The organism is Phytoactinopolyspora limicola (assembly GCF_011320225.1).
In the GTDB taxonomy this organism is placed as follows: domain Bacteria; phylum Actinomycetota; class Actinomycetes; order Jiangellales; family Jiangellaceae; genus Phytoactinopolyspora; species Phytoactinopolyspora limicola.
Genome location: NZ_JAAOEN010000011.1, coordinates 115343 through 159739 on the forward strand (window position 1 = coordinate 115343; position 44397 = coordinate 159739).

A 44397-nucleotide genomic window follows, 5' to 3' on the forward strand; every position below is an offset into this window, starting at 1 on the left:
GTCGATACCTGCCTTGGCCAGGGAAGACTTGAGCTCCGACATCATGTTGTCGGTCTCGGTGGAGCCGCTCTGGGCGAGCACCGTCATCTCGAACGTCGTGCCGGCGTCGATGCCGTCGCCACATTGTCCGTCGCCGGTTCCGGCGTTCTCGCACACCGCGAACCCGTCGTCGCCTATCACCCAGCCGTTGCTGGTCAGCAGCTCGATCGAGGTGTCGACGTCGAACTCGTAGGGGTTGGACTTCTGCGTCTCGGATAGGAAGTCCGACGGCGGGTTCTGCGGAACCGGCCCATAGGTCGGCAGCGCGGTACCGTGCCAGATCACGTTCGCGATGCTGTCTTGGTCGACCGCGTGCTGGATCGCCTGCCGGGCGTAGAGCTGTTGGAAGACCGGGCCCATGTCCGGGTTGTTGAAGTTGAACGGCAGATAGGTGATGGACCATCCGGCCCAGGGCTCGACGACGTACCCGCGGCCCTCGAACTCGGCCTGCTGGTCCAGCGCGGACGCCGGCAGGTACCCGTAGTCGAGCTCACCGGCGCGCAACGCGTTCAGCTGAGCATCTGCGCTGGTGAACGGCTGAAGGACAACCGTCTGGATCCCCGCGGGGTCGTTGCCGTCGTAGTTCTCGTTGGCTTTGAGCGTCACCTGGCCGGTTGAGGTCCAGCCGTCCACGGTGAAGGGCCCGTTGACCACGCTCCACAGGGGATTCGAGGCGTAGCTGTCGGTCTGTTCGGCCTGGCCGACCAGGTAGTCCCAGACCTCTTCGGCACCGTCCGGGGTGCGGTCGTGGTCGTCGATTTCGCCGTCGTCGCTGGTCTTGTTCCACGCGTGGGTGGGCAGCGCGGCCAGGTTCACCAACTGGTTGTACAGCAGCCAGTCCTGGTTGTAGACGTCGTCGAAGGTGATCTCGAACGTCGTGTCGTCGATGGTCTCCCACGACTCGATGTTGTCCGGGATCCGGCCGGCCGCGTAACCGCCCCACTGCTCTTTGTTGGCGTCCACGAGGTTGTACCAGAACTCGACGTCGCGGGAGGTGACCGGCTCACCGTCACTCCAGGAGAGGTCATCCAGCGAGATGGTCACCATGCGGCCGTCCGTGGAGAACTCGACGTCGGTGGCGAGGCTGCCGGTGTGGTCCCAGGCGACCTCGCCGGAGGCGCCGTGCACGTTGATCACCGGGGTCCACAACGCTCGACGGATGGCGGCGTTGTGGGTGGCCATGTACTCCGGCAATGCCATGGGGAGGATCCAGTTCGGCGTGGCATTGGGTGGGAGCGCGTAGGTGATGCTGTCGCGGCCCTGGGTGTCCGCGCTCCCCGTCCCGTCGCCGGCGCCGTCGTCGCCGCCGCACGCTGCCAGCGCGAGCGATGTCGACAACACACCGACCGCGAGCAACCTCGGCCCGCGGCCGCCTAGTGGATGTTGCATCGGCACTCCTTTGACTTCTGAGGTCAACGACAGCCGCGCCGGCCGGTCGATGTCGGCCATTGTTTACGCATCCGTCGCATAATGTTCGGCACACTAGCTCTCATACTTCGATCCGTGCAACCCCTGAATCGAACTTAATTTGCGCTCTTCATTCGATCAATCGCCATACATGTCGCAGGTTGCCCGAGCGTCACCGCCTGATACCGTGGGAATCGCCTGACGAACCGAACTAAGTAGTCCACTTTTTACGAAGAGGCGGTTGAACGGACCCGTGGCCGGTGGGGACAACACCATTGACCCTGTACACGCGAGCATCATGACGTTGCTCGCGACGGGCCAGATCACCTCGCGCAGCGACATCGCCCGCGAGCTGGGCCTGGCCCCCTCCACCGTGTCTCTACGCGTGAACGAGTTGATCGAAACCGGGATCATCGTCGAAGCCGGCACCGGGCGCTCCACGGGAGGACGGCGCCCCCGCGTACTCGAACTCAACCGGACAGCCGGCCATGTCCTGGTCGCCGACCTCGGTGGCAAACACGCCCGGGTCGCCCTCGTGGATCTACTAGGCCAGCCCCGCCAGGTGGAAGAGGTCGAACTCGACATCACCGAGGGCCCACCCGCAGTCCTCGACCGGCTCGCCACCGCGCTGACCGCCATGGCGAAGACCGGCGACTCGCGGACCCGCGGCCCAGAACCATCGTCGGATCCTGGACTCGGTGACCTCCGCGGCACCGCGCTGACCTTGCCAGGGCCCGTCGACGTCGACCACGGGTGGGTCGATTCACCGTCGCGGATGCCCGGCTGGCACCGGTTCCCCGTCCGAGACTGGCTCGTCGAACGCTTCGGCGTGCCGTGCGTGATCGAGAACGACGCCAACGCCATGGCCCTGGCCGCACATCACGCACACCAGCCATCCATCCGGCACAGCATCTTCGCCAAAGCCGGGACCGCCATCGGCTGCGGACTCGTCATCGACGGCGTGATCCACCGCGGCAGCACCGGCGCGGCCGGAGACCTCACTCACGTACGTGTCGCCGCCGCCGATCACCGCGCGTGCAGCTGCGGCAACGCCGGCTGCCTGGAGACCATCGCCAGCGGATCCGCACTGGTCCAGCACGTACGCGCGGACGGCATGGACGTCCACACCACCACCGATGTCGTGGCCGCCGCCCGCGACGCCGATCCGATCGCCACCACCCGGATCCGCAGCGCCGGACGTGCACTCGGCGAGACCCTGAGCCCGGTGGTGAACTTCGTCAACCCGGACGCGGTGTTCCTCGGTGGGGTGTTGTCCGTCGTCGAGCCGTTCGTCGCCGCCGTGCGCAGTCAGCTCTACGAAGGCTGTCATCCGCTAGTCACCCGTGATCTCTACATCGGCCAGAGCCCCGTGGGAATCGACGCTGGTGTGCTCGGTGCCAGCCGCGCGATTCTGGACCACGTCCTCACCCCTGCCCTGAACTGACCTCCGCCTCCTGCTGGATTCCGGCCGGCGAGCCAGCAACGGGCGGATCAGCAGACAGGCGGATCAGCAGACGGGCAGCCGCTCGGCCAGATACATCTCGACCCGGTCGACGCCGACCCGGTCTTGCCGCATGGAGTCGCGTTCCCGCACGGTGACCGCGTGGTCGTCGAGGGTGTCGAAGTCCACCGTCACGCAGAACGGTGTACCGATCTCGTCCTGACGACGGTAACGCCGGCCGATGGCGCCAGCATCGTCGAAGTCGACGTTCCACCGGGCCCGCAACGTCCGGGCCAGCTCCCGCGCCATCGGCGACAATTCGCTGTTACGCGACAACGGGAGCACGGCTGCCTTGACCGGCGCCAACCGAGGATCGAACCGCAGAACAGTGCGCCGCTCGACCCCACCCTTGGCGTTAGGGGCCTCGTCGGCGTCGTGGGCGTCGAGGAGGAAGGCGAGAACCGAGCGGGTCAAACCAGCGGCCGGTTCGATCACATACGGAATCCATCGCTCACCTTTCTCCTGGTCGAAATAGCTCAGCTCCACACCGGAATGTTTGGCATGGGTGGCGAGGTCGAAGTCGGTGCGGTTGGCGATCCCCTCCAGCTCGGCGAACTCCGCGCCGCCTACGCTGAACCGGTACTCGATGTCGACGGTCCGCTTCGAGTAGTGGGAGAGCTTCTCGGCCGGATGCTCGTACAGGCGTAGGTTGTCCGGCGACAACCCGAGGTCGACGTACCAGTTCCAGCGCTCTTGTAGCCAGTACTCGTGCCATTCCTCGTCGGTGCCCGGCTCGACGAGGAACTCCATCTCCATCTGCTCGAACTCGCGGGTGCGGAAGATGAAGTTGCCGGGGGTGATCTCGTTGCGGAACGACTTACCCGTCTGCGCGATACCGAACGGTGGCTTCTTCCGGGCGGTGTTCATCACGTTCAACACGTTGACGAAGATGCCTTGGGCGGTCTCGGGCCGCAGATAGTGCAGCCCCTCACCGGACTCGACGGGACCAAGGAAGGTCTTGAGCAACCCGTTGAACATCCGCGGCTCGGTCCAGGACCGGCGCGCACCACACGTCGGGCAGACCACCCCAGCCAGGCCACCGTCCGGTGCCTGGCCGCGGCGCTCGGTGTGTTCCTCCTCCAGCTGGTCGGCCCGGTAGCGGCGGTGACACGACTGGCACTCAACCAACGGGTCGACGAAGGCGTCCACATGCCCGGAGGCAACCCAGACGTCGCGCGGAAGGATCACCGCGGAGTCGATCCCGACGACGTCGTCGCGCTGTTGGACCATAGCCCGCCACCACTGGCGGCGGATGTTCTCCTTGAGCTCGACCCCAAGCGGGCCGTAGTCCCACGCCGACCTGGTTCCGCCGTAGATCTCACCGGTGGAGTAGACGAATCCGCGCCGTTTGGCCAGAGAGGTGATGGCGTCGACGGGCGAGGGTGGCACGGGCGTTCACTCCATCCGGCTGGCTGTCGGCGAATGTCCGCGTCCGACGTTATCAGCGGGCCCGGCTGGCGGCACCGGCGCGTTGACCCGGCCGAGACCGGCGCCGGCCGCCCCGTTCGGCTGGTTCCTGCCGCACCGCCAGCACGGCCAAAGCCGTGGTGACCGGCACGGCCGCGATGATCCCCAAACCGCCGACGAGTGCCCGCACCACCTCTTGCGCAACCGCCTCGGTGGTTAGCGCGTCCACCACCCCCTGCCCGGCCACGCTGAACAGCATTAGCAGCGGCAACGACGCACCCACGTAGGCAAGGACCAGCGTATTAACCGTGGCTGCCACGTGCTCTCGGCCGATCCGCATCCCGGCTGCGAAGAGTTCGCGTCGGGTCGAGTTGGGATTGGCCGCGGACAGCTCCCAGATGGTGGCCGTCTGGGTCACGGTGGTGTCGTCGAGTACCCCCAGCGCCCCCACTACCAGCCCAGCCAGCAGCAGGCCGCGGATGTTGAAGTCGGCGTTGACGGTGCCGATATACGCCGCGGCGTGGTCGACGAGCCCGGTGAACTGCCCGAGGGCGGTGAACAGAGCACCGAGAACACCGGTCAGGGTCAGGCTGATGAGGGTCCCGATCAGTGCCACCGACGTCCGGATGGAGACACCATGTGACATGTACAGCGTCACGATCATGATCAACGACGCACCCACCACCGCTACCGGCAACGGATCTCGCCCGGCTAACAGGGCCGGCAGCAGGAACGTGACGATCACGATCACCGAGATCGCCAACCCACCCAGCGCGGCGAGCCCGCGCCATCGGGACAACACCACTACCGCGACGGCGAAGAGCAGGCCAAGCCACAGCAGCGGCATGCCGCGTTGGAAGTCGGTGACCTCGTAGCGCTGGTCGAGTGGCGCCTCCGGCTGGCCCGCGAGGACCACCTTGTCGCCGACATCGAAGGTGGGCGCGCCGTCACCGAACCACAACGAGACAACCGTCTCCTCGCCCTTGTCCGGGCCGGAGGTCACCAGGACAACCGCCTCTTCGCACTCACCCGCCGGCTGCCGACCGTGGGTGTGCCCGCCTGTTGGTGGCGCACCATCGATGTCTTCACAGGGCCGGATGTCGAGGATTTCGGCGTCGGTACGGACTCCGGAGTCGATCCGCGGCGGATCTCCGGATGGCCACAAGACGACCATGCCAGCGATGGTGGCGATGATCAGCGGGATCAGCACCGATAGGACGGCCTTGCGCACCCGCGGGCTGGCCGGCGGCGTCTCCGGATGCATGTGCGAATGGCCCCCGGTCACCGCTGCCGCCCTTCACCCTGATGCCCGACATCGGTCTGGACAGGGCGATCCAGATCGGTCTCGACGACCGGCGCGGCCGCCGACCCGAGGCCGACGTCCTCCGCGTCCACCGCGCGCGCCCCGGCGTCATCGTCGGTGAGCAGCTCGAACGCGGTGGGCTCGTCGACAGCCCGGGACAAGAGCGGCACGGCCCGCAGTTTCACCTCGTACGCCGACAATGCCCGCCGATACGAACCGACGTCGTGCCACAGACTGGTGAGCACCCACAACGTGGGGTCGTCGGCCGCCCGACCCACATGACCGCCTCGCCACCCAGCCTGATCAGCCAGCACTCGAAGGGCAGCCCGGGCGTGGTCTCGGAACTCCACCGCCTCATGGCGGGGCACCCGGTACCGGGTGATCACGAGCATCTCTGTCCTTTCGCCGGCCCGACGATACGTCGATCGGCGGCCCGGGTAGCGGGGCGGCCAGCTTGGGGAGCCGCTGCCCACACCGTGCCGTGCCACCTCGTAGAGTTGACAAACGCACGGCAGAGCATAGTGGGCCGAGGTCGTACCATGCATGGAGCCCACCGTGCCGCCGTACGGCAGCAGGGACCCACCACCGGCCCCCACATCGAGGACGTCTCGTGTCGAAGAACCGCCGCCAGCAACGCCGCTCGCCGAACCGGCGCCCGGGTACACCGGGCTCGGCACCACGGGCTCCCCGGCCGGCGAGCAGCCGCCGCCCAGCCCCGGCTCCCGCGCCGCGGCAAGGCTGGCGGGCCGGGCTGGAACGGGTCAGTTACCCGCTGCTGGTCCGGCTGACCAGCGCGCCGAAATGGCTGCTGGGGGTGGTGACCGCAGGTGTATTGCTGGGTGGCTTGCTTGCGCCCAGGCCGTGGGCACCGCTGCTGCTGACCTTGGTGGTCGCGTTTCTCACCTGGCTCTTGGTGCTGGCCTGGCCGCGCCTGGAGCCGACCTCGCGGACTATCCGCGCCGGGGTGATCGGGGCGTTGCTGGCCATCGTCATCGCACAGTCTGTCGGAGCGTTGTAAGCGGCGACGCTCAGCGGCCAGCCGGCCCACCACTCTGTGCGGCACAACGCGGGCAGGTGCCGAAGATCTCCAAGGTGTGCGAGACGTCGACATAGCCGTGTTCTTTGGCCACTGAGTTGGTCCACCGTTCGACCGCCGGTCCGGCGATCTCGACCGTGGCTCCGCACGATCGACACACCATATGGTGATGGTGCTCGTCTCGGGCGCAGCGCCGGTACGCGGCCTCACCGCCGGCCGTGCGCAGCACGTCGACCCGGCCGTCATCGGCGAGGGTCTGCAGCGTCCGATACACCGTGGCGAGCCCGACACTCATCCCGCGGGTACGGAGGATGGCGTGGAGGTCCTGTGCGCTGATGAAGTCTTCGGTCTCGTCGAGAACCTCGTCGACCGCCGCCCGTTGCCGCGTCCGGCGTTGCTCTTTGACCGGTTGCTCTTGTGGCGACACTGGTTGCGCCCGCCTCCCGTACGACGTCGGTTGCCCCTACAGGTCCCAGCTTAACGTCGCGGCTGCCAATTGCAGGGGAGGCCGACACCCACCTCTCGGTGCAAACTCACACCTAAGGCGACCTTTTGACAATGGTTGTCATGCTACATGAGAATGTATCCCATGACCACTCGCTTTCTCGCCCGCGGGCTTGCGCTGCTCGCGGCATCCGGGCTGTTTATCGCGGGCTGCGGCGCCGACGATGCCGACGACACCCCCGCCCAGGCGGCTGGGGGCGACGGCCCTACTATCGCCGCCGCGTTCTATCCGCTGGCATTCGTCGCCGAGCGAGTGGCCGGTGACCACGCCTCCGTCGAAAGCCTGACCCAACCCGGTGTCGAATCCCACGACCTGGAGCTCACCGGCCGGCAGGTCGGTACGGTGGTCGATGCCGACGTGGTGGTGTACCTCGAGGGATACCAACCCGCCGTCGATGCCGCCATCGAGCAGGACGGTTCCGGTGTGGCGTTCGACGTCGCCACCGTCGTCGACCTCATCCCCGACGACCACGACGACCACGGACACGACGACGACCACGACGACCACGGACACGACGACGACCACGACGACCACGGACACGACGACGACCACGACGACCACGGACACGACGACGACCACGACGACCACGGACACGACGACGACCACGACGATCACGGACACGATCACGACCACGGCGATCTCGACGGCGATCCCCATCTCTGGCTGGATCCCACCAACATGGCGCTGATCGCCGACGGTGTGGCCGACGCGTTGTCCGACGTCGACCCCGACCACGCCGACACCTATCGCGCCAACGCCGAGCAACTCCGGGCGGAGCTGGAAGAACTCGACGACGAATACCAGACGGGTCTCGCGCAATGCGAACGGACGCTGATCGTCGTCAGCCACGAAGCGTTCGGCTATCTCGCACATCGGTACGGCCTCGATCAACTCGGGGTCGCCGGAATCGACCCCGACGCCGAGCCGTCCGCGGCGAGGGTGGCTCAGGTACACGACACCATCCGCGAGCAGAACGTCACCACCATCTTCTACGAGCGCCTGACCAGCCCGGATGTCGTCGAAGCGATCGCTGGAGACCTCGGTTTGGAGACCGCCGTCCTCGATCCCATCGAAGGCTTGACCGACGAGACGATCGACGAGGACTACTTCAGCCTGATGCGTTCCAACTTGGACGCGTTGCGCGCCGCCAACGGCTGCTGAGGCGCCGTCCCGGTGATCGCCGCATTCGCGCTCCCATTCCCGTGATGGGGGTACGGATGCGGCGATGACCGCGCCCGATGCCGGTCATCATCTGAGAATCGGTACCGTTATAGCGGTAACAGGTCTCGGATGGTCACCGGAAGGCGCAAGCAGTGAGGAGTCGCGATGGGTGAACCCGTCATCGACGTGCGGGGGCTCACCGTCGAACTGGGCGAGCGGCCGGTACTCCACGGCGTCGACTTCCGTGTGTCGGCCGGCGAGGTCGTGACCCTCCTCGGCGCCAACGGATCCGGCAAGTCCACCTTGGTCAGAGCCGTGGTCGGCCTGGTGCCGGCGGTGGCCGGCCACATCGAGCTCTTCGGCCAGCCGTTGCGCACGTTCCGCGACTGGGCACGCATCGGCTACGTACCGCAGCGCACTACGGCCTCCGGCGGTGTGCCCGCCACCGTACGCGAAGTGGTCTCATCCGGCCGGCTGGCCCGCCGGATGCCGTTCGCTCCTGCTCGCCGCGCCGACCGAGAGGCAGTCGACCGAGCGATCGACATGGTGGGCCTCGCCGATCGTGCCGACGACGGCATCCACACTCTCTCCGGCGGGCAGCAGCAGCGCACCCTTATCGCGCGTGCCGCCGCGGGTGAACCCGACGTGCTGGTACTCGACGAACCCAATGCTGGTGTCGACCAACGCAGCCAGGAGGCGTTCGCCCGGTCGCTTCGTACCTTCGTGGCCGCCGGCCACACAGTGCTGCTGGTGCTACACGAGATGGGTCCCCTGGCACCTCTGGTCAGTCGTGGGGTAGTGCTCGACGCCGGCCACGTGGTGCGCGACGGCCCGGTCCAGAAGCCGGTCGCCACCGGCCCGACCAGCAGCGAAGCCGCCGCCGCGACCACGGCTGCCGGCGTACCCAACGACCACCCGCACCGCTCCGACGACGAGACAGGGCCATTCGGATGGACTTCCTGACCCTCGACTTCCTCGACTATCCCCACATGCAGCGAGCGTTGATCGCCGCGCTGCTCACCGGCCTCGCGGCGCCGGCCGTGGGCACCTATCTCGTCCACCGTCGGCTCGCGCTGATGGGAGACGGCATCGGCCACGTGGCACTGACCGGCGTGGCCGTCGGGCTGCTGACCGGCTGGGCACCGGTGTGGACGGCGGTCGTCGTGGCCATCGCCGGTGCGGTGACCATCGAGTTGGTGCGCGCCCATGGCAAAGCGTCCGCCGACGTAGCGCTGGCCATGTTGTTCTACGGCGGGATCGCCGGCGGCGTTCTCCTGACCGGGCTGGCCGGTAGTACTGCGGCCACTCTCAACACCTACCTGTTCGGCTCGATCACCACCGTGTCTCAAGACGATCTCTGGGTGATCGGCATCCTGGCCGTCGTGGTCATCGCGTTGTCCATCGGGCTCGGACCCCAACTGTTCGCGGTGTGCCAAGACGAGGAGTTCGCCCGCGCGTGCGGACTACCGGTGCGGCTCTACAGCATCATGATCGCCGTGATGGCGGCGGTCACCGTCGCCGTGGCAATGCGTACGGTCGGCCTGCTGCTGGTGAGCGCATTGATGGTGGTGCCCGTGGCTACGTCGATGCAGTTGACTCGCGGTTTCCGGGCGACGTTCGTCCTGGCGCTGTCGCTCGGTCTGGTGCCGTCGCTGGCCGGCGTGGTCTTCTCCTATTACGCCGACGTCGCTCCCGGAGCCAGCATCGTCGTGACCGCACTCGTCGGGTTCGCGTTGGCCTGGCCTTTGGGCACCGCCCTGCGGCGACGGCGGCAGGCTCGACGGTCCAACGGGGAGGATCCACGGGTCACCGGCACCCACGTCACGGCCGAAGACCACGCACACCAGCACGACGAGAACTGCGGCCATCCTGCCGTCGAGCACGGTGATCACACCGACTACCTGCATGACGGCCATCTCCACGCCGCTCACGGCAAACACTATGACGAGCACTGAACGGTGGAGGGTTTTACCGGTCAACGGTGGGAGGTAGTACCGGTTATAGCCGGTAGATCCTTCCACCGTTGACCGGTAAAACCCTCCACCGTTCGCTGTCCACAGCTATAGCGGGCCCAGCCGGCGGTTATCCACACCAGCGGGTCCCCCTCTGGCCGGCGGATGCGCCGGTGCGGAAACGTTGAGCCATGGCTGTTCCCCCGGAACTTCTCCGGCTGGCTGAGCTGCAAGACGGCTTGGTCGTCCGGCATCAGGCGCTTGCTGCCGGCATGTCGTCCGCAGCGGTCGAACATGCGCTGACGTCCGGGCGATGGCAGCGGGTGTCCCGGGGTGTCTACGCCACCTTCACCGGACCGTTGCAGCCCCGGCATCGCCTCCGGACCGCCCTCCTCAGGGCGGGCCCGGACGCGGTGGTCAGCGGTGCTGACGCGTGTCGCGCCTACGGTCTTCGCTACGTACCAGAGGGTGCCGATCCCCTTGTTCTGGTGCCGGCCGAGAGTCGTCGTGCGCGGACGCCGTTCGCCCGGCTACGACGGGTAACCGACCTGCCGGAAGCCCGGCTGGTCGGCGGAATCCCCACCGCCTCACCCGAACGCGCAGTGTTAGATACCTGCCACGGCGTGTCATCCCTGCGGGATGTCCGAGCGCTGCTCTGCGAAGTGGTCCAACGGGGCCTGACCACACCAAACCGCCTGGCCCGGACGTTGCGGGCGGCCCGCTGGCCGGGGGCCAGACTCGTCCGGCAGGCACTGGCCGACGTCGACGCCGGGTGTCGGTCAGCGCCGGAATGCGAGCTACGTGACGTGATCGGCTGCTCGACCTTCCTACCGGAGCCACAGTGGAACACGATCGTGCCGGACGTGACACCCCCATTGCGACCAGACGCATGCTGGCCCGACGCCCGCGTCGTCGTCGAGATCGATTCCGCGGAGTGGCACCGTCTCGGCGAACAGGTAGAACAGACCGAACGTCGCCGGGCGAGATACGCAGCCCTGGGGTGGACTGTGCTGCCGGTATCACCCCGGCGCCTCCGGACCGAACCACGAGTGGTCCTCGACGAGATCGAAGCGGCGGTCCGCTCCGGTCTGGCCCGCCACGCCGCCTAACCCTGCCCCCACAACACCCACCTGCCACGCCGCATGCCCCTGACGCTGGCCCTACCCTTGCCCCACAACACCCACCCGCGCCCTACGGCACCGAGCAGACCCGCTCGTGTCCGGCGTGCGACTCACGCGCCGGACCCTCCGGGTCAGGTCCGTGGCGCTACGGGCGCAGGACGTCAACCAGCAGACCGGCCAGCCGTCGACCGTGGACGAACCCCGGATCGAGGTCGGGATCGTAGATGGTGACGTCGAGGCCAACGGCGCGCGGCGACGCCAGCACGCGAGTGAGCACGGTGCTGAGCTGGTCGAATGTCAGGCCCCCAGGTTCCGGGCTATCGACTGCGGGCATCACCGCCGGGTCCAGGACGTCGGCGTCCAGGTGCACCCAGAAACCCTCCAGGTCGCTCCGCTCGACCACACTCAGCACATCAGTGGCCGCCCCGCCCGGATCACGGGTCACCGCCGCCGCGTCGATCAGATGCAAACCATTCGACGCCGCCTCGGCTGCGCACTCGTCGTCCGGGCGAAGCCCCACGGCGACGACGTCTTCGCCGCGCAGATACGGCCGGTGCCCATCCAACTCGGCCAGCCGGCCCCCCAGCCCGGTCACCAGGGCGAGGCTCTCGCCGCCCACTGCCGCTCCAGCGTCGGGCATATTACCCGGATGCCGGTAGTCCAGGCCGTCGAGAGACACCAAGCCGAATCGGCCACGGCGCTGCAGCGCCAACCCCACACCAACAAGAATGCTGCAATCACCACCCAGCACGACTGGCACATGGGAACGGCCCAGCAATGCGCCGATCCGGTCGGCCAGCTCCATCGAATGAGCAGCGATCGCGTTCTCGTTACGGACGTGGCCGGCGCTCCACTCGGGCCGGTACCGGCCGGGCGTGACCACACCGGCGTCATCGGCGTCGAGGCGGGCTAGGAGTTTGGTGTCCCGGAGCACACCCGGCGCCTTCGCGCACCCAGGCACCAATCCCGGCTCAGGCGGCCGCAGGCCGAGGTTGGACGGTGCGTCGAGCACAACCAGCTGCCGGTGACGTCGCGTCATAACACGTCACCTCTCCTCCGGTGCGGAGCGGGTGCAGCGCGTCGATTACCGGGACGACCGACGCGTGCCAGTAGACCCATCATGATCGGGGACGCTACCAGCCGGGACCGACAGGTCGGCCGCGCTGCTGGAATCCTTCGCCCGCGCCTGGTTGAGCACACGGACGAACTCTCGTGGCTCGTCGGCGTATATCTCGACCTGACTCGCGGTGCCGTCCAACGGCTGTTCGACCCGGATCGGATCGGTTAGGTCGATCACCACGTTGGTCTGGCCTGAAACAACGACGTCGAGATGGCCGTCGGCGAGATGGATCGAGGCGGCGTCTGAAGATCGCGTCCGCGCCTTGGCGTTGGCAATCGTCGCTAGAGGTATCCGCAGCTCGAATCCCACACCGTAGCGCACCCGAACGTCATCCCGGCCGATCACATGCGGCCGGATATGCGTCGCCGCGGCTGAACCCAGCAGTAACAACGCGGCGTAGGTGTGCACAACCACCAGGATCGTATGGACAACCGGCCACGGCACAAGAAGCGCGAGCGCCGTCCCTTCGACCATGACCACGAACAACAAGGCATAGATCATCGGTGCCTGAGCTCGGGCGTATCCGAAGACCACATCCGTCTCCGCGGCGCGGGGCCGGCGGGTCACCCATGGGCCGATCGCGGCGAGCACCGTGAACTGGTGCATCAGCAGCCGTCTGCCCCTCATCATGCCTGCTTCCGGGCGACCTGAGCCAGCGCCCGCCTGATCACCTCGGCCTGAGCGGGAGCCAGCTCGGCGAGGAACTCCTCGAACTCTGGGGCGATTCCGTCCGGCGCGACATCGCCGCCCGGCGCATCCGCCAGCATGTCCAGCACCGGCTGCAACACCCCTATCACCAGCTGGTTCGCCAGCTCGGCCACTCGCGGGTCGTCGACGTCCGCGGTGGCGAGTTCATCCATGGCCGGGTACAACTCGTCGGCCCGGGCGGCCGTCTCGGAGTCAGCCCCCATGGCCCGCATCAGTTCGATGAGCTCGCGCCGGTCCGGCTCTGGAAGACTGACGTCGAGCAAACCAAGCCAAGACCGGTCGACATCGGCCATCCCGGCTCGGGTTCGTGGTAACCGCCCCACGACGGTGGCCATCTCCGGAGACACTGGATCGTCCGGGTGCAACGTCTCTTGCTCCAGGAGGTTCGCCAGCCGGGCTCGGCGGCGCCGGATCTGCTCTTCTTGGCGGGCGAGGTCCGCGTCCAACTCCGCCAACACTTCGCGCAGCTCGCGCCCTTGGTCGTCGGCGAGCACGTCACGCACCTCGTCGAGGCTCAAACCCAACTCGGTCAGCCGCTTGATCCGCGCCAACGTGACGGCGTCTCGGATGCCGTAGGTGCGGTAGCCGTTGGCGGTGCGCTCCGGTTCCGGTATCAGCCCACAACGGTGGTAGTAACGCACCGCTCGGGTCGATACGCCGACCATCGCGGCCAGCTCTCCGATTCGCATACCTCTAGTAAAAACCTTGACGCTACGACAAGGTCAAGTCGACACTCCCCCACGGAGTGTGTGGGTGGGGGCGGTTGGCGTGCCGGTTATACGGCGGATGCCGTCGGATCCGCACCACCGTAGCGGCGGTCGCGGCGCGCGTAGATCTCCACCGCGCGCCACAGATCACGCCGGTCGAACTCCGGCCACAACGTGTCGAGAAAAACCATCTCGGCATAGGCGGCCTGCCAGAGCATGAAGTTGGAGGTGCGCTGCTCTCCCGACGAACGCACGAACAGATCAGCGTCTGGAAGGTCGGGGTTGTAGAGGTACCGGGCGAGTGTCTTCTCGTTCACCCGTTTCGGGTTGACCCGGCCGGCGGCGACGTCGGCCGCCAATGCCGCCGCCGCGTCGCCCAGCTCGGCACGGCCCCCGTAGTTGACGCAGAACTGCAGCGTGATGACGTTATTACGACGGGTACGCCGCTCAGCCTCGATCAACTCGTCGATGACGCTCTTCCACAGCCGCGGCCGGCGCCCGGCCCACCGGATCCGCACACCCAAGGCGTCCAACTCGTCGCGTCGGCGATGGATGACGTCCCGGTTGAACCCCATGAGAAAACGGACCTCATCCGGAGAACGCCGCCAGTTCTCGGTGGAGAACGCATACGCCGACAGGCAGGTGATGCCGAGCTGGATCGCACCATGGATGACGTCGAGCAACGCGGCCTCGCCGGCTTCGTGGCCTTTGGTGCGCGGCAGCCCGCGCTGGTTGGCCCACCGGCCGTTGCCGTCCATGACGATGGCGACGTGTTTCGGGATCAGCTCGCGCGGAATGTCTGGTGGCAGGGCCCCCGACGGGTGCGCGGGCGGTGGGTTATACCGCTTCGACGTCATGCCGCTCCTGCCGCTCGTCGTCGATGACGTTCCGCTCCCGATATACCCGCTCCACCAGCGGTAACGAACGTAGTCCTCGCTCGAGATGCCATTGCAGGAAGGCGGCTGTGATACCGCTGGCCTCCCGCCGGGACCTGGCGTCGCTGGCGTCGGCGATCTCCCACTCCCCCGCCAACAACGCCCCGAGCAAGGCCACCGTGCCGGAATGCGGAGCGACGCTGCCGGGCGGCCGGCAGCCGCCACACACCATGCCTCCGGCCTGCACGGAGAACAACCGGTGGGGGCCCGCCGTGCTGCATCTGGCGCAGTCGGTGAAGTTGGGGGCAAAACCGGCGATAGCCAGCCCGCGCAGCAGGTAGGCATCGAGGACCAGCCCGGAGTCGTGGATCCGGCCGGACAGCGCCCGCAGCGCCCCGACCAGCAGCTGGTATTGCTGCACCGCGGGCTCTCGCTCTTCCGCGCTGAGCCGCTCGGTGGTCTCCAGGATGGCCGTGCCCGCGGTATAGCTGGCATAGTCCGAGCAGATCATGGTGCCGAACGGGGTGAGGGTCTCGACCTGGGTCACGATGTCCAGCGAACGCCCGGCGGCGAACTGAACGTCGACGTGCATAAACGGCTCCAACCGAGCGCCGAAGCGGCTGCTGGTCCGGCGCACCCCCTTGGCCACCGCCCGCACCCGCCCGTTGGCCCGGGTCAGCAATGTGACGATGCGGTCGGCCTCGCCCAGCTTCTGGGTGCGCAGCACAACCCCTTCGTCACGATAGAGAGCCATAACCACCCCTGACCTGCGTTCACGTCTCGTTCACCCTACCCTGCTCCGTCACTGCTCCGTGGGAGGAGAATGCGGCACGGTGGGCTCGGACTCGGCAGGTGGTGCTGCTGCAGACCCGATCCGGACGGCCGGCGACCTTGCGGACACACGCAGGGCATGTCCGCTCAGCGTTGTCTCGCAACGCTTCGAGTCGTTTCCGCAGTCGACGGACGCTGGTCTCGCCTTCTCGCAACGTGTCGATCCAGCGCTTCAGATTCTGACGCGAGAGCCGCCCGAAGTCCTTCTCGGGGAATCCATCGACCAGCGTTCCCGAGACTCACCACCGAGGACCGCCCAGAAGTCGACCCCGACAGTGTCGACTCGCTGCGGCGCGAGCTGGGCGCCATCGTCAACGGCCGCGGCTTCACCATCGACGATCGACTCGAACGGATCCACGTCGCGTCCCGGATCTCGTTCCTCGCCAGCCGGATCGTGTGGCTGGAGACGACCTGCGAGCAGAGACGGATCGCCGGCTGGCCCAGCTTGCCGAGTGGCGCTCGTCCTAGCCGACACGTTGCCCCGGCCGCGACGTAGGCGGCCGGGGCACCGTGTCATTCGGAGGACTGCTCGTCGTTGCTGGCTTTGACCTGCTCGACAAGTTCCGAGAAGACGTGTACGAACCCGTCGCAGTCCATGCTGAACGACGCGAGTACCTCGCCGTTGTGTTGCCTATCCTTGGATGCGCTAGATGCGTCGACCTTAACGCCAATGGCATAGAGCTCGATGTGATCCGGGCCCCGAACGAAGTTGATCTGTTGTGCTAGGCGCACATCAGCACTGTAAGCCGCTATGGCGTGACCTTCACCGAAGGGAAGCACCCGGACCGACTCAGGCGCGAACACGTGATGACGTATCCACTCCGAAATCTGATGATGCTCGATCGCTCCGGTCGCAGCACTGAGGACGAACACCTCAGCGACGATCTCAGGCATCTGCATCAACGGCCAGCCGTTAGCCTCAAGGAACACGTCCGTTGCGAGCCATGCGGTGCGCTTATTGCCGTCATGGAATCCCTGTGTGCGCGCCAAACCCTCTAGGAGCACGGCGGCCTTCGCCCACAGGCTCGGGAACTCTTCATGGCCACCGAACCCTGCCAATGGTCGGTTTACGGCGCCCTCAACGGATCCGAGATCACGGACGCCAACGTGTCCGCCCAGGGACTCATTGATCGCGACCACAGCGTCGACGCTGATGTACTTGGTCAACGCGCAAGACGGTCGAGTAGATCACTCCACCGTTCGGCCGCCCGCTCAGCAGCTTGGACGGCGAAGTCATCATCGATGAACTCCACGCCGTCCCGGGTCACCGTAGGAACGGTCACCTGGTTCTGCTGGTCATTTGTGCGGGTGCTCATGACTTGATCCTATGTCGCATCTGCGACGACTGTCCATGGGTGGCACGTCGTTGTCCACATCGTTGGCGAATAACCAACGCATTGTGAACACGCCCGGAATCGAACCGGTCCAAGCCTGGCTGCACGCCGAAGCATTCCGCGCCCGTGTCAAACTGTACCTTCCACCTGTTTAGGGTGTGATCATTTCGCGCACCTTGGCCGCGATAGGTGTCGACGATCGGCTCGGTGGTCACAAGGTCGTGCACGAGGGCGCCAAGGGCCTCGTTGTCGACCTGGTCGCGGTTGTACGTGATCCGAGGCTCACCGTCGACATAGTCGACCCGGTACCCGCGGCATGTGCCATCCGGCAGCGGCGGCGAGCGCATCCTCGCACCGCCGGCCGGAGTCATCAGAGGCCGCGCAGAATGGGGCGCTCGGGCCCGCGAGCCAGGCGACTCCCATTCTGCGCGGCCTCTTAGCAGGTCTTGACCCAGGAACACTCGACATCGCCGAGCTCGCCGTGCAGGCCGTTCTCAGGCTGCTCGGCCGGTGCTGGCGGCACCTGCGAGGTGGTGACCGCCGAACCATCGGCCGAGTGCTCGGCCAACCGCACCACGATGCGGTCCTCGAGGTCGCTCGGCTTGGCGCTGACATGGTTGTTGATCAGGATCGAGTAGACCAGTTCATCACCGTCGGCAGTGGTGACGTATCCCGACAGCCCGGTCGCCGCGGTGAGGGTGCCGGTTTTGCCACGGGCGTTGCCTTCGGCGGCAGTGCCGGCCATCCGGAAGCGAAGTGTGCCACCTACCAGGCGCTCTTCGATCCCGGCCACCGGCATCGACTCGTACCAGGTGTCGTACCACGGCTCGTCTTGCAGACTGCGCAGCAGCGTGATGATCTCGTTCGGCGGAACCAGGTTACGTCGCGACAGCCCGGAGCCGTCGGCGATGGCCATGGTGGCCGGCTCGACGCCCCAGTCTCGTAGGGAACTCCGCAGCGCCTCGTTCCCGGCCGACCAGGTCCCGGCGTCCGCGACCGCCTGTCCCATCGACTTGATCAGGATCTCGGCATGTCCGTTGTTGCTGAGCTTCATGAAGGGGATCAACAGCTCACTCAAGGGCATCGATTCACGTTCGGCCAGCACCCGTGCACCGTCGGGGGTGGCGCCTCGTGAGATCCCCTCGCGCACCTGGACACCACGTTCTTCCAGCGCTTGGAGGAACAGCCCGGCGGCGAAGTCGGTCGGCTCCCAGACGCTGCGCCAGGTGCGTGCTTGCGCACCATCGGTGGCGATGGTTCCGGTGATCCGGATGGTGTTGCTCCCCGGCAAGCGATTGATACCAATCGCCTGCCCGGTACCAGCGGCCGTCGTCTGGGCGTCGTTGACGATCTCGACGTAGTCATTCTCCGGAATGACGGTCACCCTGGGTGGATCGCCGGCGCGCCGGCCGGGATCCACCTCGACGATGACCGTACCGGAGTCATAGTCGACGTCGGGTGAGACGGTCAACGCGGAGATCTGCGCACCGTAGTAGTACTGCTCACTGTCCCAGGTCCAGTTCAGGCCTAGGCGTACATCGTCGAACCAGGTGTCGTCGGCCACGACGCCCCCGTGGACCCGCTGGATGCCGGCCGCGACGATCTCATCGGCCAACACCTCGTAGTCCTCGACGAGCAGGGTGGGATCACCGGTCCCGCGCAGGTAGAGGTCACCGGCGAGGATACGGCCGGTGTGCCGGGCGTCAGTCTCGACCGTCGTGGAGAACGTGTGGTCGGGACCGAGAATGTCCATCGCGGCGGCCGAGGTGAGAATCTTCTGGTTCGACGCCGGCATCAACCGATCGTCGCCGCCGCGCTCATAGAGGACGTCGCCGCTGGTCGCATCGGCTACCACAACCGACGCCTGGCTACCGTCCATCCGCGGGTCCTCGAGAATCTCGTCGATGTCCGCGGCCAGCTCCTTGACGGCCGGGTCCATCTCGTTCTGGCTCTCCGCCATGGGTAGCGCCGATGGCACGACGTTGAACGCGGCGACCAAGCCGCCGGCGGAGAGAGTGGCGATGACGTTCCGGGTCCGACTGCCCATGGGCACTCCTCGGTTCGCTCGGGAAGATCGCTCCTGAGGTCTAGACCATCGTGGAATTCTTTCCGAACTGTCAAGACTTCGGTGGATTATTTCTTGCCTTCCCCGGGTCGACGGGCGCGCTACGGTAACTCGATGAGCCGCATACCCCGCCCGCTCCCGAGCGACCTCGATGACGACCAACAGCGCCTGCATGCCGCCATCACCGGTGGCAGCAGGGCACATGGCCCCCGGCTGTTCGCTCTCGCCGACGCCGACGGCCGCCTCGAAGGACCGTTCAACGCGATGCTTCTCAACCCCGCCATCGGAGATCCGTTGCAGCGCGTCGGTGCCGCCATCCGATATGCGGGCCGGCTGTCGGACCGGGCGCGGGAGATCGCCATCCTGGCCGTGGCCGCACACTGGCGCTCCGCGTTCGAGCAACACGCCCACGAGGCCGTCGGCGCACACGTCGGTTTAACCCCAAGCGAGCTGGACGCCTTACGTTCGGGGGCGCCGCTGGAGCTGACCGACGTCGAGGAGGCCGCCGTGCTCCGGGTCACGCGGCACCTGCTGGAGCACCGGGATCTCGATGACGCCACCTACCTGGAAGTCTCCGACATCCTCGGCGCGGACACCCTGTTCGAGCTCACCACACTGATCGGGTATTACTCGACGTTGGCCCTGCAAATGCGGGTGTTCGGGGTGGACTAGTACCTCTAGTCCACGACATCGGCTCGGAGTTGCTTCGCGAATTCAAGAGTTCGTACGACCAACTGGTCGGCCTCGACCGTCGACAGCCCGTATGGTGCATAAGCGGAGTTCGGGAACCGCTCGACCGCCAGCAGCGCCTCAGCGAACATCTCGACGTCGAACCCGGGGTCATGCTGGGCGGCGAGCCCCATCAGCTCAGCTGACGAGTAACGGCCTGACCGCACAATACTGTCGACATCGATGTAGTCGCGCACCTCACCGCGACCGAAGAGGGCACAGAACTTGTTCGCCACCGCGTCGTCCTGATGTAACACCGAACCGATCTCCAACTGTGCCGGCGGGTACGCCCGCCAGTCCACGGCCAGCTCCACTCGACTGTTGACGCCAGTAGCCGGATCCGCTGCCGTGAGCCGGGCGAAGGTTGGGCCCTCCCGGCTCACCTCCACGTCCAGCCCGTCCGATTCCAATGCCCGTACCACCGCCCTGACCGCGGCGGGAAATCGGTCGTCGATCACAGCGGCAGAGGTGAACAGGTCGACGTCGTCCGAACGCCGTTCGAGGAAACCGTGGGCCTGTATCGCGTACCCACCCGCGAGACAGAAACCCAGCTCGGCCACGGCGCTCAGGCTGATCCGGACCAGCCGCGCGTGAAACGCATCCACCGCTACCGCCCCGTCCGGATGAGTTCGGGGAAGCGCTCTTCCCACGGTGTTCGCACGCGATGCGGAAGGAAGAGGTGCGGCCAGACCCGTCGCAGCATGACACCGTTGACGTAACGACGTAGATCACGGACATGCCCGGCCTCTCGTAACACCCGCTCATACATGACGCTGAGTTCGCGCCGGTCGTCCAGGTTGTAGGTGCCCTGCTCCGACCAATCCAGGTGGTTGGGCAGTGTCACTTCACCCTGCGTCGGCCCGGTGAGTTCCTCCAGCGTCTCCGGCACGACGTAGGGCCGCTGCTCGGAGTAGAGGATACGGCGCTCGTCCATGTCTCCAGTATCGACGAATCGACCGCACCTGTGTCGACGCCGGCCGCGGTGGGACGCGGCCAGCACATTGGACGACACCTCACCGGCTCCACCGCAGCCTCACTCCCGAAATGCTAGTGCGTCAACCTCGAACAACATGCCGGGGAGAGCCAGCGCAGCAACCCCGAGAAGGGTCTGTGCCGGCGGCCGCTGCCCCCAGATCTGGCTGATCCGACCGGTCAGGGCGGCGAGCTTGTCGGGGTTGTGATCAACGATGAAGGTCCGCAGCTGTGCGACATGGCTGAGATCGAGATCCACGGCACCGAGGGCGGCTCGCAGGTTCTCGAACGCCCGCTCGACCTGCTCGCCGAAGTCGGCCGACGTCACCGCGCCCTGTGAGTCCGAGGCGTATTGGCCGGCGACCAACACCAAGCCGTTGCCCACGGCAAGGTGGCTGTAACCGAAGCCGACCGGATCGTGCAAGCTGGACGGGTTGATGATCGTGTGTGTCATGGCTACTTCTCCTTGGTTGATAGTTGTCGACGGGACGTCGTGGAAGCCCGATCCGTACTCACAACGGCGGCAGTCAGCACGAACAGGGCGAGCGCGGCGATCACCACGCCGACGACGGCGACGCTGTTCATGACCAGCGCACCCGCCGCCGCACCGAGTGCGATGGACAGGTTGAAGGCGGCAACGAACAACGACGTCGCCACCTCTGTGGCGTCCGGTTCAGCCTTGAGCATCCAGATCTGCAGGCTGACCGAGACACCACCGTAAGCCAGTCCCCACACCGCCAGGAGCACCACCGCCGTGGGCCCGGAATCCCCAGCGACAGCGAAGAGGAACATGACGGCGGCGAGTATGAGCACGATCACCAGGAGGACGGGCCGCAGCCGATGCTGAGCTTGGGCGCCCGCGATGAAGTTGCCCGCTACACCGGCCACACCGAACACGAGCAGGAGAACGCCGATCGATCCGGCCTCGATGCCGGCCCCTTCACGCAGGATGGCGCGCACAAACGTGTACGCGACGAAGTGGCCGGTAATCAGCAGGAATGTGATCAGCACACCACGCTGGACGCCGACGTTGTGCCGCAACAGCCGCCCAAGCGCACCGAAGCTCGGCGCTTCGCCGCCGGGCAGCGGTGGCACTAACACCAGAACGGCGGCCAGCGCGACGAGGCCGAGGAGGCCGACCGCCAGGAACGCCACGCGCCAACTGCTCGCCGCTCCGACGACGGCCCCCAGCGGCACACCGGCGACGGAGGCAGCGGAGACACCTCCGAAGATGACTGCCGTGGCGCGGCCCACCTGGTCTGCTGGAACCAGCCGCACAGCGAGGCCGCCGGCTATTGCCCAGAATCCGCCGATACTCACCCCAACCGCGACCCGAGCGGCAAGTACGACGAGGAAGTCGGAGCTGGCAGCACTGACGACGTTCCCGAAGACCAGAAGGACCAGCAGCCCAGCGAGCAGAAGCCGGCGGTCGACCCGCCCGGCCCGGACCCCGATGACCAGCGCGGAAACCGCCGCGACCAGGCCTGGAACGGTCACCAGCAGACCAGCGCTGCCTTCGGAGACGCCGAGGTCCGCCGCCATCGGGGTGAGCAGACCTACGGGGAGCAGTTCGGCGGTCATCAGCGCGAAGATGCCCAGGGCAACCGCTACCACCGCCAGCCAGCTCGACGCCTGGGACCACCGCGACCTATTAGAAATATTCTGGATGTTTAATATCGATATTTTGCCCATATCTCTACCTTCCGCGGCCCTGGATTGATCTCAGAGCACCCCAAGCCGCACCCGCGTGGCCTCAGGCGCGGACGGCTCGCGCCGCTCGACAGCGGCCCGCACGTCCGCGAGTGTCTGCGCGGCCAGTTCGGTCCGCCACGCAAGCTCCGCCTGGCGCATACTCCGCGAGATCACACACGTCTTGCGATAGTCGACGTCGGCGCGCCCACCCGGGCCCGACCGCAGGATCTCCTGGCATCGGAACGCGTCTTCCGGCCCTTCGATCGCGACGACGATGTCTAGCAAAGTGATGTTGCGCGGATCTCTTCCCAGCCGGAATCCACCCCGCGGCCCCGTGGTGGACCTCAAAACCCCGGCCCGGACCAACGCCTGAAGCTGCTTGTTCAGGTAAGCCACCGGCAAGCCGTAGACCTCGGCGAGGCGGGACGTTGGGACCGCCTGCCCTTCCTCGACCCAAGCGAGGTTGAGGCAGGTATGCAGGGCCCATTCCACCCCTTCACTCATCCGCATATTCTGGATGTTACACATCCAGATTAATTTCTGCCATGATCGTGGCCACCTGGTGTCCCACGCAGCGCACTAGTCCTCATGGTCATGGAGAGGGATATGTCCGGAGTGGTCTTTCCACGCACCGGTGACGGTGCTCGCAGCACGTCGGCGCTGGGACGGGCCGTCGCCGCCGACGCACTACGCGACGCCGATCCGGTGGGAGCCCGCGCGGCCGAGCACGAGACCAACTGGCGTCGCGGATATCTCCAGCACTTCCGACGTCTGGTAGAGGCCGGATTGACCACGCCGGCCACCGCTGAGCAGATCGCCGCGAACGGCCTCGACTCGCTGTATCGGCGGATGCGGGTAGACATCGGCGTCGACGAGATCCGCCTCGACGAGGCACTGAACCGGGACGCCGCCGCACCACTCCAGACCGCCGTCGTCTCCGGCCACGGCACACCAGAGCGCGAACTCGCCATACCGTACCGCGGCAACCGCTTACATGGATCGGAACTCGCCCGACAGCTCGATCGCTGGGTGGAGGCCGGGATACTCGAACCGAGCTGCGCCGAAGCCGTGCGAGCAGTCATGGCCAATCCCGACTGGCTCGACCTGTCGGACGTCAAGCTCGTCACGTTCGGCGCCGGAGCGGAGATGGGGCCGGTGCGGGCGTGGCTACGCTGGGGCGGCAGCGTCACCGGCATAGACCTGCCCAGGCCGGGGCTCTGGAAAGAACTAGCCGACGCCGCCCGCCGGTACGCCGGACGGCTCTACCTGCCGGTGCGGCCCGGCGAAGCCGACATGACTCAGCGGGCAGGCGCGGATCTGGTCAGCGAGCTTCCCGCCCTGCGTGGCTGGCTGGAGTCTTTGGACGGTCGCCTGGTACTGGGTAACTACGTCTACGCTGACGGTGCCACACACGTCCGAGTCGCCATGGCGGTCGACGCGCTCAGCGCCCGGCTGTGCCGAGACCGCCCGGACACCGCGCTGTCGTTCCTCGCCACCCCCACCGACGTGTTCGCCGTGCCCCCCGACGCGGTGGAGCAGTCGGTGGCCGCCTATGACCAGCGATCCAAGCTCTCCTTAGTGCGTCGCCCACTGAAGGTGCTCTCAGCCGGTCGGCTACTGCAACGCAACTACCTGCCCGGCGCGGACCCCGGGATCTGCGACAGCCTGGTCCCCCAACAAGGACCGAACTACGCGCTGGCCAAACGGCTGCAACGATGGCGGGCCACCACCGCCCGCGCAGCCGGGCAGGTAGTGAGCCTGAACGTCGCTCCACCCACTCGGACCCGGTCGGTGATGAAGAACCGCGCACTCGCGGCGGTGTATGCCGGCGCACATCGATTCGGCGTGGAAGTGTTCGAGCCGGGCACGGCCAACACCCTCATGGCCGCCCTGCTGGTCCACGATCTGCGCCGGCCCGTGCCACGACGCGAGCATCCATGGCTCGACGAGGCTGCCGGAGCCGCTCACGGCGGGCTGTGGCGCATCGCATACGCACCACGCAGCGCGCTCGGTCTGGCCGGCCTGGTCGGTATCACCGGCGCCCGCACCTGAGCGTGAACGGTAGCGCCAGCTCGAACCGCGCCGTCCGGCGAACCGCGTCGGCCACACTCACACGCTGTCTACACCTCAGACCCCAGCGCGTTCATCGTGCGGACATGGCCGGCCGCGCCATAATCCAGCAACGCGCCGTCCGCCGTCACCAATGTCGAGTCCAAGGTGCGGGCGGTGGCCACGATGATCCGGTCGGCTGGATCCCGGTGTATCTCGCCCGGCAGCCGGGTGCTGGCCACCGCGATCTCCGGCGCGAGCGGCACAACCGTCAGCGCCGGGTTCGCTACCACCAGGTCGACCCACTCCCGGATGTCTCGGGTCACCTGGAGCCGACCCTTGGCCACCAGCATGGCGATCTCCCACAACGAGATCGCGCTCACCTGGACACCGGCGCCATAGGACGCGTTCTCGATCGTTTGCCGGACGGTCCGAGGCAGCCTGGTGTCTCCGGCAAGCATCCACACCAGAACATGAGTATCCAATACGACGCCAGGGCCGTCGTCGAGTGTCATCGTGCGGCGTCCCACTCCTCGCCGACCGGGCTGATGATGTCGTCGTACGCACTGACGGTGCCGGTCAACGCGCCGAAGAGCGGAGCCGGCGGCGCCACGGGAACAAGTCGGGCGACCGGCCGGCCACGCTTGGTGATGGTGACAGGGGTGCCCGACTCGGCGACGTCGTCAAGCACCCGCAGGCACACCGCCTTGAATTGGCCAGCTGCCATCCGCGTCTCGTGAATCTTCCCATCACTCATCTGGCTATAGTCACGAACTATAGTCATATGTGCAACCGGCATCCACCGTGGCTCATGCCACGCCGCCTATGAGGTCGCCCGCGGCGACAACCTCATAGGCGGCGTCAGGACACTTCGATGCTGGTCAGCCTGCTGCCGGCGCCGACGCTGCCGCGGCCTCCCGGACACCGCCCGTCACCGCCCGGTTGACGGCGCTGACGATCGCCTTCAGCGACGCGGTAACGATGTTCGGATCGATCCCGACCCCCCAGCACACCTCGCCACCGACGGAACACTCCAGGTACGCGGCGGCTCGGGCGTCCGCACCCGAGGTGAGCGCATGTTCGGCATAGTCGAGGACTCGCACCTCGTAGCCGATGGTTCCGAGTGCGTTCACGAACGCGTCGATGGGCCCGTCGCCGGTGCCGGTCAAGGTGCGATGCTGGCCGTCGACGTAAACCCCGACCTCGAGCTCGTCGCGCTCGCCAGCGGCCGACGACGTATGCACCGAGTTCAGCGCCAACGGCGTCGTGCGGTCGAGATACTCGGCCCGGAAGACCGCACCCATCCGCTCCGGTTCGACCTCGCCCCCCTCACCATCGGTGATCGTCTGGACCACCCCGGAGAACTCGATCTGGAGCCGACGCGGCAGATCCAGCTGGTGTTCGGCCTTCATGATGTAGGCGACGCCGCCCTTGCCGGACTGGGAGTTGACCCGGATCACCGCCTCGTACGTCCGGCCGACGTCCTTCGGGTCCACCGGTAGGTACGGCACCTCCCACGGATGATCGTCCACGGCCGTCCCAGCCGCCTTGGCGGCACGCTCGAGAGCCGCCAGCCCCTTGTTGATCGCATCCTGATGACTACCGGAGAACGCCGTGTAGACGAGGTCGCCACCCCACGGATGCCGCTCGGGCACCCGCAGCTGGTTGCAATGCTCGACCGTGCGCCGGATCTCGTCGATGTCGCCGAACTCGATCTGCGGGTCGATACCCTGGGTGAACAGGTTCATCCCGAGTGTTACCAGGCAGACGTTGCCGGTACGCTCTCCGTTGCCGAACAGGCATCCTTCCACGCGTTCACCACCGGCCAGGACACCCAGTTCGGCCGCAGCCACAGCGGTACCGCGATCGTTGTGCGGGTGCAGCGAGAGGATCATCGACTCCCGGCGCGGCAGGTTGCGGTGCATCCATTCGATGGAGTCCGCGTAGACGTTGGGGGTCGCCATCTCGACCGTCGCCGGAAGGTTGACGATCATCTTCCGATCCGGTGTTGGTTCCAGGACGTCGGCTACCGCGCCACAGATCTCAGCGGCGTACTCCAGCTCGGTCCCGGTGTAGGACTCCGGCGAATACTGCCAATAGATCTCGGTGTCCGGGGTGATGGCCTCGGCGTATTTCAGCGCGGCCCGCGCGGCGCTGGTGGCGATGTCGGTGATGCCGTCGGTGTCCAGACCGAAGACGACCCGCCGCTGCAGGATCGACGTGGAGTTGTAGATGTGCACGATGGCCTGGTTGGCTCCGCGTAGCGACTCGAACGTCCGCTCGATCAGCGACTCCCGACACTGCGACAGCACCTGGATGACCACGTCATCAGGGATTTGGTCACCCTCGATGAGCTCGCGGATGAAGTCGAAGTCGGTCTGGCTGGCGGCCGGGAACCCGACCTCGATCTGCTTGTATCCCATCCGGACCAGCAGGTCGAACATCCGTTTCTTGCGCTCGGCGTTCATCGGGTCGATCAACGCCTGATTGCCGTCCCGAAGGTCGACGGCACACCAGTCCGGTGCGACCTCAAGCCGACGGGTGGGCCAGGTGCGGTCCGGCAGATCGACGGCGATCTGCTCGTGAAACGAGCGATACCGCTGTACAGGCATGGAAGAAGACCGCTGCCGGGGCGGCCAAGGCATGGTTGACGGGGTGTTCATGAGAAAAGGCTCCTGAGAGATGCGGTCGGGCACAGGCACGACCGGCAGCGCGCACTCACCGCGGCGAGGGAGCCGGTCTAGCGAACCTCACCGCGGCAGCTAAGCAGGAGGCCGAAGCGCCGCACGACAACACACTCTACGGCATTGGCATCTGACGCCGCGACCGAGTGCCGCCGCCTAGCCGTCAGAAGCCGAGCCGACCCAACTGTTTCGGATCGCGCTGCCAATCCTTGGCCACCTTGACGTGCAGGTCCAGGAACACTGGCGTGCCGAGCAAACGCTCGATCTGATGGCGGGCGTTGGTGCCGACCTCGCGCAGCCGCGCGCCCTTGCGGCCGATGACGATCGCCTTCTGGCTGTCCCGTTCGACGTAGATGTTCACATGTACGTCGAGTAATGGGCGCTCCGGTGGCCGATCTTCACGCGGGATCATCTCCTCCACGACCACAGCTATCGAGTGTGGCAATTCGTCGCGGACCCCTTCCAGCGCCGCCTCCCGCACCATTTCCGCCACGAGTTTCTCCTCGGGCTCGTCGGTGAGTTCACCATCCGGATACAGCGGGGGCCCCACCGGCATCTGGGCCAGCAAGAGGTCGGAGAGTAGACCCAACCGATCGCCGGTAGTGGCCGACACGGGCACGATGTCCGCCCACTCCAGACCGTGTTCGGATCCCAGCCCGGCGACCGCCGTCAGTTGTTCGGCCACTCGGCCGGCGCTGACGAGATCGGTCTTGGTGACGATGGCAAGCTTCGGTGTACGCGGGATCCGCGCGATCTCCGCGGCGATGAAGCGATCTCCCGGACCGATGTGCTCGTCGGCCGGGATACACAGACCGATGACATCGACTTCAGCCCAGGTGGTCCGGACGAGGTCGTTGAGCCGCTGGCCGAGGAGAGTCCGCGGACGATGCACACCGGGAGTATCGACGAGCACCAACTGGCCGTCGGAACGGTGGACGATGCCCCGGATGACGTGCCGGGTGGTCTGGGGGCGGCTCGATGTGATGGCCACCTTCTCGCCGACCAGCGCGTTGGTGAGGGTGGACTTGCCGGCATTCGGGCGGCCCACCACACAGGCGAACCCCGATCGATGGGCACCACCCTGGTCGGGGGTACCGCTCGCATCGGGGCCATCGGCATGGGCTTCGGTCACGTCTTGAACCTCCCGGCCCGCCCGCCCGCCACGGTCACCGTGGTCAGGTCGGGAAGGTTCTCTTTCGCGTCAACAGGTCTGCACGCATGGTAATGCACGGGAGCACCACGATCGTGGTGCTCCCTCGGTGATCGTTGTGGGGGGGGGGGGGGGGGGGGGGGGGCCAAACCCCCACCCCAAAAACGGGGGGGGGGGGGGCCGGGGGGGCCCGCCCCCCCCCTGTGGGGGGCCCCCCCGGGTGGTTGGGTGGGGGGGGGGGGGGGCGCCCCCCCCCCCCCCCCCCACAACGATCACGGGTGGGCGTGCGGGCCGGTCAGCCGGTCTAGCGGCGGCGCAGTGCCTCGTCCACAGCGGGGTCGCCCAACTGACCCAGCCAGTCCAGCAACTCGGGATACGTCGACGGGTTGCTGGCGATGTGCGGACGCAAGGATGGCTCCTTGGCCGCGATATCGGCGAGTGTCTGCAACGGAGTGTTGGGGTCTGCCGCGATGGCCGCCGTGTAGCCGGACGCGGTGACCACTTCCGGCTCGGCCACCGGGGCGGCCGGCTCCTCGTCGGTGACCGGCACGTCCGTCGGCTCCTCGGCGGCGGCCGGGTCAGCGCCCGCCGTCGGAATGACCAGAGTGGCATCCGGCCCACTGGCGTCTTCCGGTTCGACCGCGGGCTCTGGCTCTACGTGGTCCGAGGATGGTTGCTCGCCGGCAGCCGCCGGATCGCCGACCGGAGGGTGGGTGTCGCCCGGCTGCTCAGCGGCGGGCTCCGCCCCCGCCGGCTCAGCGGCCGGCTCGGCGACCGCCGGCTGCTGCGCACTGGCCGACACACCACTGGTTCCAGCTCCGGTAGCAGCACCTTGAGCGCCTACCTGAGCAGCCTGCTGCTGCGCCGGTGCCGCCGCCGCACCACGAGGACCACCTTGCCCGAGGGTGAACTGGCCAAGTTCCGAGCGCACCGACGGCGGTGCGGTCAACGCCAGAACAACCACCACAGCGAAGATGAACAACCCGCTGATGAACGTCGCCGCCGAGATCTCGATGACGATGTTGTCCGACGCACCCATAACAGCTGCGATGACGATGCCGGCGATCACCAACACACCGGCCACCGCCACGGCCACGGACCGGCCGCCGCGGGCATCGTTGATCAGCGCCGTGCGGCCCACCAGAGCCGCGGCCACCACGATCAGCGAGATCACGAGCACCGTGATGAGAGTGCCGCGAGCGGCTTCCCTCTGGTCGTCGAACAGCTGGAAGACGAGCAAGATCACGGCCAAGACACCGAAGACACCGGCCATCTCGAGTGTCCGCCTGGCCAACCCGATCCAACGTGCAGCGCCCGGCTTGGGCCGAAGCGCCGAGGAGACCCCGGCCGAGGCGAACACAACACCGATGGCCAGCCAGAACATCAACTGCGGACCAGCCACCTGCGAACCCAACGGCAGCCGCAGTGACCACACCTCGCCGATCGTCTCATCGGCCGCCAGCGCCCAGAAGCTGGCCATGAGCCCCACGGCACCGATAACGACGGCGACATCGCGCCACTCGGCCTCGCCGCGGTTCGCACCGAGCACCGGGATCAGTGGCACTACGACGAAGAACAGAATCGCCAGCAGGCCAACAACGATCTGGCTCCATTCCAGGAACTCGGCCATGTCGACCAGGAAGAAGATGGCCGCCAGGACCCCCATGATCACACCGAGACCGGCCATACCCAGCGCGCTCGTGCGCCACAGTTGACCGTCGCCGTCCGTTCCTTGCTCGGAAGCGCGGCCTTGGGCGGCTAGGAGGGCTCCGCCGAGCCCGATGACCAAGCCGACACCAACACCATCACCGAGGTCCATACCGCCGGCCGACGTGTCTCCCACGTAGCCCAGGACGATGGTGACGAGGACGACGATCAGATACGGGGCATTGGCCGCGAGCCGGACCAACCGAAGCTGCGCCGGCAACAGGTTGGGCGGCAACACCGACGCGGCCTTCAGGTACGGCAGCGACAACGACAGAATCGACAGCAGGGTGACAAGAATGACGTAGACCTTGCCGGTGGCCTTGTCATCGAAGTCCCACGCCATACCCAGTGGAATGAGCAGCAGAAGCAGAGCGAGAGCGTCTCGGACGTAGTCACCGACCGGAATCGCGGCGAACGGGCTGGCCTGCCGGGCAACCGGCGCTCCAGCCATGGCCGGCGCTCCGGCCGGCGGCGCACCACCCGGCGGCCCCGCCGACGCCTCACCGGGTGCCGCACCACCCGGCGCCGCAGCCCCACCAGCCGGCTGCGCCGCCGGAGTGGCCATCGGCTGACCACAGTTGGTGCAGTACGCCGTACCGGTATTCCGCGCACCACAGTTACCACAAAATTTCATCAGTCAATCTCCAGTCCCGGGTCCGGTTGTCCCGAGTTCAATGCTCACGTACATGAGAGATCCCGGCCGCACGTTAACGTACCGCAGCCTTCCTGAACAGTGCCCTCGCCGACCATTGATCAAACGCACGGCGGCAGTCTCGCTTTCGCCCAGCGCGATCTTCGACGCGGGTTTCGTCATCCGCCCAGCCTACGCGTTTCGCAGACCGGTCGGGGTGCCATCCGGCCTGGCCACATGGATCGGTGTGCCGCTTCCTCCAAGATCAGTCACCGCACCCGGGTCGATGTCGTCGGGTTGAGCGGCGGTCACCACGGCAGCGGACTCCAGGCCTCGGGCCCCGCTCGACGCCGCCACGACCACGGCGGCATCGAGAGCAGACAACGTCAACGAGGGTAGGTCGACTGAGGAAGCCGTGTACGTGCGGCCGTCGAGGTCCCGAACCGCCGCTCCCTCGTCGGTGCCGTTACGCGCGCGCACACTCCGTGCCAGCGTGATCAGCTTGGCATCCTCCGGGTTCAATGCACCGCTCTCGCCGTCCACTCCTACCACTCCTCATCTGGTGATCGCCCGAACCACTACGACGGCTCCGCTCCGCCGATCGCTCGGCTTAACGCCAACCGGGCCGGTGACCACCGTACTGCCCGCCACCCCGGTGATCATTGCCGGATTCCTGCCCGCAGTACCGGTGATCGTCGCCGGGGTTGGGTGGTCTCTCAACTGCTGCTGACCGACCCGGGCTCAGCGGTTGGCACCCGGCTCACCTTCACGGTGTTGATCCGGTTACGCCGGCCGGTGGTGTCCTCGGCCTCCAGGTACAGCTCACCCACCTGGGTTCGCGCACCCGAGATCGGGACTCGACCTAGGTGTTTGGCTAGCAACCCACCCACCGTGTCGACATCCTCGTCCGCCAACTCGAGTCCGAACAGTTGGCCAAGCTCACCAATCTGTAAGCGAGCGCTGACGCGGAACACCTCGTCACCGAGTGGTTGCACCGGCTCTTCGGTGGTGTCGTACTCGTCCGCGATCTCCCCGACGATCTCCTCGATGATGTCTTCGATGGTCACCAACCCGGCCGTGCCGCCGTATTCGTCGACGACCATCGCGACGTGTGTGCGTTGCGCCTGAAGTTCCCGTAGGAGATCGTCGACGGGTTTGGAATCGGGAACGAACAACGCCTCCCGCGCTACCTGCTCGACCCGCTCGGTCGATTCCGCCTCCCGATGGTCGTGCACCCGGCGGGCGACGTCCTTGAGGTAGACGATGCCGACGACGTCGTCCAGGCCACCCGGGCCCACCACGGGGACCCGGCTGAACCCACTGCGCAGCGCCAACGACTGGAACTGGCGTAGCGTTTTGTGGGCTTCGATGAAGACCACGTCCGTGCGTGGCACCATCACCTCCCGCACCACGGTGTCGCCGAGCTCGAAGATCGAGTGGATCATCTGCCGCTCATCGGCCTCGATGATCTTGCCCGCCTCGGCGAGGTCGACCATCTCGCGCAGCTCCGCCTCGGTGGCGAACGGCCCCTCCCGGAACCCCTTGCCGGGGGTCAACGCATTGCCGATCACGATCAGCAACCGGGGCAGCGGCCCCAGCACCCGGGTGAGCGTCAACAGCGGCCCAGCCATCATCAGCGCGACACTCTCGGCGTGCTGACGTCCCAGCGTGCGCGGCGCCACTCCAATCGCCACGAACGACACCACCATCATGGCGCCAGCGGCGACCAGCACACCTTGCCAGCGGGTCTCGAAGTAGCTCAGGCAGACGAGCGTTACCAGCGCGACCGCCGTGATCTCAGCGGTGATTCGCAGCATCAGCGCGGTATTGAGGGCGGGCGCCGGATCCGCGATGAGCCGTTTCAACGACGTCGCTCCGCGCCGGCCGGCCTTCGCCAAGGACTCGGCCCGAACTCTAGAAAAGGCGGTAGAGGCGGCATCGGCCATCGCGAACAACCCGGCCACTATGACCAACACCACGGCTGTGACGAGCAACCAAGCGGACCCGTTCACCGTTCGTCGCGCCTCCGGCGGCCGGGTGGTGGGATCACGTCCGGTCCTTCACTCTCGCCCGCCACTGCTGAAGGAGATCATTCTGCAGACCGAACATCTCTTTCTCTTCGTCGGGTTCGGCGTGGTCGTATCCGAGGAGGTGCAGAATACCGTGTGTGGTGAGCAGATGCAGCTCATCGGTAGTGCTGTGTCCGGCGCCTCGCGCCTGTGCCGCCGCGACGTCTGGGCACAAGACGATATCTCCCAGCAGCCCCGGCTCCGACTCACCACCCTCGGCGGGTGGCCGTAGCTCGTCCATGGGAAAGGACAACACGTCGGTGGGCCCGGGTTCGTCCATCCACTGCAGATGGAGCTGTTCCATCGCGTCGGGGTCGACGAGCATGATGGCCAACTCGGCGGCTGGATGGATGCGCAGCCGATCCAGCATGAATCGGGCGAGGTCGGACAGTTCCTTGATATCGATCGTGGTGTTGGTCTCGTTATTGACCTCGATGGTCACTTGCGTCTCCCCGACGACCGGGGCCGCTCGCGCCCTCGCGGCGTCTGATGCTGCGGACCGGTGCGAGTATCGTACTGCCCGGTGTCGAACTTCGCGTAGGCATCGACGATCTGGCTGACCAAGCGATGCCGGACGACGTCATGGCTGTTCAAGCGGCAGAAGTGGACGTCGTCGAGATCACTGAGGATGCCCTCGACCACCCGCAGCCCGCTGGCCGTGCCGCTGGGCAAGTCGATCTGGGTGACGTCGCCGGTGACCACAACTTTGGAGCCGAATCCCAGCCGGGTGAGGAACATTTTCATCTGTTCCGGCGAGGTGTTCTGCGCCTCGTCGAGAATCACGAAGGCGTCGTTGAGGGTGCGTCCACGCATATAGGCGAGCGGAGCGACCTCAATGGTTCCCTCCGTCATCAGCCGCGGGATGGACGCCGGGTCCATCATGTCGTGTAAGGCGTCGTACAACGGACGAAGGTACGGATCGATCTTTTCGCTGAGCGTACCCGGCAGGAACCCAAGTCGCTCGCCCGCCTCAACGGCCGGGCGGGTCAACAGAATCCGAGTGACCTGCTTAGCCTGCAACGCCTGAACAGCCTTTGCCACCGCCAGGTAGGTCTTGCCTGTTCCGGCAGGCCCGATACCGAACACGATGGTGTGTTTGTCGATGGCGTCGACGTACCGCTTCTGGTTCAGGGTCTTGGCCCGGATAGTCCGGCCACGGTTGGACAGAATGTTGGCGGTGAGTACCTCCGCCGGCCGTTCGGCGGTGCGCGCCTGCAACATGGCAACGGTGCGCTCGACAGCCTCAGGAGACAGACCCTGGCCAGTGCGTAACACGGCGACCATCTCGTCGATAGTGCGCTCGACCTCGGAAATGTCATCCGATCCACCGGTCAGCGTGATCTCGTTGCCACGCACGTGGACGTCGACATCGGGGTACGAGGCTTCAACAACCCGGACTAATTCGTCCCCAGATCCGAGCAAACTCACCATGGGAATGCTCGACGGGACGACGATCGTGTGTTGGGCCCGCTGCGGAGCCCTCTCTACCTCGGTCATGGGTCGGCCCGCACTGGGGCCCGCTCACACTACCCTCCGGTCTCGCATGGGACCCGACACCGAATGCTCAGACCCCATTCATTGATGGTGAGCCCATCGTACCCGCGCAGACCGACAATGCAGAGCGAGTTTAGTGGTTGTGCACATCAAACCGCCGACCACGGAAGATCCACCTACCCCGGTGGCCACACCAGCCGCCGACCACCGAGGACGTGGGCGTGGGTGTGGAAGACCGATTGCCCGGCCTCTTCGCCCGTGTTCATAACGATCCGGAACGCCTCCAGACCCGTATCACCGGCTACGGCGGCCGCTTCACTGACGATCTCCGCCATGATGGCCGGGTCGTCGGCGAGGACCGCCGGTACGTCACGGTAGTGCGTCTTGGGTACCACCAGGACGTGGGTGGGCGACACCGGCGCGATATCCCGGAACGACAACGTCCGTTCGGACTGACGGACCACCGTCGCCGGGATGTCACCCGCCACGATCTTGCAGAATAGGCACGCGTCGTCGTTACTCACACCTGCATGGTAAAGGCGCGGGACGGGCCCACATGCACCGCACATTCGGCCGGGCGCCCGCACACTACGGATACCCCGCGCCTGACCAACGACGCCACCACATTTGACGTTGTCGCTCAACGTCCAGCCATACCGAGTGATCGTCGCCGGATTTCTGCCCTCAACCCCCCGCTCGAGGCGGCTTGAACAGGCCACTCAAGGCCGGCCCATGCCGCCTGAATTATCACAGAATCCGCAGAAGAGGCGTACTCTCAGCTTTCATGACCACACTGGCCGACGACCTGATGCCGCCGGGCGACGGCACCAGCGACGGCGACGGGGAGCACACCCGCGCCAGGCGCCGCAAACGGCGCAATCGGATCATCCTGTTCACCGCGCTAGGCGTGCTGCTCGGCCTGGTCGTGGTCGTCGCCGGCGGCGGATGGTGGTTGCTCAACCGGTACCTCGGGGGATCCAACATCGAACGCATCCCCGGCGCTTTCGACATTCCAGAGGACTCTCGGCCAGCCGATGGCCCCGAGGGCAGCTTGACGTTCCTCCTCGGCGGCCTGGACGGGCCCGACGTCGTCGACGTGTATCAGCCCGGCGCGGCCCGCACCGACACCATCATGCTGGCGCACTTCCCGGACGGCCGGGAGCGTGGCTACGTCGTGTCGATCCCGCGAGACACCTACATCGATATCCCCGGACACGGTGACAACAAGATCAACGCCGCCTACTCATTCGGTGGTCCACCCCTGTTCGTGCAGACCATCGAGCAGCTCACCGGCATACGTATGGACCACCTCGCGCTGATCGACTGGGAGGGTTTCCGCGGACTGACCGACTCCGTCGGCGGAGTCCCGATGCACTTCAGCGAGCCGACCGTGTTGAACGACGGATCCGAGCTCCCACCCGGCCACCACGTACTCGACGGCGAGCAAGCACTGAAGTACGTCAGCGTCCGCAAGCAGCTACCAGAGGGCGACTTCGACCGAGTCCGGAGACAGCAGAACTACCTGCGCTCCCTCATGGACGAGCTGATGTCGTCCGGCACTTTCACCAATTTCGGCAAGATGACGAGCGTCGCCGACGCCGTCGGCGACACCGTCCGGGTCGACGAGTCGTTGTCCGCGATGGACCTGGCTGGCCTCGGATGGTCGATGCGTCACCTGCGCACCGGTGACATGACCTTCCTCACCGTACCCACCAGCGGCACCGGATGGGCCGGCCAGCAGAGCATCGTCATCTACGACGCCGAGCGAGCCGACCAGCTGTGGAACGCTCTGGTCAACAACGACATGGATGCGTTCGTCGACGCGAACCCCGACCTCGTCACCGGTCGACAGGTCCGCTGAGGCGGCCAGCTCCTGGGTCGACGTGTCTGGTGGCGGCGCCAGTCACGTGTTGTCGCCGGCCCTAGCAGGCGCCGCACATCCCTGGACGTACGCGGGCGCCCCAAGGGTGAGCGTCCAGACCTGCCTTCAGGATCGCCGGAGTGAGGTCCCGCACCCGAGCACACGCCGCCCGTATCATCGGCCCCACAGTCGACGGCCTGGCCGGTCCCACGATTTCCCGCCGCTGAAATGTCAACGGATCGAGGCACCTTCGCGTCAGTAGGAGTATGTGGTGGAAGAAAGGGAGCGTGAAGCCGAGGTGTCCGATGCCGACGCGGCCATCACCGATCTCTACGCGGCCCACTATGCCGGTCTGGTTCGGTTGGCCACGTTGCTGCTGCGCAACGAATCCATGGCTGAGGAGATCGTGCAAGACGCGTTCGTGTCGCTGCACCGGCGCTGGCACAAGCTACGCGATCCCCAGAAGGCTCTCGGATATCTACGCACCTCCGTCGTCCACGGAACACGTTCGGCGCAGCGTCGCCACAAAGTCGCCGAGCGGAACCGGCCGGACCCACAGCCTGACTCGCCTAGTGCGGAGCAGGCAGTACTGGCCGGAGCCGCGGGCGAGGCTGTCGTGGAAGCCCTCCGGGCACTCCCCCGGCGGCAACGCGAAACGCTTGTCCTGCGCTACTACGGCGGACTGTCGGAGTCGGAGATCGCCACGGCAATGAAGATCAGCAATGGGGCGGTCAAGAGCCACGCGTCCCGCGGTATCGCCGCGTTGCGCCCACTACTGGAGTCGTGGACATGACCACCCAACGGGAGGAGGTGACGGGACGATGAGCGAGCAGTGGAGTCCCGAGGAACAACACCTACGCGATGCGCTGCGTTCGGCGGCTGACAAGATCACGCCGGGTCCGGACGGCCTGGCCCGGATCCGCCGACGTACCGCCCAGCCACCGTGGTGGCGTCGCCCCGCGGTTATCGCCGTGGCGGCAGGTACGGCCACCGCCGCGGCAGCCGTCGTCGTCGTAGTCAACCTGACCGGCCAGGGTGAAGGCGAGCTCTCCGTCCAGCCCGTCGACACACCCACCGTGACCGAGCCCCCGCTGACCGACGAGCCGACCGCCGGTCTTGACGAACCCACGCCCGATCCCACTCAGGAGGACACACCGCCGCCGGACGACCCTGACCCCGAGGACACCGCAGCCACGGCCACCGACCCCGGCGACGAGCAACCCGACACCACCGAGCCACCCACCAGCGAAGGCGACGCCGAGCAGGTGTTGACCCTCCCGGTGTACTACACCGTGGACAACCGCCTCACGCGCGAGTGGCAGCAGGTACGCACCGCTGACCCCCTCGGCGCCGCCGTCCACCAAGCCCTCAACGGCGAGGCGCTCGATCCCCGGTACGGAAGCCTCTGGGAACCGGTCGACGTCGTGTCCGCGCAGGTAACCGACGGCGTCATCGAGATCGGACTACGCTCACCGGTGCGGTTGGCCGGTGACCCCGAGTACGCAGACGTGGCCGTCCAGCAGCTTGTGTACACGGCGACCGCGACCGCCGCGTCGGTCCTAGGCGTCGAAGGCACCCCTCCGGTGCGCGTTCTGGTCGACGGCGAACCCACCGACGATCTGTTCGGCCAGGTGGACGTGTCCGACCCAGTGGGCCGGGCCGACCAGGCGGACGTGCGCTACTTCGTCCAGGTCGACAGCCCCGGATACGGCGCCCAGACGGGCAGCCCGGTGCGGGTGACCGGGGTGGCCGCCGTCTTCGAGGCAACAGTGCTGTGGGAGTTGACGAAGGACGGCGAGGTTCTCGATTCAGGCTTCGAGACCACCGGTGAGGCGTTCACCTTCTCCGAGTTCAGCATCGACCTCGGTGAGCTGGAGCCAGGTACCTACGAGATCACCGTGAAGGAGGAGGACGTCTCCGACGGCGAGGGCCGCGCACCGTTCTACGACACCAAACGGTTCGACGTCGTCGCCCCCTGACCTGTCACCCCTCCCCGCTCCCACCCCCACTCCCCCCACCCCTCCCATGATCATTGGCTTTTGACTACCAAAATCGGTAGTCAAAAGCCAATGATCATGGGAGGGGTGGGGTCCAGCGGCGGGTTCTGGACAGGAGGATCCCGGCGGCGACGGTGCCCGCGGTGGAGGTCCGCAGCACCGTGGGCCCCAGCCGCGCCGCCACCGCACCCGCGGCCGCGAACGTGTCCAATTCGTCCGGCGCCACACCACCTTCGGGCCCGATCACGACGACGACGTCGCCAGTGTCAGGCAGGTCGATGGCGCCGAGCCCGACACTCGCCTCCTCGTGCAAGACCACCGCCAGCGCGGCCTCCCGTAGCCGATCGGCTACCTGGCGAGTCGACGCCAGCTCGCCCACCTGCGGCAACCAAGCTCGCCGCGACTGCTTGGCCGCCTCCCGCGCCGTCGACCGCCACCGGCCCAGCGCCTTCGTCGCCCGCTCGGCCTTCCAACGCACCACACACCGCGCCGCCGACCACGGGACGATCTCGTCGACACCTACCTCGGTCATCGTCTCGACGGCGATCTCGCCACGTTCACCTTTGGGTACCGCCTGCACTGCCACCAGCCGCGGCTGCGGCGCAGGCACGTCGAACCGATCCTGGATCTCACACGTCAAGCCCCGCCGATCAGCCGCGATCACGATGCACCTGGCCACGTGGCCAGCACCATCGGTGAGATCGACTCTCTCGCCAACACCGACCCGGCGCACGACGGCGGCGTGATGGCCCTCGGCACCATCCAGGGAAACCTGATCGCCGCCGCGCAACGCGGTCGGCTCGGCCAGGAAAACCGGGACGCTCAGCTGAGACCGTCCTTGAAGGCGTCCCGGATCCGGCTGAACAGATTGCCTTGCCCGGCTACCTTGCCCGGGCCGGCCACTGATTCCTCGCCCCGCAGCTTGGCCAGTTCCCGCAGCAGTTCCTCCTGGCGAGCATCCAGTTTGGTGGGGGTCTGGACGTCGACGTGGACGAACAGGTCCCCGCGGCCGGTACCGCGCAGCTTGGGCACTCCACGTGCACCCAACCGGATCCGCTCGCCGTGTTGGACGCCGGGGCTGACCTCGATGACCTCGGGACCGTCGAGTGTTTCCAGCTCGACCGCGGTGCCCAACGCCGCCGCAGTCATCGGCAGCTGAAGGGTGCAATGGAGATCGTCGCCCTCGCGGGTGAACACGGGGTGCGGCACGATGGCGATCTCGACGTACAGGTCGCCGGCCGGGCCACCACCCGGTCCGACCTCGCCATGTCCGGCTAGCTGGATGCGCGTGCCGTTGTCGACCCCCGCCGGGATTTTGATGGTGAGCGAACGCCGGGTACGCACCCGGCCGTCGCCGCCACACTCGACACACGGGTTGGGGTTGGTGGTGCCGAAGCCGTGGCATTGTGGGCACGGCCGGGCCGTCATGACCTGGCCCATGAACGACCGCTGAACCTGCTTGAGCTCACCTTGCCCGCCGCAGGTGGCACACGTCACGAGTTGACCACCCGACGCGGTTCCGGCACCGCTGCACACGGTGCAGACCACCGCCGTGTCGACCTGCAGCTCCTTGGTGGCGCCGAAGACGGCCTCATGCAGCTCGACCTTGAGCCGGACCAGCGCGTCCTGGCCACGGCGCACCCGGCTGCGCGGCCCGCGCGATGCCGTCCCACCGAAGAAGGCGTCCATGATGTCGGTGAAGGAGAACCCCTGGCCGAACCCGCCACCGGCACCACCACCCGCCGACAGCGGGTCGCCCCCGAGGTCGTACATCTCGCGCTTCTTCGGATCCGCCAGCACTTCGTAGGCGCTGGTGACCTGTTTGAACCGTTCCTGAACCTCGGGGTCGGGATTGACATCGGGGTGCAACTGGCGGGCGAGCTTGCGGTACGCCTTCTTGATCTCGTCCGTCGAGGCGTCCCTGGGCACACCCAGCACCTCGTAGTAGTCGGTGGTCACCGGCATTGTCCCCTAGATCCCTAATTCGAGTCGAGTATCTGACTGACGTAACGTGCAACAGCGCCGACCGCCGCGATCGTCCCGGGATAGTCCATCCGGGTCGGCCCAACCACCGCCATGCTGCCCAGCGCGTGATCCCGAGGCCCATAACCGGTGGTGACGATCGAGGTGGACAACAGCCCGGAGGTGGCGTTCTCATGCCCAATGCGGACTGTGACCGGTGTCTGCGTCGTGCTGGTGGCCTGGCCCAACAACTTCAGCAGTACCACCTGCTCCTCCAAGGCGGACAGCAGCGGTTCAAGCTCGGAGTCGAACTCTGGGCCGTGGCGCGCGAGGTTGGCGGTGCCAGCGACAGCAACTCGTTCGTCGCCTCGCTCCACCAACGACTCCAACAGGGTGACCGCCACCCCGGAGACCACCGGCCGGTCCTCGGGCGCGAACTGTTCCGGAAGGCTGCCCAGCTTCGATGCGACGGAGGCGAAATCGAGACCGGCGGCCAACGCGTTCAGCCGGGCGCGCAGGTCTCCCAGCAGGGAAGCATCCACTTCCACGGGTAGCTCCACCACACGCTGTTCGACTCGGCCAGTGTCGGTGATGAGCACCACCAGGATCCGCGAGCTGCTGAGCAGCACCAGTTCCACATGGCGGACCGTCGACCGAGTGAGCGACGGGTACTGCACCACGGCGGCCTGCCGGGTGAGCTGCGCAAGCAGGCGGACCGTTCGCCGGATCACGTCATCGAGGTCGACGGCACCGTCCAGGAATGACCGGATAGCCCGCCGCTCCGCCGACGACAACGGCTTCACCGTCGACAACCGGTCGACGAACAGCCGGTAACCCTTGTCGGTGGGCACCCGTCCAGCGCTGGTGTGTGGCTGGGTGATGTATCCCTCTTCCTCGAGAGCGGACATGTCGTTACGGATCGTGGCCGACGACACCCCCAGCTGGTGGCGATCCACCAACGCCTTCGAGCCGATCGGTTCCTGCGTAGCGACATAATCCTCGACAATCGCCCGGAGGACCTCCAGCTTGCGGTCATCGATTGGCACGCCGTGCACCTCCCCGGATCGAACCACGGCTGTCTAGGCACTCACATCTAGCACTCAGGTCGGACAAGTGCCAATTCTACCGTTGCCGCGCCCGGAACAGTCCAGCGTGCCAAGTCTCCGGCTCTGTCGCCGGCGCCACCTGTAGTAGCGTCCTCGTGTGCCGAACTTCCCCGACCGCTACGGGCGGGACGTGCTGGCCGCGTCCCCACATCCGAAGCGTCCCCGAAGCGTGGAGGTCGCCGCCGATCCGGGCCTCGTCGTCGAGGATGTCCAGACCGGATTCTGCGGCGCCGTCGTCGATTGCGACAAACACGGCGTCACCCTTGAGGACCGGCACGGCAAACGCCGGGCATTCCCCCTAGGGCCGGGATTCTGGATCGACGGCAAACCGGTCGCGCTGGTCCGGCCCGCGGTCGCGGGCCCAGGCAAGCCGACCCGTACCGCATCCGGGTCCACCGTCGTCGACAACCACCGCGCCCGCACCGCCCGCGCCAGCCGCATTTACGTCGAGGGCAAACACGATGCCGAACTGGTGGAGAAGATCTGGGGCGACGATCTGCGGGTCGAAGGTGTTGTCGTCGAGGAACTCGGCGGCGCCGACGACCTGCCCGACATCGTGCGTGCGTTCGCACCGTCGCCCGGGCGGAGACTCGGCGTACTACTCGACCACCTCGTGACCGGCACCAAGGAAACCCGCATCGCCAGGGACGCCACCGCCGCTGGTGGTGGGCACGTTCTCGTGGTGGGCCACCCCTACGTCGACGTATGGGAGGCGGTGCGTCCCTCCGTCGTGGGGATCGACGAGTGGCCGACCGTGCCGAAGGGTGTGCCGTGGAAAGAAGGGGTGCTAGAAGCTATCGGCTGGACCGAGGAACCACCTGCCGCATGGCGGCGGATTCTGGCCGCGGTGCGCACCTACACCGACTTGGAGCCGTCGTTCCTGGGTCGAGTCGAGGAACTGATCGACTTCGTCACCACCCCGTCCCAGTGATCATCAGCCGATTTCCGCCCTCCCCCGCGGTGATCGTCGTCGCGATCGGGTCGCCCTGACGACCGGATCAGGGCTTCGATCACTGGGGTAGAAGGCGGAGATCCGCTAACGATCACTGGGGAGTATGTCGCGAACAACCGCGTCAGCAAGCAACCGTCCCCGCCGCGTGAGAACCACGCGGCCCCCGGTCAGCGCGGCAGCATCGACCAGACCGTCGCCCACCGCCTGCCCGGCGCGCCGCCGTCCGTCGGCATCCAAAACCGCCACGTCCAACCCGTCGGCCAGCCGCACCTCCAGGAGCACCCGCTCCACCCGTCGCGTCGAACTGTCCAACACCTCGCGGGCGTGCGCCGGGCTACCACCAGCCGCCAGCCTGGCCGCCCAAGCTGCCGGGTGCTTCACATTCCACCATCGGGTGCCGCCGACGTGGCTGTGTGCGCCCGGCCCCACCCCCCACCAGTTGGCTCCGGTCCAATAGAGCTGGTTATGGGCACACCGGCTGGCGGGAGAAGCAGCCCAGTTGGACACCTCGTACCAGCGGTACCCCGCCGCGCTTAGGGCCTCGTCGACAGCGACGTATTTGTCGGCGAGATCGTCGTCGTCCGGCATTGGGAGCTCACCCCGCCGCACCCGTGCCGCCAGCCGCGTCCCCTCCTCAACGATCAACGCGTAGGCGCTCACATGATCCGGTCCGGCCGCTACTGCCGCGTCGAGACTGGCCCGCCAATCGTCGAGACTTTCGCCCGGGGTGCCGTAGATCAGATCGAGACTGACGTGCTCGAAGCCGGCCTCCTTGGCCTCGGCTACCGCCTGCTCTGAACGTCCAGGTGTATGCACCCGATCCAGCACCGCCAAAACGTGGGGGCGGGCGCTCTGCATCCCCAGTGACACTCGAGTGAAACCGGCCGCACGCAACTGGGACAACGTACGCGGGTCGACGGTGTCGGGGTTGGCCTCCGTCGTCACCTCGGCACCCGGCTTAAGGCCGAACTCGTCGTCGATCACCCGCAATACTCGGCCCAGGTCGGCCGGCGGGAGCAGGGTCGGCGTGCCGCCACCGACGAACACCGAGGCCACGGGAAGATCAACCGGACCGAGTACCGACCGGGCCAGCCGGATCTCGGCGATGGCGCCGGCGGCCCACGACGCGCGCGACGCGCCTGGGGCGTCGCCTAACTCGTCGGCGGTATAGGTGTTGAAATCACAGTAGCCACACCGCGTCGTGCAGAACGGCACGTGCAAATAGAAGCCGAACGGCCGCGGACCGCCATCGCGATCGAGTTCGAGTTCGGCCAGCGCGGACTCCGGAAGTGAACCGTCGGGCGGGGCTGGCTCGCCATCCGGCAGTATCGAGGGCATGCTCCCATTCTCCCCGGGGAACCGAGCCAGCCGCCGGGGCGTCCGAGAGACATGCGAACTCGGCCTACGCAGGCTCAACTTCGCCGGGCGGCTGGGACGGTGGCTGTCCTGGTCGCGCTCGTCGTTGCCGGCGCATTTGCCGTGGCCGCGGCCAACGGCGATGACGAACCTCCAGCGCCCTGTGCCTGTCAGCCGCCGGACATCAGCGACGTCGACGGCGTCAAGGAGCCCGGCAGCGCCAGCCGCTGACCTGCCGGCCCTCACCCGTGATCGAGTTGTCGGCTAGGCCCGGCGGCCCACAGCCAGCCGCCGAACTGCCGGCCCTCACCCGTGATCGAGTTGTCGGCTAGGCCCGGCGGCCCACAGCTCGAAAGGATCAGACGACACAACCGCACGGAGTCGGTCGCTACATGCACCTGATCGTTTTTCAGCCAACATGTGAGACGCCATGAGATGCGCGACACCGCGCCGACACGCGTCGTTAGCACACCTGATCGCCCCAGGGAAAACGATCAGGCGACGTTTGGGACGACCTGGGGTACGCATCGTGTGCAGCGCTAGCCTATTTCGACCCATCAGAGGTTGGCTGCCGGGCACATCACCTGTTCGGATGCATGAACCGGGGCTTGGCCGTGGGGTGGTGCATCTGATCCACGGGGTATTCGTGTCGACACGGTGGTAGCAGGTGGACGCCGCACCTGTTGCCCGTTGCCCGTGCCCGGGCGTCCGGTGTTCGGTGTTCGGGTACGGCGTGCGGGTTTCCCGGGCGTGGCATCGCCAGCGACCTGCCCACACGCCCGATACGTCCCGTGTGTGGGGCCGCTCGGTGTGCCATGGCTTGCGTCGCCACGTGCGAGCGTGCGCTTGCTGGCTCAGAGTTGCGGATAGACGGCGTCTGAGGTGCCCTATCCGCAACTCTGAGCCAGCAAGGG

45 protein-coding genes (1 of these 45 running past the window's edge) are annotated in these 44397 nt (G+C 66.8%); 13 read left to right on the forward strand and 32 right to left on the reverse strand.

The genetic code is table 11. From position 1 onward, the window contains the following. Positions 1–1428: the 5' portion of a peptide ABC transporter substrate-binding protein gene (locus G8760_RS21885; protein ID WP_166354958.1), read on the reverse strand. Its footprint begins 399 nt before the window's first position; the window shows 1428 of its 1827 coding nt (coding positions 1–1428); its start codon is at positions 1426–1428; its stop codon lies off the left edge, out of view. Positions 1429–1744: 316 nt separating this feature from the next. Between G8760_RS21885 and G8760_RS21890 the strand changes: the two genes are divergently transcribed. After that, the gene (locus G8760_RS21890; protein WP_166354959.1) at positions 1745–2890 is read left to right on the forward strand and encodes an ROK family transcriptional regulator; all 1146 of its coding nucleotides are present in this window, start codon (positions 1745–1747) and stop codon (positions 2888–2890) included. 63 nt (positions 2891–2953) lie between these two features. Here G8760_RS21890 and G8760_RS21895 read toward each other — a convergent pair whose 3' ends face one another. Genes G8760_RS21895 through G8760_RS21905 form a run of 3 tightly spaced genes read right to left on the reverse strand, consistent with a single transcriptional unit; the run spans position 2954 to position 6049 of the window. Continuing rightward, on the reverse strand, positions 2954–4336 hold the full coding sequence (locus G8760_RS21895) for a glycine--tRNA ligase (protein WP_166354960.1): 1383 nt from the start codon (positions 4334–4336) through the stop codon (positions 2954–2956). 52 nt (positions 4337–4388) lie between these two features. Then, positions 4389–5639 (reverse strand): YibE/F family protein, encoded by a 1251-nt coding sequence (locus G8760_RS21900; RefSeq protein ID WP_166354961.1) that lies wholly within the window; start codon positions 5637–5639, stop codon positions 4389–4391. Then, the gene (locus G8760_RS21905; RefSeq protein ID WP_166354962.1) at positions 5636–6049 is read right to left on the reverse strand and encodes an antibiotic biosynthesis monooxygenase family protein; all 414 of its coding nucleotides are present in this window, start codon (positions 6047–6049) and stop codon (positions 5636–5638) included. The genes G8760_RS21900 and G8760_RS21905 overlap by 4 nt, the downstream gene beginning before the upstream one ends. Positions 6050–6267: 218 nt before the next feature. Here G8760_RS21905 and G8760_RS21910 point away from each other — a divergent pair, with 218 nt between their 5' ends. Next, positions 6268–6675 (forward strand): DUF6703 family protein, encoded by a 408-nt coding sequence (locus G8760_RS21910; RefSeq protein WP_166354963.1) that lies wholly within the window; start codon positions 6268–6270, stop codon positions 6673–6675. 10 nt (positions 6676–6685) lie between these two features. Here the strand turns inward: G8760_RS21910 and G8760_RS21915 are convergent, their stop codons facing one another. After that, positions 6686–7120, reverse strand: coding sequence for a Fur family transcriptional regulator (locus tag G8760_RS21915; protein ID WP_166354964.1), 435 nt, complete (start codon positions 7118–7120; stop codon positions 6686–6688). Between the two features lie 162 nt (positions 7121–7282). Here G8760_RS21915 and G8760_RS21920 point away from each other — a divergent pair, with 162 nt between their 5' ends. The 4 genes from G8760_RS21920 to G8760_RS21935 all read left to right on the forward strand — a co-directional run bounded on the left by G8760_RS21920 (position 7283) and on the right by G8760_RS21935 (position 11420). After that, complete coding sequence (locus tag G8760_RS21920; RefSeq protein ID WP_166354965.1) at positions 7283–8359, forward strand: metal ABC transporter substrate-binding protein; 1077 nt, start codon at positions 7283–7285, stop codon at positions 8357–8359. A gap of 165 nt (positions 8360–8524) precedes the next feature. Beyond that, a complete protein-coding gene (locus G8760_RS21925) occupies positions 8525–9322 on the forward strand; it encodes a metal ABC transporter ATP-binding protein (protein WP_166354966.1) in 798 nt (265 codons plus the stop codon). Next, a complete protein-coding gene (locus G8760_RS21930) occupies positions 9310–10314 on the forward strand; it encodes a metal ABC transporter permease (RefSeq protein WP_166354967.1) in 1005 nt (334 codons plus the stop codon). The genes G8760_RS21925 and G8760_RS21930 overlap by 13 nt, the downstream gene beginning before the upstream one ends. A gap of 188 nt (positions 10315–10502) precedes the next feature. After that, a complete protein-coding gene (locus G8760_RS21935; protein ID WP_166354968.1) occupies positions 10503–11420 on the forward strand; it encodes a type IV toxin-antitoxin system AbiEi family antitoxin domain-containing protein in 918 nt (305 codons plus the stop codon). Between the two features lie 157 nt (positions 11421–11577). On the opposite strand, the gene G8760_RS21940 is transcribed toward G8760_RS21935, so the two are convergent. The 8 genes from G8760_RS21940 to dacB form a co-directional block, all read right to left on the reverse strand. After that, positions 11578–12471: an arginase family protein gene (locus tag G8760_RS21940; RefSeq protein ID WP_166354969.1), complete on the reverse strand. Its 894-nt coding sequence runs from the start codon at positions 12469–12471 to the stop codon at positions 11578–11580. Between the two features lie 45 nt (positions 12472–12516). Further along, a complete protein-coding gene (locus tag G8760_RS21945) occupies positions 12517–13179 on the reverse strand; it encodes a hypothetical protein (protein ID WP_166354970.1) in 663 nt (220 codons plus the stop codon). After that, positions 13179–13949: a MerR family transcriptional regulator gene (locus tag G8760_RS21950; protein ID WP_166354971.1), complete on the reverse strand. Its 771-nt coding sequence runs from the start codon at positions 13947–13949 to the stop codon at positions 13179–13181. The genes G8760_RS21945 and G8760_RS21950 overlap by 1 nt, the downstream gene beginning before the upstream one ends. Positions 13950–14035: 86 nt before the next feature. Further along, positions 14036–14824 carry an isoprenyl transferase gene (locus G8760_RS21955; protein WP_166354972.1) on the reverse strand — a complete coding sequence of 263 codons (789 nt, stop codon included), beginning with the start codon at positions 14822–14824 and terminating at the stop codon, positions 14036–14038. Continuing rightward, positions 14805–15596, reverse strand: coding sequence for a DNA repair protein RecO (gene recO / locus G8760_RS21960; RefSeq protein WP_166354973.1), 792 nt, complete (start codon positions 15594–15596; stop codon positions 14805–14807). Before recO ends, G8760_RS21955 begins: the two co-directional genes overlap by 20 nt. Positions 15597–16186: 590 nt before the next feature. Then, complete coding sequence (locus tag G8760_RS21965; protein ID WP_166354974.1) at positions 16187–16840, reverse strand: type II toxin-antitoxin system death-on-curing family toxin; 654 nt, start codon at positions 16838–16840, stop codon at positions 16187–16189. Beyond that, the gene (locus G8760_RS21970) at positions 16837–16989 is read right to left on the reverse strand and encodes a hypothetical protein (RefSeq protein WP_166354975.1); all 153 of its coding nucleotides are present in this window, start codon (positions 16987–16989) and stop codon (positions 16837–16839) included. The genes G8760_RS21965 and G8760_RS21970 overlap by 4 nt, the downstream gene beginning before the upstream one ends. A 454-nt stretch (positions 16990–17443) precedes the next feature. Further along, on the reverse strand, positions 17444–19054 hold the full coding sequence (dacB, locus tag G8760_RS21975; protein WP_166354976.1) for a D-alanyl-D-alanine carboxypeptidase/D-alanyl-D-alanine endopeptidase: 1611 nt from the start codon (positions 19052–19054) through the stop codon (positions 17444–17446). Between the two features lie 132 nt (positions 19055–19186). Between dacB and G8760_RS21980 the strand changes: the two genes are divergently transcribed. Then, entirely contained in the window at positions 19187–19744 is a 558-nt protein-coding gene (locus tag G8760_RS21980) for a carboxymuconolactone decarboxylase family protein (protein WP_166354977.1), read from the forward strand. A 5-nt stretch (positions 19745–19749) separates the two neighbouring features. Here the strand turns inward: G8760_RS21980 and G8760_RS21985 are convergent, their stop codons facing one another. From G8760_RS21985 to G8760_RS22005, 5 genes are all read right to left on the reverse strand, one after another. Further along, positions 19750–20406 carry a nucleotidyl transferase AbiEii/AbiGii toxin family protein gene (locus G8760_RS21985; RefSeq protein ID WP_166354978.1) on the reverse strand — a complete coding sequence of 219 codons (657 nt, stop codon included), beginning with the start codon at positions 20404–20406 and terminating at the stop codon, positions 19750–19752. Positions 20407–20408: 2 nt separating this feature from the next. Continuing rightward, positions 20409–20735, reverse strand: coding sequence for a hypothetical protein (locus G8760_RS21990; protein WP_166354979.1), 327 nt, complete (start codon positions 20733–20735; stop codon positions 20409–20411). Positions 20736–20834: 99 nt separating this feature from the next. Further along, positions 20835–21227: a RidA family protein gene (locus tag G8760_RS21995; protein WP_166354980.1), complete on the reverse strand. Its 393-nt coding sequence runs from the start codon at positions 21225–21227 to the stop codon at positions 20835–20837. Positions 21228–21229: 2 nt separating this feature from the next. Beyond that, a complete protein-coding gene (locus G8760_RS22000; protein WP_166354981.1) occupies positions 21230–22387 on the reverse strand; it encodes an MFS transporter in 1158 nt (385 codons plus the stop codon). 108 nt (positions 22388–22495) lie between these two features. After that, the gene (locus G8760_RS22005) at positions 22496–22975 is read right to left on the reverse strand and encodes an Rrf2 family transcriptional regulator (protein ID WP_166354982.1); all 480 of its coding nucleotides are present in this window, start codon (positions 22973–22975) and stop codon (positions 22496–22498) included. Between the two features lie 96 nt (positions 22976–23071). Here G8760_RS22005 and G8760_RS22010 point away from each other — a divergent pair, with 96 nt between their 5' ends. Beyond that, positions 23072–24517: a hypothetical protein gene (locus tag G8760_RS22010; protein ID WP_166354983.1), complete on the forward strand. Its 1446-nt coding sequence runs from the start codon at positions 23072–23074 to the stop codon at positions 24515–24517. 68 nt (positions 24518–24585) lie between these two features. Here G8760_RS22010 and G8760_RS22015 read toward each other — a convergent pair whose 3' ends face one another. From G8760_RS22015 to G8760_RS22060, 10 genes are all read right to left on the reverse strand, one after another. After that, positions 24586–25029, reverse strand: a complete 444-nt coding sequence (locus G8760_RS22015; protein ID WP_166354984.1) for a type II toxin-antitoxin system VapC family toxin — start codon at positions 25027–25029, stop codon at positions 24586–24588. Next, positions 25026–25271, reverse strand: coding sequence for a type II toxin-antitoxin system Phd/YefM family antitoxin (locus G8760_RS22020; protein WP_207782596.1), 246 nt, complete (start codon positions 25269–25271; stop codon positions 25026–25028). Before G8760_RS22020 ends, G8760_RS22015 begins: the two co-directional genes overlap by 4 nt. A gap of 124 nt (positions 25272–25395) precedes the next feature. After that, the gene (gene leuA / locus G8760_RS22025; RefSeq protein ID WP_343074440.1) at positions 25396–27177 is read right to left on the reverse strand and encodes a 2-isopropylmalate synthase; all 1782 of its coding nucleotides are present in this window, start codon (positions 27175–27177) and stop codon (positions 25396–25398) included. A 184-nt stretch (positions 27178–27361) separates the two neighbouring features. Beyond that, positions 27362–28330, reverse strand: coding sequence for a GTPase Era (era, locus tag G8760_RS22030; protein WP_166354985.1), 969 nt, complete (start codon positions 28328–28330; stop codon positions 27362–27364). A 322-nt stretch (positions 28331–28652) separates the two neighbouring features. Beyond that, positions 28653–30620: a DUF7937 domain-containing protein gene (locus G8760_RS22035; protein ID WP_166354986.1), complete on the reverse strand. Its 1968-nt coding sequence runs from the start codon at positions 30618–30620 to the stop codon at positions 28653–28655. Positions 30621–30878: 258 nt separating this feature from the next. Then, complete coding sequence (locus G8760_RS22040) at positions 30879–31238, reverse strand: cytidine deaminase (RefSeq protein WP_166354987.1); 360 nt, start codon at positions 31236–31238, stop codon at positions 30879–30881. 164 nt (positions 31239–31402) lie between these two features. After that, positions 31403–32698: a hemolysin family protein gene (locus G8760_RS22045; protein ID WP_211198989.1), complete on the reverse strand. Its 1296-nt coding sequence runs from the start codon at positions 32696–32698 to the stop codon at positions 31403–31405. 34 nt (positions 32699–32732) lie between these two features. After that, positions 32733–33197, reverse strand: coding sequence for an rRNA maturation RNase YbeY (ybeY, locus tag G8760_RS22050; RefSeq protein ID WP_166354988.1), 465 nt, complete (start codon positions 33195–33197; stop codon positions 32733–32735). Beyond that, positions 33194–34252 carry a PhoH family protein gene (locus tag G8760_RS22055; RefSeq protein WP_166354989.1) on the reverse strand — a complete coding sequence of 353 codons (1059 nt, stop codon included), beginning with the start codon at positions 34250–34252 and terminating at the stop codon, positions 33194–33196. The genes ybeY and G8760_RS22055 overlap by 4 nt, the downstream gene beginning before the upstream one ends. Positions 34253–34425: 173 nt before the next feature. Beyond that, positions 34426–34818 (reverse strand): histidine triad nucleotide-binding protein, encoded by a 393-nt coding sequence (locus tag G8760_RS22060; protein WP_166355007.1) that lies wholly within the window; start codon positions 34816–34818, stop codon positions 34426–34428. Between the two features lie 215 nt (positions 34819–35033). On the opposite strand from G8760_RS22060, the gene G8760_RS22065 reads away from it, so the two are divergent. The 3 genes from G8760_RS22065 (at position 35034) to G8760_RS22075 (ending at position 38089) form a co-directional block, all read left to right on the forward strand. Next, the gene (locus G8760_RS22065) at positions 35034–36110 is read left to right on the forward strand and encodes an LCP family protein (RefSeq protein WP_166354990.1); all 1077 of its coding nucleotides are present in this window, start codon (positions 35034–35036) and stop codon (positions 36108–36110) included. A gap of 271 nt (positions 36111–36381) precedes the next feature. Then, on the forward strand, positions 36382–36903 hold the full coding sequence (locus G8760_RS22070; protein ID WP_207782599.1) for a SigE family RNA polymerase sigma factor: 522 nt from the start codon (positions 36382–36384) through the stop codon (positions 36901–36903). 28 nt (positions 36904–36931) lie between these two features. Beyond that, positions 36932–38089, forward strand: coding sequence for a Gmad2 immunoglobulin-like domain-containing protein (locus G8760_RS22075; protein WP_166354992.1), 1158 nt, complete (start codon positions 36932–36934; stop codon positions 38087–38089). Positions 38090–38183: 94 nt separating this feature from the next. Here the strand turns inward: G8760_RS22075 and G8760_RS22080 are convergent, their stop codons facing one another. From G8760_RS22080 to hrcA, 3 genes are read right to left on the reverse strand one after another with little or no spacing between them, the layout of a single operon-like run. After that, a complete protein-coding gene (locus tag G8760_RS22080; protein WP_211198991.1) occupies positions 38184–38897 on the reverse strand; it encodes a 16S rRNA (uracil(1498)-N(3))-methyltransferase in 714 nt (237 codons plus the stop codon). A 32-nt stretch (positions 38898–38929) separates the two neighbouring features. Continuing rightward, a complete protein-coding gene (gene dnaJ / locus G8760_RS22085; RefSeq protein WP_166354993.1) occupies positions 38930–40066 on the reverse strand; it encodes a molecular chaperone DnaJ in 1137 nt (378 codons plus the stop codon). 20 nt (positions 40067–40086) lie between these two features. Further along, the gene (gene hrcA / locus G8760_RS22090) at positions 40087–41109 is read right to left on the reverse strand and encodes a heat-inducible transcriptional repressor HrcA (RefSeq protein ID WP_166355009.1); all 1023 of its coding nucleotides are present in this window, start codon (positions 41107–41109) and stop codon (positions 40087–40089) included. Positions 41110–41272: 163 nt separating this feature from the next. On the opposite strand from hrcA, the gene G8760_RS22095 reads away from it, so the two are divergent. Continuing rightward, positions 41273–42106, forward strand: coding sequence for a DUF3097 domain-containing protein (locus G8760_RS22095; protein ID WP_166354994.1), 834 nt, complete (start codon positions 41273–41275; stop codon positions 42104–42106). A 105-nt stretch (positions 42107–42211) separates the two neighbouring features. On the opposite strand, the gene hemW is transcribed toward G8760_RS22095, so the two are convergent. Beyond that, the gene (gene hemW / locus G8760_RS22100; RefSeq protein WP_166354995.1) at positions 42212–43465 is read right to left on the reverse strand and encodes a radical SAM family heme chaperone HemW; all 1254 of its coding nucleotides are present in this window, start codon (positions 43463–43465) and stop codon (positions 42212–42214) included. Between the two features lie 99 nt (positions 43466–43564). Between hemW and G8760_RS22105 the strand changes: the two genes are divergently transcribed. Further along, entirely contained in the window at positions 43565–43714 is a 150-nt protein-coding gene (locus G8760_RS22105; RefSeq protein WP_166354996.1) for a hypothetical protein, read from the forward strand. The last annotated feature ends 683 nt before the right edge of the window (positions 43715–44397 follow it).

Bases quoted from the DNA above. Each gene is read 5' to 3' on its own strand.
- G8760_RS21955 (WP_166354972.1), bottom strand. From the start codon at position 14,824: ATGACGTCGAAGCGGTATAACCCACCGCCCGCGCACCCGTCGGGGGCC.
- G8760_RS22055 (WP_166354989.1), bottom strand. From the start codon at position 34,252: ATGACCGAGGTAGAGAGGGCTCCGCAGCGGGCCCAACACACGATCGTC.
- G8760_RS22020 (WP_207782596.1), bottom strand. From the start codon at position 25,271: ATGAGTGATGGGAAGATTCACGAGACGCGGATGGCAGCTGGCCAATTC.
- leuA (WP_343074440.1), bottom strand. From the start codon at position 27,177: ATGAACACCCCGTCAACCATGCCTTGGCCGCCCCGGCAGCGGTCTTCT.
- G8760_RS21925 (WP_166354966.1), top strand. From the start codon at position 8,525: ATGGGTGAACCCGTCATCGACGTGCGGGGGCTCACCGTCGAACTGGGC.
- G8760_RS21935 (WP_166354968.1), top strand. From the start codon at position 10,503: ATGGCTGTTCCCCCGGAACTTCTCCGGCTGGCTGAGCTGCAAGACGGC.
- hemW (WP_166354995.1), bottom strand. From the start codon at position 43,465: ATGCCCTCGATACTGCCGGATGGCGAGCCAGCCCCGCCCGACGGTTCA.
- G8760_RS22015 (WP_166354984.1), bottom strand. From the start codon at position 25,029: ATGACACTCGACGACGGCCCTGGCGTCGTATTGGATACTCATGTTCTG.
- G8760_RS21890 (WP_166354959.1), top strand. From the start codon at position 1,745: ATGACGTTGCTCGCGACGGGCCAGATCACCTCGCGCAGCGACATCGCC.
- recO (WP_166354973.1), bottom strand. From the start codon at position 15,596: ATGGCTCTCTATCGTGACGAAGGGGTTGTGCTGCGCACCCAGAAGCTG.
- G8760_RS22010 (WP_166354983.1), top strand. From the start codon at position 23,072: ATGTCCGGAGTGGTCTTTCCACGCACCGGTGACGGTGCTCGCAGCACG.
- G8760_RS22065 (WP_166354990.1), top strand. From the start codon at position 35,034: ATGACCACACTGGCCGACGACCTGATGCCGCCGGGCGACGGCACCAGC.
- G8760_RS21920 (WP_166354965.1), top strand. From the start codon at position 7,283: ATGACCACTCGCTTTCTCGCCCGCGGGCTTGCGCTGCTCGCGGCATCC.
- G8760_RS22060 (WP_166355007.1), bottom strand. From the start codon at position 34,818: ATGTGCGGTGCATGTGGGCCCGTCCCGCGCCTTTACCATGCAGGTGTG.
- G8760_RS21990 (WP_166354979.1), bottom strand. From the start codon at position 20,735: ATGGACGAGCGCCGTATCCTCTACTCCGAGCAGCGGCCCTACGTCGTG.
- G8760_RS21980 (WP_166354977.1), top strand. From the start codon at position 19,187: ATGAGCCGCATACCCCGCCCGCTCCCGAGCGACCTCGATGACGACCAA.
- G8760_RS21905 (WP_166354962.1), bottom strand. From the start codon at position 6,049: ATGCTCGTGATCACCCGGTACCGGGTGCCCCGCCATGAGGCGGTGGAG.
- G8760_RS22075 (WP_166354992.1), top strand. From the start codon at position 36,932: ATGAGCGAGCAGTGGAGTCCCGAGGAACAACACCTACGCGATGCGCTG.
- G8760_RS22035 (WP_166354986.1), bottom strand. From the start codon at position 30,620: ATGGCCACTCCGGCGGCGCAGCCGGCTGGTGGGGCTGCGGCGCCGGGT.
- dacB (WP_166354976.1), bottom strand. From the start codon at position 19,054: ATGGGCAGTCGGACCCGGAACGTCATCGCCACTCTCTCCGCCGGCGGC.
- G8760_RS21950 (WP_166354971.1), bottom strand. From the start codon at position 13,949: ATGCGAATCGGAGAGCTGGCCGCGATGGTCGGCGTATCGACCCGAGCG.
- G8760_RS21970 (WP_166354975.1), bottom strand. From the start codon at position 16,989: ATGAGCACCCGCACAAATGACCAGCAGAACCAGGTGACCGTTCCTACG.
- G8760_RS21945 (WP_166354970.1), bottom strand. From the start codon at position 13,179: ATGAGGGGCAGACGGCTGCTGATGCACCAGTTCACGGTGCTCGCCGCG.
- G8760_RS22005 (WP_166354982.1), bottom strand. From the start codon at position 22,975: ATGCGGATGAGTGAAGGGGTGGAATGGGCCCTGCATACCTGCCTCAAC.
- G8760_RS21930 (WP_166354967.1), top strand. From the start codon at position 9,310: ATGGACTTCCTGACCCTCGACTTCCTCGACTATCCCCACATGCAGCGA.
- G8760_RS21995 (WP_166354980.1), bottom strand. From the start codon at position 21,227: ATGACACACACGATCATCAACCCGTCCAGCTTGCACGATCCGGTCGGC.
- G8760_RS21940 (WP_166354969.1), bottom strand. From the start codon at position 12,471: ATGACGCGACGTCACCGGCAGCTGGTTGTGCTCGACGCACCGTCCAAC.